We start from the raw sequence: 52,937 nt of genomic DNA, 5'->3' as shown, positions 1-52,937 counted from the left end.
CCGAGTTCTTCGACACCTACGTCAAACAGTTCACCGACCTGCCGTTCCTGGTGACGCTCAAGGACCGCGACGGCGCGTACGTCCCCGACCGCTTCGTGCGCGCCGCCGACCTCGCCGACCAGACCGAAGGCGCCGACTGGAAGACCGTCCTGCTCGACGCGGACGGCACGCCCACCGTCCCCAACGGCTCGCTCGGCTACCGCTGGACGGACTCGGGCGCGGGCAAGTGGAACCTGGACCTCGCCGGCGTCGACCCGCTGCTGTCGATAGCCGACCGGCCCGGTTCCGCAGGCGTCGAAGGCGTCGAAGGCGTCGAAGTCCTCCTGCCCCGCTTCGACACCGACGGCGGCGACCACGGCCAAGGCCGCGGCGACGTCCTGCGCCGCGGCGTCCCCGCCACCCGCCTCACTGAAGGCGGCCCGCTGGTCACGACCGTGTTCGACCTCATGCTCGCGCAGTACGGCGTCGGCCGTCCCGACCTGGCGCTGCCCGGCACCTGGCCCACCGGCTACGACGACGCCGCCCAGCCCGGCACCCCGGCCTGGCAGGAGGAGAACACCTCCGTCCCGGCGGCGCGCGCCGTGAAGATCGCCCGCGAGTTCGCCAGGACCGCCGAGAAGTCCCGCGGCCGCTGCATGATCCTGATGGGCGCCGGCACCAACCACTGGTTCCACTCCGAGACCATGTACCGCTCGTTTCTCGCTCTGCTGACGATGACCGGCTGCCAGGGCCGCAACGGCGGCGGCTGGGCCCACTACGTCGGGCAAGAGAAGTGCCGCCCCTCGACCGGCTGGGCGATGCTCGCCTCCGCCAACGACTGGTCGCGTCCCCCGCGCCAGATGATCGGCACGGCGTACTGGTACCTCCACACCGACCAGTGGCGCTACGACGGGTTCGCCGCCGACGTGCTCGCTTCCCCGCTCGGCGAGGGCCGCTTCACCGGGATGACCGGTGCGGACTGTCTGGCGGCCTCGGCGCGCCTGGGCTGGATGCCGTCCTACCCCACCTTCGACCGCAACCCGCTGGAGCTGGCCGACGAGGCCGAGGCCGCGGACAAGGACGTCGCGACCCACGTCGTCGACGAGCTCAAGGCCGGCCGGCTCGGATTCGCCTGCGAGGACCCCGACGCCCCCGAGAACTGGCCCCGGGTCCTGACCGTCTGGCGCTCCAACCTCCTCGGCTCCTCGGCCAAGGGCGCCGAGTACTTCGCCCGCCACCTGCTCGGCACCGACTCCTCGCTGCGCGCCTCCGAAGCCCCGGAGGGAAGCCGCCCCCGCGACGTCGCCTGGCACGAGCAAGCCCCCGAGGGGAAGCTCGACCTGCTCCTGTCGCTCGACTTCCGCATGACGTCCACCACCCTCATGTCGGACGTCGTCCTCCCGGCCGCGACCTGGTACGAGAAGCACGACCTCTCGACCACCGACATGCACCCCTACGTCCACGCCTTCACCGCCGCCGTCGACCCGCCGTGGCAGGCCCGCACCGACTTCCAGGCCTTCCACGCCATCGCCCAGCGCCTCTCGGAGCTCGCCGCCGGGCACCTGGACGTCCGCCGCGACGTCGTGGCCACGGCCCTGCAGCACGACACCCCCGGCGAGATCGCGCAGCCCGGCGGCGTGGTCCTGGACTGGCGGCGCGGCGAGTGCGAACCCGTTCCCGGACGCACGCTGCCGAACCTGACCGTCGTCGAACGCGACTACACCGCGATCGGCGCCAAGATGGCCGCGTTGGGCCCGCTGGCCGACCGGCTGGGCCTGCCGGTGAAGGGCATCACCTTCCAGGTCGCGCCCGAGGTCGCCCAGCTCGGCGCGCTCAACGGCACGGTGGCCGGCGGCCCCGCCGCCGGGCGGCCGTCGCTGGAGACCGACATCAAGGCGGCCGAGGCGATCCTGCTGTTCTCCGGGACCACCAACGGCCGCCTGGCCACCGCCGGGTTCCACACCCTGGAACAGCGCACCGGCCAGGAGATGGCCCACTTGGCGGCCGAACACGAGGGCAAGCAGATCCGGTTCGCCGACACCCAGGCGGCGCCGGTCCCGGTCATCACCTCCCCGGAGTGGTCCGGCAGCGAGGCCGGAGGGCGCCGTTACACCGCCTTCACCCTCAACACCGAACACCTCAAGCCCTGGCACACCCTCACCGGCCGCCAGCACTTCTTCCTCGACCACGACTGGATGCACGAGACCGGCGAAGCGCTGCCGGTGTACAAACCGCCGCTGGACATGAACCGCCTGTTCGGCGAGCCCCGCATCGGGCCCGACGGCCACCGCGAGGTGACCGTCAGATACCTGACACCGCACAACAAGTGGTCCATCCACTCCGAGTACCAGGACAACCTGTTCATGCTCTCGCTGTCCCGAGGCGGCCAGCTGATCTGGATCAGCCCGGCCGACGCGGCCGCGATCGGCGTCGCCGACAACGACTGGATCGAGGCGGTCAACCGCAACGGTGTGGTCGCGGCGCGCGCCGTGGTCTCGCACCGCATGCCGACCGGCACCGTCTATATGCACCACGCCCAGGACCGCACCGTGGGCGTACCCAAGACGCAGACCACGAAGAAGCGCGGCGGCATCCACAACTCCCTGACCCGGGTGATCCTCAAGCCCTCGCACCTGATCGGCGGCTACGCGCAGCTGACGTGGGCGTTCAACTACCTCGGCCCGACGGGCAACCAGCGCGACGAGGTGACCGTGATCCGCAAGCGGACCGAGGAGGTGACCTACTGATGCGGGTCATGGCGCAGATCGCGATGGTGATGAACCTCGACAAGTGCATCGGCTGCCACACCTGCTCGGTGACATGCAAGCAGGCGTGGACCAACCGCGGCGGCGTGGAGTACGCCTGGTTCAACAACGTGGAGACCCGTCCCGGCCAGGGTTACCCGCGGCGGTATGAGGACCAGGAGCGGTGGGCCGGCGGCTGGACGCTGAACCGGCGGGGCAAGCTGACCCTGCGCGCCGGCGGCCGGTGGCGGAAGCTGTCCCGGATCTTCTCCAACCCCCAGCTTCCGGGGATCGGTGACTACTACGAGCCCTGGACCTACGACTACCGCAACCTCACCGACGCCCCCCTCGGCGACGACATCCCGGTGGCGCGTCCGCGTTCGCTCATCTCCGGCAAGCCGATGGAGATCACCTGGTCGGCGAACTGGGACGACAACCTCGGCGGCATGCCGCAGCACGGCGACGACGACCCCATCGCGGCCAAACTCCGCGCCGAGATCGGGGACAAGGTCACGTACGAGTTCGAGCAGGCGTTCATGTTCTACCTGCCGCGGATCTGCGAGCACTGCCTCAACCCCGCGTGCGTCGCCTCCTGCCCGTCCGGTGCCATGTACAAGCGCGCCGAGGACGGCATCGTGCTGGTCGACCAGGACCAGTGCCGCGGCTGGCGCATGTGTGTGACCGGTTGTCCTTATAAGAAGGTCTACTTCAACCACAAGACCGGCAAGGCCGAGAAGTGCACCATGTGCTACCCGCGAGTGGAGGTCGGCCTGCCCACCGTGTGCTCGGAGACCTGCGTCGGGCGGCTGCGGTATCTCGGCGTGATGCTCTACGACGCGGACAAGGTCACCGAAGCTGCCTCCGTGCCGAACGACCGGGACCTGTACGCGGCCCAGATGGGCGTGTTCCTCGATCCGCATGATCCGGCGGTGGCCGCCGAGGCGGAGCGGGCCGGGATCCCCTTCGATTGGATCGAGGCGGCGAAGAAGTCGCCGGTCTACGACCTGATCGCCAAGTACCAGGTCGCCCTGCCGCTGCACCCGGAGTACCGGACCATGCCGATGGTCTGGTACATCCCGCCGCTGTCGCCGGTCGTCGACGCGCTGGCCGACACCGGCCACGACGGCGAGGACGCCGACAACCTGTTCGGGGCCATCGAGTCGCTCCGGATCCCCGTGGAGTACCTCGCGGAGCTGTTCACCGCGGGCGACACGGTCCCGGTCGACTCGGTGCTGCGCCGGCTGGCGGCGATGCGGTCCTACATGCGCCGGATCAACCTCGGCGAGGAGAAGGACGAGTCGATCGCCCGGACCGTCGGGCTGAGCGGCGCCGAGATGGAGGCCATGTACCGGTTGCTGGCGATCGCCAAGTATCAGGACCGGTACGTGATCCCGACCGCGGCCGTGGCCGACGCGCGACGACTGGAGGAGGCCGCCACCAGCGGCTGCTCGGTCGACTTCGACGAGATGCCCGGCGGGTCCGGGCCGTTCGGCGAGACCTCGGGCCGCAGCGTCCCGGTCGCCGTGGAGAACTTCCACGCCCTGCGCGAGCGCGGTGCGTCCGACGCACCGGCCGACACTTCGGGGCTGCGCGGCCGGGTCAACCTCCTCAACTGGGACGGCAACGGACGTCCCGACGGGCTGTTCCCCACACAGACGAAGGACGACGGACGATGAACGACCACATACGTGTCGTGCGCCAGGCTGCGTCCTGGTGCCTTCGCTATCCCGACGACAAAGTGCGGAGCGTCCTCCCGATCATCGCCGAGGCGCTGGCGGAGACGGGCGCCGCTCCGGGCGCCGAGCAGCTGCGGTCGTTCGTCGAGTACGCACGGACCACCCCCGAGCTGGAGCTGGCCGCGCACTACGTCACGGTGTTCGACCTGCGGAACCGCCGCAGCCTGAACCTGACCTGGTGGTCGGACGGGGACACCCGTCGGCGCGGTATGGCGCTGCTGGCGTTCAAGGACGCCTACCGGGCCGCCGGCTGGCGGTTCGACGGCGACGACCTGCCCGACCACCTTCCCGCCGTCCTGGAGTTCAGCGCCCTGGACGACGCCGCGGCCCGCGACGCGGGGGAGGAGTTGCTGGCCCGCCACCACGCCGGCGTCTGTGCCTTGCACGAGGCGCTGACCGCGGCCCGGACGCCCTACGCCCACGTCCTCGAAGCCGTTCGCACGACCCTGCCGCCGCCCCGGCCGGCCGAGTCCCGCGAACCGGAACGCCCGCTTCTGGAACTCGTCGGGCTCGACGCTTATCCCGCCCATCTCATGGAGGCCGGCCGATGAACACCTCGACCACCCGGATCCTGCTGTGGGGCGCGCTGCCCTACGCGGTGCTGGCCGTCGTGATCGTCGGCACGATCTGGCGCTACCGGTACGACAAATTCGGCTGGACCACGCGTTCCTCGCAGCTCTACGAGTCCCGCCTGCTGCGGATCGCCAGCCCGCTGTTCCACTTCGGGCTGCTGTTCGTCATCCTCGGGCACATCGGCGGACTGCTCATCCCGCAGTCCTGGACCGACGCCGCGGGCGTCAGCGACCACACCTATCACCTGGTCGCCCTGGTCACCGGCAGCGCGGCCGGCGCGGCGACCCTCGCCGGGATCGCCCTGCTCGTCTACCGGCGCCGCACCACCGGCCCGGTCTTCCTGGCCACCACGCGCAACGACAAGCTGATGTACGTCTTCCTCGGCGGCGCGATCGCCGCCGGGCTGATCGCGACGCTCACCAACGCCGCCTCGCTCGACCACAACTACCGGCAGACCGTCTCGCCCTGGCTGCGGAGCCTGTTCTACCTGCACCCGGACGTCGACCTGATGGAGAAGACGCCCGGCGTGTTCCAGGCGCACATCCTGATCGCCTTCGCGCTGTTCGCGCTGTTCCCGTTCTCCCGGCTCGTGCACGCGTTCAGCGCGCCGGTCGGCTACCTGTTCCGTCCTTACATCGTCTATCGCAGCCGTGACCCCAAGACCCTCGGTCCGCGGGCCCCGCGGCGCGGATGGGAGCGAGTCGGATGACCGCCACCGCCCAGAGACCGGCCGCGTCGGGCGCGGAACCGGCTTCCATACCGGCGGCCGCCTGGCGCAACCTGGCCATGGCCACCCTCGGGTTCACGATCAACTTCTGGGCCTGGAACCTCATCGGCCCGCTCGGTCCGACCTTCGGCAAGGACCTCCACCTGAGCTCGGCCGCCCAGTCGCTGCTGGTCGCGGTGCCGGTGCTGGTCGGCGCGCTCGGCCGCGTCCCGGTCGGCGCCCTCACCGACAAGCTCGGCGCCCGGACCATGTTCCCGCTGGTCAGCTTCCTGACGATCATCCCGGTGCTGCTGCTGATCCCGGCGAAGCACTCGCTGCCGGCGCTGCTGGCCGTGGGCTTTCTGCTGGGCCTGGGCGGCACCACCTTCGCCATCGGGGTGCCGCTGGTCAACTCCTGGTTCCCGGCGGCCAAGCGCGGCATGGCGATCGGCGTGTTCGGGATGGGGATGGGCGGCACCGCGCTGTCGGCGTACTCCACCCCGCGCTTGAGCAAGGCGCACGGGCTCGACTTCCCGTTCCTGCTCGTCGCCGGCCTGCTCGCCGCCTACGGCCTGCTGGCGCTGCTGCTGGTCGGCGACCGCCCCGGCCGGCCGGTCCCGGCCGAGCCGCTGGTCCGCCGGCTGCGCGCCGCCGGGCGACTGCGTGTGACCTGGGAACTCAGCGCCCTGTACGCGGTCGGCTTCGGCGGGATCGTCGCCTTCGGCGTCTACCTCCCGACCTATTTGAAGAACCTCTACCACCTCAGCCAGACCGACGCCGGCACCAAGGCGGCCGGCTTCGCGCTGCTGGCGGTGCTCTTCCGCCCGATCGGCGGCTGGCTGTCCGACCGCGTGGCCCCGGCACTGGTGGCCGCGGGAGGGTTCGCCCTCGTCGCGGTCCTCGCCGTCGTCCAGGCCTTCGACCCGGCGCTGAGTCCGGGGGCGACCGTCTCCCTGCTGGGGATCGCCGCGGCGCTGGGCACCACGGCCGGCGCGGTGTTCGCGCTGGTCGCCCAGGCCTCGCCGCAGGCCCAGGTGGGCAGCGTGACGGGCATCGTCGGGGCCGTCGGCGGCCTCGGCGGGTTCGTGCCGCCGCTGGTCATGGGCGCGGTCTACGGGGCCAAGCACAGCTACTCGATCGGCTTGATGCTGCTGGCGGACCTGGCCCTGGCCGCGATGGTCTACGGCGTGGCGCGCATGCGCGTGACACGGACCGCGGAAGGCTGAACGGCGTGTGCTTCTACTGCGGATGCCGTGAGATCCCGCTGATCGCCGACCTCATCGCCGAACACGAAGACGTCACCGATCTCGGCGCCGCCCTCACCGCCGCTCTCGGGGCGGGGGACCTGGACCGGGCCCGGCACCTGGTCCGGGAGGTCGCCGAGAAGCTGCGGAGTCACTGGCTCGGCGAGGAGACAGGGCTCTTCGACGTGATGCGCGCCGACGAGGGCTACCGCGAGTACATCGACGCCCTCGTGCGGGAACACCGGGAGCTCCGGGACCTGCTCGCCGGGGCGGACCTCGAACAGCCTGCTGATCGCGCCCGGGTCGTCGAAGCGATGGAGGAGTTGTACCACCACATCGCCAAAGAAGAGGACGGGCTGTTCCCCGCATCGCTGACCGCGTTGTCCGGTGAGCAGTGGGACCGGGCGATGCGGGCGTGGGCGGCGGCCCACCCCCGGGTGGGATAGCCGGGGGCCAGGACTTTCGGCCCTGCGCCCCCGGGCCGGGCGGCACTACGGCGGCCGACGGCTCCGTACGAGGCTGAAGATGGAGGAGTACCTCCGACCCGTTCGGCTACTCGGCTAGTGGAGGCAGAAATGAAGGCCCTCGTCTACGGCGGTCCCGGCAGCAAGGCCTGGACCGAGGCGGCCGACCCGACCGTCGCCGATCCGCGGGACGCGATCATCCGGGTCGACGCCGTCACGATCTGCGGGACCGACCTGCACATCCTCAAGGGCGACGTCCCCGAGGTCGCGCCCGGGACGATCCTGGGCCACGAAGCCGTCGGCACCGTCGTGGACGTCGGCTCCGGCGTCACCGCCCTCAGCCCCGGCGACCGGGTGCTGGCCTCCTGCATCTCGGCGTGCGGCACCTGCCGCTACTGCCGGACCGGGTCCTACGGCCAGTGCCTCGGCGGCGGAGGCTGGATCCTGGGGCACACCGTCAACGGCGTGCAGGCCGAGTACGCGCGGCTGCCGTTCGCCGACCTGTCCTGCCACCGCCTCCCGAACACCGTCAGCGACGAGGCCGCGGTGCTGCTGGCCGACATCCTGCCGACGTCCTACGAGGTCGGGGTGCTCAACGGACGGGTCCGGCCCGGCGACACGGTCGTCGTGGTCGGCGCCGGCCCGATCGGGCTGGCCGCGATCCTGACCGCGCGGCTGTACTCGCCCTCGCACGTCATCGCGGTGGACCCGGCGCAGGCCCGGCTGGAGGCGGCCAAGCGGTTCGGCGCCCACGCCGGGGTGACGCCGGACGGTGACCCGCTGGAGGTCGTACGGGCGCTGACCGGCGGCCTCGGGGCGGACGTGGTGATCGAGGCCGTCGGCACGCCCGCGGCGTTCGAGCTGTGCACGATGCTGGTGCGCCCCGGCGGGCACGTGGCCAACATCGGCGTGCACGGCAAGCCGGCCATCCTGCACCTGGAAGACCTGTGGATCAAGGACGTCACGATCACCACCGGCCTGGTCGACACCTCGTCCACGGCCACGCTGCTGCGGATGCTCGAAGCCGGGCAGCTCGACGTCTCGCAGATGGTCACACACCGCTTCCCGCTCAGCGCGTTCGAAGAGGCGTACCGCGTGTTCGGCGACGCGGCGGACACCGGGGCGCTCAAGGTGGTGCTGAGCCGGTGAACGCTCGCAGGGGAATCGGAGCCGGCGCGGGGTTCGCAGGACTCGCAGGACTCGCCGCGCTGGCGGCGGTCGCCGTCGCCTACCCGCTGGCCTGGCGGGAACGCTGCCTCACCTGGGGCGCCCGTCCCGAGGAGGCCGCGCTGGAGATGCCCGGCGACGACCTGCTGCCCGCGGCACCGGTCGTCTCGACCCGGGCGGTCGGCGTCGCCGCCCCGGCTTCGGCGATCTGGCCATGGCTCGTGCAGATGGGTCCCGGGCGCGCGGGCGCCTACACCTACGACTGGGTCGAGAACCTGTTCGGCCTGAACATGCACAGCGCCGACGAGATCCTCCCGGAGCTGCAGGACCTTGCCGTCGGCGACGTGATCGCGCTGGGCGACAAGCTGCGGATGCGGGTGGAGATCCTCGAGCCCGAACGGGCCATGGTGCTGTTCTCCGACGACGGCGCCTGGGTCTGGTCCTTCGGCCTGTATCCGGAGGGTCCGGCCATGACCCGGCTGGTCAGCCGCAACCGGATCCAGGACCCGAGGACCGGACTGGTGACCAGGGCTCTGTCGATGTATCTGATGGAGCCCGGGAGCCTGGTCATGGAGCGGAAGATGCTCCTGGGCGTCAAGGAGCGGGCCGAACGGCTGTACCGGCGCGACGAAGGCGCCGAGCACATTGCTCAGTCCGCTGCCGCCACCGCTCCCACCGCTCCCGCCGCCCGGTAGGGCCGGAAGAACTCGCGCAGCTCGGCGGCGTAGAGCTCGGGTTCCTCGAACGCTGCGAAATGCCCGCCGCGCGGCGGCTCGGTCACGCGCACCACGTTCGCGGTGCGCTCCAGCCACGCGCGCGGCGGGCGCAGCAGGTCCCTGGGGAACAGGGCGAAACCCGAGGGCACCTCTACCCGGCGGGCATGCTGGGCCAGAGGGATCAGGCTGTTGGCCCGGTACATGCGCATCGAGGAGCCGATGGTGCCGGTGAGCCAGTAGATCATGACGTTCGTCAGGATCTCGTCGTGGGTGAAGCGGCGCTCGACCTCGCCGTCGCAGTCGCTCCACGCGCGCAGCTTCTCGACGATCCACGCCGCGAGGCCGGCGGGGGAGTCGGTGAGCCCGAACGCCGCGGTCTGCGGCTTGCTGCGGTGCATCGCGGCGTACGCGCCCTCGGCCACGGCCCACGCGGCGCCGTCCGCCAGCCAGGCCCGCTCCTCCGGAGTCAGGTCGGCCGGGTCGCCGGTGTGGATCGGCACGCCCGCGTCGGTGCGGTGCACGGCCACCACCCGGTCCGGGTGGTCGAGTCCCAGGTAGCGGCTGACGTGGCTGCCGATGTCCCCGCCGGCGGCCCCGAACCGGTCGTAGCCGAGGACGCTCATCAGCTCGGCCCACAGCCCGGCGACCGCGATGGAGTCCAGCGGCGCGCCCCGGGGCCGGTCGGAGTATCCGTAGCCCGGCATGTCGGGCACGACCACGTCGAAGGCGTCGGCCGGGTCGGCGCCGTGCGCCCCGGGATCGGCCAGCAGCGGGATCACCTTCGTGTAGCGCCAGAACGAGTCCGGCCAGCCGTGCCCGAGGAGCAACGGCAGCACCGGCCCGGCCGGCGCGACCGCCCGGGCGTGGACGAAGTGGATTCCCAGACCCCTGAGCCCGACCCGGAACCGCGGAAGGCGCGCGAGCCTCGCCTCCTGCGCCGGCCAGTTGAAGCCGTCGGCCCAGTAGGCCACCAGCTCCCGCAGGAAGGACAGGTCGGTCCCCAGCGACCACCCGGCGTCCTCGGGGGCGTCCGGCCAGCGGGTCGCGTGCAGGCGGGTGCGCAGGTCGCTCAGCTCCGCGGAGGAGGCACGCGGAGCGAAGGGCTCAGGGCGGGACGGGGCGGCCGACATGGACGGCATTTTAGGACCAAAGACCCTGTTGCGCCGGTCGTGTCGGTCCTCATCGTGGAGGTATGACCACGGGCAGCACGACGCCGGACGAGCGCCGCGTCCGCGACGCGATGACCACGCCGGTGCTGGCCGTCGCCCCCGAGACCCCGGTCGAGGACGTCGCGCACGTGCTCACCGAGCACAAGGTCGGCGCCGTGCCGGTCGTGGACGCCGGACGCCACGTCGTCGGCGTCATCGCGGAGTCGGACGTGGTCCTGCGGGCCGCCACCGCGACCGCCGCCGCGCAGCTCATGACCGTCCCCCCGATCGTCGTCGAGGCCGACGCCCCGCTCCACAAGGCCCGGCGCGCCCTGGCCGCCCACGGCATCGGCCGGCTGCCCGTGGTCGACCGGCGGCGGCGCCTGATCGGCATCATCAGCCGCCGCGACCTGCTGGCCGCCCTGCTGCCCGCCGACACCGCGATCCGCCGCGAGGTGGTGGGCGCCGTGGCCGCCGCCGACGTGGAACTGGTCGCCCTGACGGTCTCGCATGGGAAGGTGTGGCTGTGCGGGCGGGTCAGCGATCTGGCCGCGACCCCGGCGCTGGAGGAGGCGCTGCGCCGGATCGCCGGAGTCACGCGGGTCGACCTGGAGATCACTCGCACCACCGAACACAAGGAGACGTGATGGAGCAGGCGAAGGCCTCGTTGACGGTGCCGTGGGACGACCGGCTGCTGGACTACGACTTCGGCCCCGGCCATCCGCTCGCTCCGGTGCGCGTCGACCTCGCCATGCGGCTGGCCCGGCACCTCGGTGTCTTCGACCACGACGACGTGGCGACGGTGCCGGTCCCCACCGCCGACGACGTGCTGCTGCGCCTCGTCCACCACGCCGCGTACGTCGACGTGGTCAGGGCCTCCGCGGAGACCGGCCACGCCGAGCGGGTCCGCTACGGGTTCGGGACCGAGGACAACCCGTACTTCGGCGGCATGTACGAGGCGGCGGCGCGGGTCGTCGGCGCGTCGGTCGAGGCCGCGCGGCGGGTCTGGACCGGAGCGTCGGCGCACGCCGTCAACCTCGCCGGCGGGCTGCACCACGCGATGCCGTCCCACGCCTCAGGGTTCTGCGTCTTCAACGACCCCGCGGTGGCCATCGCCTGGCTGCTCGCCGAGGGCGCGCGCCGGGTCGCGTACGTCGACGTCGACGTCCACCACGGCGACGGGGTCCAGGCCGCGTTCTGGGACGATCCCCGAGTCCTGACGATCAGCCTGCACGAAAGCCCCCGGACCTTGTTCCCCGGCACCGGCCTGCCGGAGGACGTCGGCGGCGGCGGCGCCGAGGGCTACGCGGTGAACGTGGCGCTGCCCGCCGGCACCGGCGACGAGGCGTGGCTGCGGGCCTTCGACGCGGTGGTGCCGCAACTGCTCGCCGCGTTCGCCCCCGAAGTGCTCGTCACCCAGCACGGCTGCGACACCCACGTGCTGGACCCGCTGGCGCACCTGCGGCTGACCGTCGACGGCCAGCGGAACGCGATCGAGCGCCTGCACCGCCTGGCCCACGAGCACGCGTCCGGCCGCTGGCTCGCCCTCGGCGGCGGAGGATACGAGCTCGTGGACGTCGTCCCGCGGACCTGGACCCATCTGCTGGCCGAAGCGTCCGAACGCCCCCTCGCGCCGGCCACGCCGGTCCCGGGGGAGTGGCTGGCCTACGCCCGCGCCCGCACCGGCCGGGACCCGATCGCGACCATGACCGACGGCCACGACCCGAAGCCCCGCTCATGGGACAGCGGCTACGACCCCGCCGACCCGGTGGACCGGGCGGTCATCGCGACGCGGCGCGCGGTGTTCCCCTGGCACGGGCTGGACCTGTCGGTCTACTGACACTCCCCGGACACGGAAGGCGGGCGTGGATCTCCCGATCCGCGCCCGCCCGCGAGAACCTTCCAGCCTCACGCGCCCCAACCGTAGGCGTCGTTGGTCTGGAGTTCGTGCCAGAACACGGGACTCGGCTGGCCCGTCGCGTTCGCGACTTCGAACATCGGGCGGAGCGTGGCCTCCTGCTCCTGGAAGAAGGCCTCGAAGTTCTGCCGCTCGGGCCACTCGTCGAGCACCAGGATGGCGGTGCCGTCCTCGGAGCCGTAGAAGCGGTGGGCGATCAGGCCGTGGCGCTTCGCCGCCTCGAGGATGTCGCGCATCTTCTCGGGGTAGTCCTGGGCGTACTTCCGCAGGCCCTGCGGGTCCCCGGCGAGCTGCATCGTCATGAACACGGACATGGCTTTTCCTCTCGCTGCGCGCCCCGGGGCGCGCCAGGGTAGTCGAGTCCTTCCAGTCGAAGGGGCGGGCGCCCCGCCCGCGCTGTTCGGGTGCGCCATCCGGACTACCGGTCGCCGGCCTCGACGAGGGTCCGGCCGCGTTCGCGGCGGAGTTCGTCGAGGTCGGCGTCGGGGAGCGTGAGCGCCCGGTCGAAGTCGGCCAGGGCCAGGGCCGGCCGGCCGGCGGCGCGGTGGGCGATGCCGCGGTTCAGCAGGACGTCCGGGTCCTCGCCGACGATGGCCAAGGTGGCGGTCAGATCGGCCACGGCGGCCTCGAAACGGTCCTGCTGGTAGGCCGCGACAGCGCGGTTGACCAGGGCGGCGGGGTACTTCGGGTCGGCCGCCAACGCCGCGTCCAGGGCCGCGACCGCCTCGTCGAGGAGCTCCCGCTGGAGCAGGATGGTGCCCCGCATGCACAGCAGGCGCGGGTCCCCCGGCCGCAGGGCGAGCCCGGCTTCCACGTCGGCCTCGGCCGCGTCCAGGTCACCCCGCCCGAGGCGGACGTCGGCCCTGGTCAGCCGGGTGTCGATGTCGTCCGGCTCCATCGCCAGCACGAAGTCGAAGTCGGCCAGCGCGCCGTCCAGGTCCCCGGCCTCCTGCCGGGCCGTCCCCCGGTTGTAGAACAGCTCCGGGTAGGGCGGCGCCAGCTCGACCGCGCGGTCGTAGTCGGCCAGCGCGGCCGCGAAGTCGCCGCGCATGCGGAAGATCCGTGCCCGCTCGGAAAGGTAGTCGGTGTAGTAGGGGTCGAGGCCGATCAGCGTGGTGTAGTCCTCGAACGCCTCGTCCGACCGCCCCATCGCCACCAGCAGCCGGGCCCGGTTGTACAGCAGCTGCGAGCGGTGCAGCACCCACTGGTCGGGGGCGAGGTGCGCGTCGAGGCGGGCGATCCCGCCCTCGACCAGCTCCAGCGCCCCGGCCAGGTTGCCGCGGTGCATCTGGATCAGGGCCATGCCGTTGGCCTGGAAGACGCTGAACGTCAACTCCTCGCCCGGATCGGGCAGCAGGCCGGCGATGGCGATGGCGGTGTTCTGCCAGCGCACCGCCGCCTCGTGGTCGCGCGGCTGGAAGAAGCGGGTGTAGAGCATCGCGATCGAGTAGTGGCAGGTCATGTGGACCTTGGGCGTGGAGTACCGGCGCAGCAGGTCCAGGTACAGCTCCAGCGACTCGTCCAGCAGGTTCAGCGGGACGCAGGCGGCCGCGGCCTGGTACGTGAACTCCCAGAAGTCGTGCTCGTCGCGCACCGGGTCGGTCACCGCCCGGCCGCGGTGCCCCAGGTCGACCACGAGGGCTGAGAATCCGGCGGCGACCCCGCAGCGCTGAGCGTCCAGGAGCGCCAGCCGCCCGGCGCCCGCCGGATCACTGCCGTGCTCGCGGTGGTAGGCGAGCGCGCCGATCCGCGTGCTCCAGGTCGCCTTCGACGCCAGTTCGTCGGCCCGGCGGTCGTGCAGCGCGGCGACGACACCGGGATCGGCCTGCTGATACGCCCGGATCTCCTCCGGATCCTCGCTGGTCCCGTCGCCGGCCACGAACGCCTCGACCAGTTCGGCCTCGGTGGCGTGCGCGGGAGACCCCGTCGCGGCGGCCGAGCGGGGCGGTCCGGCGGTGACGGTGACCGCGCGCGCATCGAGCATCGCCTCCAACTCCGCGGGCAACGGCCCGCCGGATCCGGAGGCGACCACGCGCAGCACGTCCGGATCGGCACGGCGGATCAGCAGCGCGACGAACTCCTGGGTGGTCGCCTCGGCCGCCTCGATCTCGTCGAAGACCAGAACCGGCATCGCCTTCCCCGCCGCGTGGAGCGCGGTCGCGTACTCGACGAGGAACGACACGACCCCCTGGCTCATGCAGCGGATCATCGAGGACCCGTAGAACCGGGTCCGCTCCATGAACGGCGCTTCCGAGGCGAGCGTCCGCGGAGCGGGACCGATCAGGTCCTCCAGCTCGGGCATGCCGTAGAGGAGCTCGACCCGGTGCTGTTCGACCAGGTCCGGCCACCGGTCCGCGGCGTCGGGCAGCACCGCCCGCAGCACCGTGTCGACCCCGGTGTAGGGACCGCGCCGATTCCGATGGCACAGGGCCACGACGGCGCCGGCCGGGCCGTCGTCCGCCGCGGCCACGGCCGCCCGCCTCCGGTCGGCCGGGACGGCTCCGATGACTCTGGTGTGGCTGGCCATCTCACTGCACTCCTTGCTCTTAGGTGAGGGTGCGCCGCTTGCTCCGCGAGAGCAGGACCAGGGCCATGATCTGCGTGACGTTGAACAGCAGGGACACCGCCCCGTCCCAGAAGTGGCCGTCGACGTGCCCGGAGGTGACGGCATGTCCGGCGATGTCGAAGTACTTCCAGCCGACGGGGACGCTCACCAGCGCGGTGAGCGCGATGAACGTACCGACGCCGAAGACGATGAAGGGCCCGTAGAACCGGCCGACGGCGCGGTCGCGGGCGGTCCACCGCTCCTCGTCGACGAGCCGCTCGCGGCGGCCGAGCGCGCGCCGGACGCGGTTCTTGAGCAGGGCCTTGGACGCGTCGTGCAGGTCGTGGCAGTTCAGCGCGGTCGCGAAGACGTAGTACAGGTCGGTGCGCAGGTACAGCTGGAACTGCCAGGCGAAGCGCACCGCGACGGTGAACGCCAGCGCCAGGCAGACGCGGCCGGTGAGCGGGAACGAACCGTCGGCGTGGCGGGTGGCCGCGGCGACCAGGCCCAGGCCCGAGAAGACGACGACGTCGCAGCCCATCCCGGCCAGGAACGGCAGGTAGCGCTTGCGGCGCGGCACGCTCAGCAGACCGTTGATCTGGGTCTCGGCGACGATGTAGGTCAGCCGGTTGCTCAGCCGCAGCCGGGTCGGCAGGCCGAGGCGGCGGCCGGCGAGGATGTGGAACTCCTCGTGGGCGAGGATGAGCGGCACCTGCGCCAGCGTGATCACCAGCTGGACCAGGATCAGCGAGCGGGTGAAGAAGATCTGGTGCGGCGCCGGGCGGAGCGCGGAGTGGCGCGCGGCGACGGCCAGCCACGCGGCGAAGACCGCGGCGTAACAGACCCAGGCGACGGGGGACAGCAGCACCCGGCCCAGGCGCTGGAAGCGGACCGGCGGCGCGGCGGCGGGCGTCCCGTCCGCGCCGTCCGCCTCGTCGCGGACGAACCCGAGCTCACGCAGGGTCTCCACGAAGTCGTCGACGTCGACCTGCTCGTGGAAGGTGTCCTCGTACCACTGGGCGGCCTCGTCGAGGGCCATCCCGGCGGCGATCCGCTTGAGCAGCTCGGCGCCGTCGGCGGGCAGTGCGGCGTAGGAGCCGGTGTCCACCCGGCCGACCACCACTTCGTCGCCGTCGGCGACGTAGCTCAGGGAGTGGATCAGGAGAACCGTACCGCTCAACGCCTCGTCTCCTTCGTCGGTGCGAGCAAGCGAGCTACGGCACCGGGGTGCGCCGGCCTCCCGGCGCACCCCGGTCACGCCGACCTACGCGTTGACGGTGTACGGGCAGGCGCAAGCGGCGGAGGTGAGGCGGATGTCTCCGGTCCGGCGCACCGTGATCTTCTTCATCTGGGCGGTGGACTTCATGGGACCTCCTGCTGTTGTGGCTGGGGACCGGCCGGGCGGCAGGCCAAGACACAACATGACGAGCGAATCAGAACCCGTCAATGGATTCCGTGGCAGCCGGATCACGCTGGGTGACGATCGGCGCGTCGGCCGGGGTGGTCTGGACCAAGGCGCTGACTTCGCCACTTGGCTCAAGGATCTGATCAAAGATTTGTCGCCACCGAGTCCTCGGCTTACCGCCATAAGGGCTCTGAGCCGGTCGCCCGGCCGGGGACCGGATTCGCCGGCGCCCGGCGCGCTCCAGCGTGCCGCGAGGCCCCCTCGAGCGGGCGCGGCCCGCCGATCGCGACGATCGACGGGCCGGGTGGCCGGATTCCGGCCGCAACTGGAGCTTTCCCCGACGTTCGGATCGGCGTCACCGTCACTGGAGGGCTTCAGTACCGCCTCAGACAGTTGCGCGCTGGATGACGATGTCGTCCAGCCGCGTGCGGGCGTAGACCTTGACCTGCTCGGCGAACTCCTCGGGGTTCTCCTGGGGCGGCAGGGTGCTGCGGACCGAGCCCTTGGTGCTCTTGGCGTCGACCCAGGCGGCGGTGCCCTCGGCGATGCCGATCTCGATGCCGTGGGAGGCGTTCATCAGCTCGGTCGTGCCGCGGGTGAGGCGGCCGATGCGGATCGGGCAGGCGGCGGCCTTGGCGGTGACGTCGGCGTCGGCGCGGTCGATGGTGAAGCTGCCGCTGGCGCCGCTGAGGGTGACGGAGGCGCGCGCGTGGCCGATCCAGACCTTGCCGTTGGCGCCCTCATAGGTGAGCGTGCCGTCGAGTTCGGCGAAGCGCAGGTCGGCGGTGGCGCCGTCGACGGTGGAGGGGCCGGCGACGTGGGCGACCTCGACGTCGCCGGAGGCGAGGCGGGCGCGCAGGGCGGCGACGCGATCGAGGCGGACCTGGCCGGAGGCCATCTGCAGGTCGCAGTCCCCGAACACGCCCTCGGCGCGCACGTCCGACTTGGCGATCTGGAACACGAGGTCGGAGCCCGTCGGCAGCTCGACGGTGATGGCGACGGAGCCGTCCCTGCCGCCGGCCTTCTTGGTCTCGACGGACAGTTCACCGGCGAAGAAGTCGACCTTGGTGTTCTCGACGACCTTCTGGTCCGTCTTGTTCGCGGCGTCGATCGGTTCGACCCGCACGACCGTGTCCGAGCGGTCGCTCGCGATGACCCGGACCCGGGCGCCGCCGACGGTCAGCTTGGCGGTGATCGGGGCGAGAGTGGGGAACGTGGGCATGGAGAATCTCCCTGTCTTGCGATGTGGCGGACGGGTGGCCGGTGACGGCGCCGGGGCGGCTGAATGCTCAGCCGACCCAGCCGGTGAAGTGCTCGCTTCTGCGTCCGGTCCGGGCCGCCGGGTCGCCGTCGAGGACGGCGGCGACCACGCGGACCAGCCAGGTGTTGGTCGACAACCCCTCCTGGCCGGCGGCCGCCTCGATGCGCTGTTTCAGCTGCTCCGGCGGCCGGAAGTTGATCCGCGACACCGGGCCGTCCTGGCCGGCGGACGCCGGGGCCGGCGGCGCGGGTTTCCGGTCGGAGACCGGCTGGCCGGCGCCGTCCTCGTCGCCCTCGGCGCGGATGACCACGAAGACCGGGTTCCGGCCGCTGAGCCGGACGTGGACCGACCCCGGGGCCAGCCCCGCGCTGACCTCGTCCATGGCCGCGGACAGCACGTCGAGCATGGTCAGCCGCGTGGCGGCCGCGACCGAGGCGGCCAGGCGCTCGGCCAGCGCCGTGGGCTCGCCCGGTTCGGCGGCGGCGAGGAGTTCTTCGCGGAGTCCGTCGACGTACGGCGTGAGGTCCATGTCTCCAGAATGACGCCATAGTGGCGCCAAGTCAATGTTGAATGGCGCCATTGTGGCGTTGCGTGATGGCGCCAAAGAGGCTGGTGCGGTCCTCCGGGGCCTGCCGCCGTGCTGTCCCCGGCCGAACGAGATGTGGACGTTCTTGCGGGCCATGACGTCGCGGGCCGCCTGCTGCTCCGGCGGGAGCCGGTCGGTCGTCATCAGCTCCACGGCGGCCTGCCGATCTCGGGCATCGGCGTCGGCAGGTTGGGGTGATGCCCTGCTCGAAGACCGCCGCCATGATCGGGGTGCCGGTCACGGTCATGTCCATGCCGAGGCCGTGGAGGTCAGCACGTCCCGCACGGTGATCGGCCGGCACGCCGGCACGGTGTCGTCCAGTACCGGCTCCGACGTCGAGGCCATCCGGAAGATCGTGTCCCGGCGCATCGGCGCGCCGCCTTCGCGGCGCGTCGTCCCCCATCTGACGGACAACTGCCGCGTATTCGCCCCGGGGCGGGACGGGACGTCGTCACCCGCGCGGTGCCTGCCAACGGGCTGAGACCGACCCGTGCTTGATCCGGCCCACCAGATGGATGGACAGGATCTGGGGTGTGTCGCCGCCGCCGTCCCGGGCGATGTCCACACCGGAGAACCGCGCGGACAGCCCATTTGCGTCCACCACCATGCCCGGCGCCAGAACCAGCTCCACCGACCCGCCGCGGACCTTCAGCTCGATGACCAGCTCCGGGCCGGTCCGCACGGTGTCGGTCAGGTCGAGGACCACTCCGGACCAGGCCGTGCGCACCACCAGCCGCTCCGGCAGCGTCCAGTGGCCGTCGCGCTGGACCGAGCTCCACTTCTCCTTGATGGTCAGCTTCTCCACAGGCGGCCCACCCCGCGGAACCACCAGCGCGGTCGCGCTGACGGCGGGTGCCGCCCCCAGATCCGCGGTGAGTTCGGCGAGCGCGCCATGGGTGCGGGCCGCCAGCGCCGCGTCCACCCGCTCGTCGAACTCGGCCGGGAGGAGCCGCCCGTCCGCGACCGCGGTCCGCAGCACGTCGATGGTGCGGTCGCGGTCCGCGTCGGACGCCCGCAACGCGGGGGAGTTCGGCGGGTTGTCCGGCATGCGGCCTCCTCGGTCGGGCGCGGTGGTGCCGTACCACCGACCCTCACGTTATATCGCAATTCGCGTCACCCGAGGATCTTGCCTGATCAGCTGCAGAACACTGCGTCGACGAGCTTGTGCATCTGTTGTCGGTAGACGCCCAGCGGCGCGTCGACGCCGTCGACGTAGTTCACCGCGGCTTCCATGGTCGTCTTGCCATCCGGCGTGCTGTACATCAGGGTCCCGGCCCCCTGGACGTCGCCGTCGTGGAACAGGACGGTGACACCGCAGGGCAGGCGCTGCATCTGCAACCCCAGGCCATAGGACATGGTCGGATCGATCGTGGCGTGCGGCTTCTGCATCTCGTGCAGCAGCGGAGCCGGAACCAGCTTCCCGCCGAGGAGCGCGGCGAAGAACGTGCGGAGGTCCGCGGTGGTCGAGATCATCTCGCCGGCGCTGGAGATCCAGGAGGGGTTCTGCCGGGTGACGTCGACTGTCCTCCACCGCCCGGCGTCCTGGTAACGGTAGTAGCTGTGGGCGTGCGGGCCGGGGACCTCGGGCGAGGTGCCGGGGACGACCGTGTGGCGCAGCTTGAGCGGCCGCAGGATGCGCTGCCGGATCTCATAAGCATACGAGTGACCGGTGACCTTCTCGATCAGCAGCCTGAGCACGACGTAGTTCGTGTTCGAATAGCTCCAGTCCGTCCCCGGCGCGAACTTCAGCGGCCTGGACGACGCGAAGTGCACCAGGTCGGCTGGCCGATATGTATGGAACCGGTTGTCGACCCACCTCTTGCCGGACCAGGGGATCCCGGACACTGTCACCCCGTCGGCATAGGCATCGCCGGTGAAGTTGACCAACCCGCTGGTGTGCTGGAGCAGCATTCGCACGGTGATCCGCCGGTCCAGCCCCAGTCGTGGCAGATACCCGGCTGCCGGGGCGTCCAGGGCGATCCGCCGGCTCGCCGCCAGTTGCAGCACCACGGTCGCGGTGAAGGTCTTGGTCGTGCTGCCGATCCGGAACCGTTCGTCGACCGCGGGCTTCGCGGAGCCGCCGAGCCGGCTCGCCCCGGCGCTGCCGGCCCAGTCGCCGTGCCGGTCGTGAACGCGCATCTGCACTCCGGTCAGCCCGGCATCGACCATCTGCTGCATCGCTGCCCGCAAGACGGGGCGATCGGGCTCCGCCGCCGGGGCGGGCGTGCTCGTCCCCGTCAGCAAGGCCGCCGCCACCGCCGTGACGGCCGCCCGCCGGAAGGGCCGTGTCTCCATTAATGAGCTGAACATGACCGCATGGTCTCCAACCCCGCTGACGCCGGGCTGTCACGACGCTGACACGGAAGGTGACGGCCGGTGGCCGCCGCGAACGGGCGGAATCCTCACGCGACGCAAACGCCTTGAGCTCGTTCTGCCCGGTCGTGTTCTGCGATCCCGGCTTTCGGGGCGAGATCGACAGCCGCGGTGCGGCGGGCGGTGGAGCGGTGACGCACATCTCGCAGGCAGGATGTTTGCATCGCCGAGGACCGCGTTTGCATCTCGCGAGCGACCCCGGTCGCAGCGTGTGACAGCGGTTTCACTGGAACGAAGCAAGCCCCCGGACGGAAGGCGACGGCGCCTGTGACGCACATTCTCGTCGTGGACGACGAGCCACAGATCCTGCGAGCCCTGCGCATCAACCTGAAGGCCCGCGCCTACGAGGTCGAGACGGCCGAACGGGGCGTCGACGCCCTCGCGGCCGCCGCCCGCCGGCAACCCGACCTCGTCCTCCTGGACCTGGGCCTCCCCGACATGGACGGCCTCGACGTCATCGTGGGCCTACGCGGCTGGACCGACCTACCGATCGTGGTCCTGTCCGGCCGCTCCGAACAGACCGAGAAGGTCCGAGTCCTGGACGCCGGAGCCGACGACTACATGACCAAGCCCTTCGCGATGGAGGAACTCCTGGCCCGTCTGCGGGCGGTCCTCCGGCGCCGCGAGTTCACGGCCGAGGCCGGAACACCGGCAAGCGCGCAGTTCGTCATCGGCCCGACCACGGTCGACCTGTCGCTGCGCACGGTGACGCGGGACGAGGGCAGCGTGCGACTGACGCGGACGGAGTGGGCGCTGCTGGAGTTGCTGCTGCGGCATCCGAACCAGTTGGTCACGACCAATCGACTGCTGACTGACGTGTGGGGCCAGAAGGGGTCGGCCGATACCGGTCATCTGCGCTTTCACATGGCTCGGTTGCGGCGCAAGCTGGAGGCGGACCCGCAGCATCCGGTGCATCTGATCACTGAGTACGGGACTGGCTATCGGTTTGTTCCGGGGGCGTCGGGCTAGGGGTGGTTGGTGGTTGGTGTGATCAGCGCCCTGACCCTGTCGGCATCAGGATGCCGAAGCGCCTTCAACAACCCCAACGCCGACCCCCACGCCCGCAACGCCTCATCCCGCCGCCCCGCCGCATCATGCGACTGGCCGAGCCGCACCAGCGACCCGGCCTCGTAGTACCGGTCGCCACTGGTCCGGAACAGATTGACGGCCCGCTGGAACGCCGCCACCGCCGCGTCATGGTCGGCCAGGCAGTGGTGGACGTAGCCGAGGCTGTCCCAGGTATCAGCCGCGCCCCACGTATCAGTGAGGTCGCTGTGCAGGTCCAGGGCCCTGAGACACGACTCCAGCGCTCCGGTGTGGTCGCCGGTCATGGCCTGGAACCAGCCCACGGTGCTCAGTCCGTTCGCGATGCCGGTCCCGGTGCCCGCCGACTCGAAGATCTCCAGTGCCCGCCTGGCCTCCGCCAGCGCCAGGGCGAAGTCGCCCTCCTGCTCGTGGACCACGCTCAGCTCGTGGCGGACGGCCGCTTCGGACATCCGGTCGTCGAGCTCGTGGGCCAGGTCCATGGCGCGGGCGAGGTGGGTGCGGCAGGCTTCGAAGCGGCGGGTGCGCAGGGCCGCGCGGGCCAGGCCACGGTGGGCTGAGGCCATGCCCGGGCCGTCGGCGGCCTCGGTGGCCGCGGTCAGTGCCACCCGCTGCACCTCGGCGAGGTCGTGCCAGCGGCTGGTGCGGTCCTGGAACGTCAGCAGCAGGCGGGCCAGCTGCCAGGCGTAGGGGGAGGATGGAACGTCGGCGGCGAGGGAGACCGCGGCGGTCAGGGTCGTGTACTCGGCCTCGAACCACGCTGACGCCTCGGCCTGGTCCGCGAAGCGTTCCGGCACCACCCCGTCGCGCGGTGACCTGGTCACGATGCTCGCGTTCTGCGGGCTCAGGCAGGCTGCGGCGTTCTGTGCGGAGAACAGATAGTGGTCCAGGGCCCGGGCCCGGGCGAGCCGTTTCTCCGCAGGGTTCTCCCGCGCCTGCTCCTGCGCGTAGACGCGCAGGAGGTCGTGGCACGTCCAGCGGTTCGGGCCGCACGGTGTCAGCAGGTGGGTGCGCACCAGCTCGTCGAGGTCCCGCCGAGCCTCCTGCGCCGTGGTCGCGGTGAGGCTCGCGGCCGCGGCCAGGGACACCTCGGGCCCCGGGTTCATCGCCTGCATCCGGAACAGCCGCGCGGTCGACCCGTCGAGCAGCCGGTACGACCACGAGAACGCGGTGCGCGCGTCGGCCGTCGCCTCGCCCAGGTCCAGTGCGTCCAGCCGGCGGCGCGCGCTGCGCATTCCGCGCACCTGCTCCACCAGCGTCATCGAGGGCTGCGCGACGGCGCGCGCCGCGGCGATGTTGACCGCCAGCGGTAACCCCGCGCACAGCTCGATGAGCTCCTCGGCGGTGTGCGGCTCGGCGTGGACGCACTTCGCCCCGAGGCGGCGGACCAGCAGTTCGTGCGCGTCGGTGTAGGAGAACAGGCCGAGTGACACCGGCCGGGCGCCGAGGCCGGTCACCAGGCCGTACAGCCGGTCCCGGCTGGTGACCAGGACCAGGCAGCCGGTGCCGGCCGGGACGAGGGGGCGGGCGTGCTCGGCGTTGCGCGCGTCGTCCAGGACCACCAGCACCCGCCGGTCGGCCAGGATGCTGCGATACAGGGCCTCGCGGGCGTCGCTGTCGGGGGGGATGTGTGAGTCCGGGACGCCGAGCGCGGCGAGGAAGCTGCGGATCGCGTCGGCGGGGGAGACCGCCGGGCCGGAGGGGTCGAGGCCGCGCAGGTTCATGTAGAGCTGGCCGTCCGGATACCGGGCCGCCTGGCTGTGGGCCCAGTGCAGGGCGAGGGCGGTCTTGCCGATGCCGGCCGTGCCCGTGATCGCGGCGAGGGGGACCGCACCGGAGGCCGTCGGGGCGGTGTCCGCGAGCTGGTTCAGCAGGGCCAGTTCGGCGCCCCGGCCGACGAACGTCCCGCCGGCCGGCGGCAGCTGGCGGGGCACGATGGGGGCGGCCGCGGTCCGGGTGCCGGGGGGCCGGGGGGGTGTGGTGCGCCGCACCCCCGCGACGGGCTCGGCCGTGCCCTTCCGGAACAGCTCCCCGTCGGCGTTGAGCACCTGTTCACATCGGAGGGCGAACTCTTGGGTCGGGGGTTTGACGCCGTTCTCGACCTTGGAGAGGTAGCCCTTGCTGTAGTGGAGCACGTCCGCGAGCTCGGACAACGACAGCCCTCTTGCGTTTCGCAGGGTACGAAGTCTATGGCCGAAGTCAGGCCTTGGTGACATGTGGGAGCCTCCACGGTGGCTGTCAATACAGAGACGGAGGCTAGTCGAAATCCACCTGCTTGGTGCAACTAAGGGGTTTCACGCCGTAAGCGGTGTGCTTAACAGGGAGAAGGCCGGATGCGACCGGACCATCGGGGTTTCCCGCGGTAAGAGTCAACGGGAAACGCCTACCCTCAGGCGTTATCAGGCTTCGATGATAACCCTTGTTCTCCCAAATCGTCCGCCGACGGCGGGTACCGTATATATCTTCATAGCCAAATATTCAGTGCAACTCGCCATGACCGGGGGGAAAATTATGGATCTGGAGCACTGTCGCCATGGGTAACCTTAACGATGTTAACGACAAAACGGTCGCGCCCAGGCGGTCGTCGCTCGACCGGCTGTCCCGGGGCGCCGCCGAGGCCGACACCGGCAACGGGGTGACGCTGACCGGGGTCAGCCTGCAGATCCCCAGGGAGCTGAGTTACGACGCGTGGGAGCGGGTGGGCAAACAGCTCAACGGGGTCATCGACTCGTCGGCCTGGTGGCTGGGGGACTGGCTGATCTTCGGCAAGGAGCGGTACGTCGACAGCTACCAGCAGGCGATCCGGGCGGCCGGGCTGAGCTACCAGACCCTGCGGAACTACGCCTGGGTCGCCCGCCGGTTCGCGCCCGCCGAACGCCGCGCCCAGCTGACCTTCCAGCACCACGCGGAGGTGGTGTCGCTGCCCAAGGAGGTGCGGGAGAAGCTGCTGGACCAGGCCGAGCAGCAGGACTGGACCACCAAGCAGCTGCGGGAGCGGGTGCGGGGCAAGGCCGCCCGGCCGCCCCGCCCGGCCGCCGCACGCGGGGCGGGGGCGGCCGGCGGGACCTTCCGGCTGCCGAAGATCGAAGTCGTCCACGACCAGCTCACGACCTGGCGCCGGGCCGCGGACGAGGCCGGCCACGACTTCGAGAGCTGGGTCGTGGCGGCGCTCGACCGGGCCGCCGCGGTCTTCCTCAACTGTTCCTCAAACGACGGCCCGCCCTCCGCTCACCGGGCGCAGGCGACGGAAGGTGGCTGACCGGGTGTCAGTTCACGCGATAGAGCGGGAAGTAGGACCCGATCGCGCCGCTCGCGTAGTCGTCGGCCAGCTCGGGGACGCGGTCGAAGTCGTAGACCACGTCTGAGCCCACGGGGGCGACCCAGCCCTCGGTCTCCATGAAGTCCAGGATCTGCGGGGAGTCCGGCAGCCTCCACACGTGCGTGTTCACGTGGAAGTGCCGTGCGATGGACTCCGCTCCCCGCAGATGCGCCAGGCGCATCCCGGCCTTCCAGCCGCACGTGGTGACGACGCCCTCGCGGGCCAGGGCGCCCAGGGTGACGTCGTACAAGGGCTCGCCGATGTTGTCGACGAACACGGCGACGCCGTAGCCGTCGCTGAGTTCCTTGACGACGTCCAGGAACCCGTTGACCGAGATCAGGCGCCGCTGGTGCCAGTCGGGGTCGGTCCGCCGGCGCCGTCCGGGCAGCGACAGGTCGGGGAAGCGGCGGCGGTCCACCGCGGTGATGCCGTGCTCCCGCAGGAAGGCCAGGCGCGCGTCGGAGCCCGCCGTCATCGCCACCCGGAACCCGGCCCGCTTGGCCAGCAGCAGTTCGGCGAAGGCCACGCCGCCGCCCCACCCGAAGACCAGGTGGTTCGCCGGATCGTCGTCGGGCACCTGCGTACGCCAGCACCCGTAGGCCTTGTGCCAGTTGTCCCAGGCGGTGAAGTAGCGGCCGTAGGCGGCCCACTGGTTCAGCGAGTGCGCCGTCCCCTCCGGGAGCGGCAGCAGCAGCCGGGCGCTCAGCTTCGTCTGTTTGGCCAGCAGTCCGATGGTGTGAGGGCAGTCGTAGGCGTAGGCGAGTTCGGCGTACTCGAAGCGGTCGAGCTTGCCGAAGGGCATCAGCAGGCACAGATCGCCTTCCCGGGCACGGACGTCCGGGCCCGGGGCGTTCACCGCGAGCACGCGGACCACGCCGAGGTTGCCCAGCACCACCGCGTCCTCGCCGCGGCTGCTGCACACGTCGATCGGCGACCGGGTCAGCGCGTGGTCCATGTTGGCCTCCCAGGAGCCGAGGACCGGTTCGACCAGGGCCTCGCCCTCGTCCAGGGGACCGAAGGCGAAGGTGCCGCGGAACAGGGCGCTCCCGGGGCCGCCGGCGGCCGGTCCGGCCAGTGCGCCGGAGTGCAGGATCCAGGCATCGGGGGAGTAGATGATGACCTCCTGTGGTCGCGTACGTCCCGCGTCGGGCGCGGGTCAGGGGGTGGCGACGGCCGGCAGCCGGTAGTCCACGGCGACGCCGCCCCAGGTCTCGCCGGCGCCGTAGGCCACGGCGCCGAGCCGCCCGGCGGCCGGGATCCCGCCGGCGTCCAGCTCCTCGGCGAACGCCAGCGGGATCGTCGCGGACGACGTGTTGCCGGAGTGTTCGATCCGGTTCACGAACGGCACGCCGAGATGGGCGTTGAAGCTGCGGATCTGCTCCAGGATCCGGCCGTTGGCCTGGTGGCCCACGACGACGGTCGGCGCCGGCCCGTGGTCGAACAGGTACTGCGCCGACTCCGACATCCGGCGGACGGCGCGGTCGTAGACCTGCATCCCGTCCAGCTGGATGCCGCCGGCCTCGGTCTCCCGCATGAGCGCCTCCTGCGATCCGTCGCAGCCGGCGGTGTGGCAGAACCCGGAGAACTCGGGGCGGTCGGCCAGCAGCACGGCGGCGGAGCCGTCGCCGAACAGGCAGGCCGTCTGCCGGTCGGTGCGGTCCACCATCCGCGACATGGCCTCGGTCGAGCACACCAGGACCGTCCGGGCCCGTCCGGCGTCGCACAGCGAGAGCCCGAGGACGAGCCCGTAGACGAAACCGCAGCAGGCCGCGTTCATGTCCAGGGCCAGCACCGAGGCGTCGAGCCCGGCCAGCAGCGCCACCCGCTGCGCGATGCCCGGGATGCGCTGCCGCTCCGAGGTGCTGACCACGATCAGCGCGTCGATCCCGGCGGCGGAGCCGGCCCGGGTCACGATCGGCGCGCAGGCCTGCGCGGCCACCTCGGACAGCGGCGTCTCCTCCGGCAGCCAGGAGCGCGAGGCGATGCCGCTGCGCCGCCGGATCCATTCGTCGGTCAGGCCGATCGCGGTGAAGTGCTCGTTGTCGACCCGGTCGCCGGGCTTGGCCGTTGCGAGGTCGACGATGCCCGCGCTCACCCCTGGCTCGCCAGCTTGCTGAAATAGGCGGTGTAGTCGCTCAGGTACGCGAAGCGCGCGGTGTCGTTCAGGTCGCCGCGGACCCGCAGCGCGCGTTCCAGGTGCTGGTGCAGCTCCACCAGGTCCAGCGAGTCCAGGTCGAGCTCGGCGACCGGCCGGTTCAGGTCGTCCGGGCCCAGCGACTCGTCCCGGTCCCGCAGGACCGCCACGATGAGGTCCGCGATCCTGCTCTCGATGCCGCTCTGGCTCATGCCGTGTCTCCGTTCGCTTCGGCCGCTTCGTTCGCCTCGTTCGCCTCGTTCGCCAGGCGGTACAGCGCCTCGCCGGTCTTGAGGATCGTGCCGACCGCCGCGAGGTGGGCGGTGACCCGGCCGCCGCGCTCGGCGACGATCTCGGTGCCGGCCTTGTCGGTCTCCACGACCGCGACGACGTCCCCGCGCTCGACGCGGTCGCCGACGCCGGCCACCCACTCGACCAGCAGGGCCTCGCCGAGGCCCTGGCCGAAGCCGGGGACGCGCATGTCCAGCCCGGACTCGCTCACTTCGTCATCTCCAGCATCCCGTCCTTGATGTCCTGCACACCGATCAGGTGGTCCTTCGCGAAGTCCGCCGGGGGGAAGCCGCGCCGGGCCGGGGCCAGCCGGCGGACCGGGCCGCGCAGCAGGTCGAAGCCCCGGTCGGCGATCGAGGCGGCGAGTTCGGCGCCGACGCCGTAGTCCTTCGTGCCCTCGTGCACGACCAGCAGCCGGCCGGTGCGGCCGACCGAGCGCAGGACCGTGTCCACGTCCAGCGGCGCCGCCCAGCGCAGGTCCACCACCTCGGCGTCGACGTCGGGGGCGAGGTCGTGCGCCGCCTCCAGCACCTCGTGGGTGATCGCGCCGTAGGTGGCGACCGTCAGGTCGCGGCCGCGCCGCAGGATCCGGGCCGAGGTCGGCGACGCGGCCGGCTCCGGGTCGCGGGGCGGCGACGTCCGCCGCCAGTACAGGCGGATCGGCTCGTAGACCACCACCGGCGCGCCCGCCGTCACCGCGTACCGCAGGATCTGGTCGGCGTCCTCGCCGGTGGAGGGGCACGCCACCGAGATCCCGGGGCATCCGGCGAACAGCGCCTCGCTCGCCTCGCTGTGGTGCTCCACGGTCCGGCCGCCGGCGCCGGTCGGGATCCGCACGACGATGCTGGGGCGGATCCGCCCACCCCACCGGTCGCCGATCCGCGCCGCCTGGGTCACCAGCTGGTTCGCGGCCGGGTACGTGAACCCGTCGAACTGGATCTCGCAGACCGGCACCAGCCCGCTCAGCGCCAGGCCGACCGCCTGGCCGACGATGGTGGACTCGGCCAGCAGGGCGTCGCGCACCCGGTCCGGGCCGAAGCGGTCGCGCAGCCCGCGGGTCACCCGGAACACGCCGCCGAGGCGGCCGATGTCCTCGCCGAGCAGCAGCACTCTCGGGTCCTGCTCCAGCAGGTCGGCGAGCGTGGTGTTGATCGACTCGGCCAGGCTGGCCGCCCGCGCGGCGCCCATCACGCGTACTCCTTCGCCAGCCGCTCGCACAGCTCCCGCACCTCGGCGTCGACCTCGTCGAACCAGGCGGCGTCCACCACGCCCCGCTCGCGCAGCCGCCCGGCGTAGCGGGCCACGGGGTCCGCGGCCCGGGCCGCGGCGATGTCCTCGGCGCTGCGGTAGACCTCCTGGGCGTCGGCCGTGGAGTGCCCGTGGATCCGGCCCACCTGGAGCTCGACCAGGTACGGCGCCCGCTCGCCGCGGATGTGGGCGGCGGCCCGGGAACACGCCGCGAAGACGATCTCAGGATCCTGACCCGGAACCGCGACGGCCTCGATCCCGAAGCCGCGGGCGCGCTCGGCCAGCGTGGTGCGCATCTGCTCGGCGGCCGGCTTGGAGATGGCCCAGCCGTTGTTCTGGCAGACGAACAGCACCGACGCCGCCTCCACGGCGGCCAGGTTCATCGCCTCGGCCATGTCGCCCTCGCTGGTGGCGCCGTCGCCGATGTAGACGACCACGAAGTCCTCCAGCCCCTGCAGCCGCCGCCCGATCGAGTAGCCGACGGCGTGCAGCGTCTGCGCGGCGAGGACCAGCGTGTAGGGGAAGAACCGGGCCCGGCGCGGGTCCCAGCCGCAGTAGGTGCGGCCGGCCCACTGGGCGAACAGCTCCTCCGGGGCGACGCCGCGCATCAGGGCGACGGCGTGCTCGCGGTAGCTGGGGAACACGGTCGGGTCCGGGCCGACGGCGAGCGCGGAGCCCACCTGCGCGGCCTCCTGACCCTGGCCGGAGGGCCACAGGTCGAGCGCGCCCTGCTTCTGCAGCTGGCACGCCTCCTCGTCGACGCCCCGGGCCACCAGCATGTGGCGCAGCAGCAGCCGTCGGGTCCGGTCGTCGGGACCGGCTTCGTGTTCGGATTCTGACTTCATGGCCATTCACCCGTCGTGTCGCGTGGGGGGCGTGCGCCGTCGGCCGCCTGAGCGGCGGAGAGCTGGGCCGGACCGGGGATCGGCGGGCCCGTCCGCGGGCCGCCGTTCGGCATGCTGGCACAGAATCCGGGCCGGACGACAGGGCGCACGCGTCGAATCAGTGTTCTGGTCGCGGTTCGCTTGTGGGCCGCTGGAGCCGCCCCTACGGTCCATGGCGTCGGGGTTGCGCGGCGCTCACGCCGGCCGGCGCCTGTCCTGTCGACAGGACGGACCGGTCGGCGCCATCGGTGCGGACCCGGCGTTTCCCCACACCAGCAGGTCAGTCACCCGTGACGCGAACAAGGACGGTGGCAGTGAGCACTAATCCCTTCGACGACGAGACCGGCCGCTTCCACGTCGTGGTCAACGACGAGGAGCAGCACTCCCTGTGGCCCGCGTTCGCCGAGGTGCCGGCCGGGTGGCGGGCGGTCTTCGGCGAGGCCTCCCGGGCCGAGTGCCTGGAGTACGTCGACCGGGCCTGGACCGACATGCGCCCGAAGAGCCTGCGGGACGCCATGGCGGCGGAGTGACCCCGCGCGGCGAGATGACATCACACGGCCCGCGCCAGAGCGCGGGGAGAACCACGCAACAACGCGGAACCATCTCGGGGAGGAGTCCAGTGAGGACCGCCAGCAGTCGCGGAACCGGCCCGGTGGCCATGGCCACCCGGGGGGAACCCGCGCAGCGCGACGTCGTCCTGTCGTTCGTCGGGGACCAGGCCACGGTCCAGAAGTCGGGGATGGTCTTCCCGCAGAACCTGTCGGAGCGGTCCTGGGAACGGATCGGCGCCAGCCTGCGGGAGCTCACCAACTCCTCGGCGTGGTGGCTCGCCGACTGGCTGATCTTCGGGGAGAGCACGTACGGCCAGCGCCGCTACCGCGAGGCGATCGAGCGGACCGGGCTCGACTACCAGACCCTGCGCAACTACGCGTGGGTGGCCCGGCGGTTCGAGCACCACCGCCGGTGGGACACCCTCAGCTTCGCGCACCACGCCGAGGTGGCGCCGCTGTCGCCGCCGGAGCAGGACTACTGGCTGCGCCACGCCGCCCAGCAGACCTGGTCGCGCAACGAGCTGCGCCGGGCCGTCCGCGCCAGCCTGGCCGAGCAGCGCGGCGAGAACGAGCTCACCGCGGGGGCCGAGGCCGCGCCGGCCGGGCCGTCGTCCGCCGCGGCCCGGCCGACCGCCGGACCCGGCGCCGCCGACCAGCGCCCGCGGAAGGTCGCCACGCTCACCATCGAACTGCCCGCGGTCCAGCTCGCCACGTACTCGAAGATCGCCGCCGCCGCGGGTCTGCCCGTCGACAAATGGGTGACCCAGGTGCTCGCCGCCGCGGACTGCCGCACTCCCTAGCGGCGCCGCCCCACGAGCCCCACCATCGGAGTCAGTTGATGATCCTTCACGGAAAACGGGTTCCGCTGCCCGCGGTGCCCGTCGTGCACCGGCGTGTCGAGGAGCATGCGCGGGTCACGCCCGAAGCCGTCGCAGTGGTCTGCGGCGACCGCCGGATGACCTACGCCGAACTCGACGCCCGCGCCAACCAGTTCGCGCACGCGCTCGCCGGGCGCCACGGCCTCGGCCGCGGCGCCAAGGTCGGTGTGTGCCTCGACTACTCGATCGATCTGGTCGTGGCCATCCTCGGCACCCTCAAGGCCGGGGCGGCCTACGTCCCGTTCGACCCGGCCTACCCGGCGGCGCGGCTCGAGCTGCTCCTGGGACAGACCCCTGACCTGGCTGTCATGGTGGCCTCCCCGGCGACGGCCGAGCTGGTCCGGTCCGCGACCGTGCCGGTCGTCGACGTGGAGCAGCTCTCCGAGCACCTCGACGGCCTCCCCACGACCGATCCCGGGGTTCAGGTCACCGGCGACGACCTGTGCTACGCGGTCTTCACCTCCGGTTCCACGGGTACGCCGAAACTGACCGGAGTGCGGCACGAGGGCTGGTTCAACCTGCTGAACTGGCTGCAGGTCGAGTACGGCCTGCACCGCGAGTCGCACAACCTGGTCGTCAGCGCGTTCGGGTTCGACCTGTCCCAGCGCAGCCTGCTGGCTCCGCTGTTCTGCGGTGCCACGCAGTACCTGATGGCCAGCCGCAACTTCGACGCCATGATGGCCTACCGTCTGCTGTCGCAGCACGACATCCGCGTGGTGCACTGCGCCTCCAGCACGCTGTACCTGCTGGTGGACTGGGAGACGGCCCGCGGCGGCCAGGCGCTCGCCGGTCTGGACTACGTGCTGTTCGGCGGCGAGCCGCTGCACGTCGAACGGCTCGCGGACTGGATGCGGCGGGACGGCGACACCTGCACCCTGCTGCACCAGTACGGCGTCGCGGAGTGCACCGACGTCGCGACCTCCTTCGACCTCGCCGGCCACCGGCCCGGCGAGCACGACATCCCCAGGGTCGGCAAGCCCGCCTACAACACCGAGATCCACATCGTCGACGAGCAGATGCGCGGTGTGGAACCCGGAGCGTACGGCGAGGTCTGCATCTCTGGGGCCGGTGTAGGCGTCGGCTATCTCAACGGCGGCGGCCCGGAGTCCGGGAAGTTCACGACCGTCGTGATCGAGGGCGAGACCCGCCGGCTGTACCGCACCGGCGACCGCGGCCGCGTGACCGAGACCGGCGACCTGGTCGTCGCCGGGCGGATGGACGCCCAGGTGAAGGTGCGCGGCATGCGCATCGACCCGGCCGACGTCGAGCGCGCGCTGGGCCGGCTGCCCGAGGTGCGGCAGGCGGCCGTGGCGGTCCGGTACACCGACTCCGGCGACGCGGAGCTGATCGCGTTCGTCGTCCCGGCCGGGGACGGCGTGACCGGGCTGGCCGCGCAGGACGTGCGCGCCGGGCTGCTGGCGACACTGCCGCGGAACATGGTCCCCTCCGAGTTCCACGCCGTCCCGGCGATCCCGCTGAGCCCGCACGGGAAAGTGGACCGCGCGGCGCTCCTGGACGAACTCCGAACGAAAGGACGCCGATGACGGTCGAGGCGGTGCGCGCCATCTGGTGCCGGGAGCTCCAGCGTGACGACATAGCGGTCGACGACGACTTCTTCGCCCTGGGCGGACAGTCGGTGATCATGGCCCGGATCCAGGGGGCGTTCCTGGAGGAACTCGGCGTCGAGGTACCGGCCGACCAGATGTTTCTCAACCCCACCGTGGCGTCGATCTCCGCTTACATCGCGTCCCTGGGCCCGGCCACCTCGTGACTGTCAGTGTGATGTCCCGCTGGCGGGACGCGGAAAGTGAGGCGCCATGTACGACGTCATAGTCATCGGTGCCCGGTGTGCGGGATCGCCGGCGGCCATGCTGTTCGCCCGGCGGGGATACCGGGTCCTGCTCCTGGAGAAGGTGCGTTTCCCGCAGGACACGTTGTCCTCGCACTACATCCACCAGCCCGGTGTGGCGCTGCTCGGCCGCTGGGGGCTGCTCGACGCGCTCCGCGAGGCCGGCTGCCCGCCGATCGACCGCGAGAGCTACACCGGGCCCGGGGTCCGGCTGGACGGCTTCTCCCTGCCGGTCGACGGCTACCGGACTACCTACGCGCCGCGCCGGTTCGTGCTCGACCCGATCCTGGCCGCCGGCGCCGTGGCCGCCGGCGTGGACTTCCAGGAGTCCTGCGCGGTCACCGACCTGCTGGTCGAGGACGGCCGGGTGGTCGGGGTGCGGTACACCACGCCCGGCGGCACCGAGACCTCCGAGCGCGCGCGGCTGGTCGTCGGCGCGGACGGCATGCGGTCGCTGGTGGCCCGCAAGGTCGGCGCCGAGAACGTGATCGAGCACCCGCGGGCGACCTGCGTCTACTACAGCTACTGGTCAGGGCTGCCCTCGGGGTTCGAACTCTACGAGCGGCCCGGCCGCTGGATCGCGGCCATCCCCACGAACAACGACTGCACGCTGGTCATGACCTACTTCCCGCAGAGCGAGTACGGCGAGGTCCGCCACGCGGTGGAAGCCTCTTATATGGAGGCCGTCCGCTCGACGACCCCCGGGCTGTACGAGCGCATGATGGCGGGCGAGCGCGTCGAGCAGATGTACGGCACCGGGCACCAGGAGAACTTCTTCCGCAAGGCCTACGGCCCCGGCTGGGTCCTGCTCGGCGACGCGGTGCACCACAAGGACTCCATCACGGCCCGCGGCATCACCGACGCCTTCATCCAGGCCCAGACGCTCACCGACCTCATCGGGACGCGGCTCGACGACGACGCCGCGGTGAAGACCGCGCTCCGGAAGTACGAGCAGCACCTCAGCGACGAGTTCCTCAACCTCTACCAGGGCGTGCTCAACGTGGCCGAGCTCAAGCCCGAGGGGCGGACCGAGATGCTGCGGCACCTGGTCGGCCACCAGGAGCTGACCGACCGGTACTTCTCCACGGTGTCCGGCGCGTGCTCCCTCGACGACTTCTACAACGCCGACCTGCTGGCCGTGCTCGACCAGAGCTGACGGCCGGCCCGCTCCCCGCTGTCCGCCTCGTTTGGAGACGCAATGATCCCGTTGTCGTTCGCGCAGCGCCGGCTGTGGTTCGTGGACCGGTTCGAAGGCCCGTCGCCGACCTACAACGGCGCCTTCGCGCTGCGGCTCACCGGCGACCTGGACGCCCCCGCGCTGGAGCGCGCGTTCCGCGACCTCGTCGACCGGCACGAGGTCCTGCGCACGGTGATCGTCGAGGACGCCGACGGCGTCCCGCACCAGCGGGTGCTGCCCACCGGATCGGAGCCGTTCCGGCTGCCGGTCGACGACGTCACGCCGCAGGAGTGCGCGGCGGCGGTCCAGGCGTCCGCCACCGCCTGCTTCGACCTGGCCGCCGACGTGCCGATCCGGGCCCGGTTGCTGCGCACCGCGCCGCGCGAGCACACCCTGGTCCTGGTCGTGCACCACATAGCCCTGGACGGGGAGTCCGTCGCCCTGCTGCTGCGCGATCTCACCGCGGCCTACGCGGCGCGCCGCCAGGACCGGGCCCCGGCGTGGGAGCCGTTGCCGGTGCAGTACGCCGACTACACCCTGTGGCAGCGGGACGTGCTCGGCGACGAGGCCGACCCGGAGAGCCTGGCGGCCGCGCAGCTGGCGTACTGGCGCCAGGCGCTCGCCGACCTGGCGCAGCCGCTGCCGCTGCCGGCGGACCGCCCGCGCCCGCGGGCGATCAGCCACCGCGGCGGCGTGGTGCGGTTCCGGATCGACCCGGAGCTGCTCACGGCCGTGGCGCGGCTGTCCGCGGCGCAGGACGTCACCGTGTCGATGACCATGCACTCGGCGCTGGCGGTGCTGCTCCAGCACCTCGGGTGCGGCGACGACGTGCCGATCGGCGCGCCGATCGCCGGGCGGACCGACGCCGAGCTGCGGGACCTCGTCGGGTTCTTCGTCAACACCTGGGTGCTGCGGGTCGACCTGTCCGGGAACCCGAGCTTCCGGACCCTGCTGCAGCGGGTGCGGGACCGGGCGCTGGCCGCCTACGACAACCAGGACATGCCTTTCGAGCGCCTGGTGGAGCTGCTGAACCCGGACCGCTCCACCGCCTACAGCCCGTTCTTCCAGGTGATGCTGGCCTGGCAGGAGCCGCTGGGGGAGCTGGTGTTCCCGGGGCTCGAGGTCGAGACCGAGACGCTCGACACCGGGACGACGAAGTTCGACCTCTTCTTCAACATGGTGCCGGACGCGACCGGCGGTGCCGGCGTCCGGCTGGAGTACTCGACCGATCTGTTCGACCACGCCACGGTCGAGGCCGTCGCGGAGCGGTTCGTCCGGGTCCTGAGCCGGCTGGTGGCCGCGCCGGAGCGGCGGATCGGCGGGATCGACGCTCTCGACGCCGCTGAGCGGGAGCGGCTGCTGGTCCAGTTCAACGACACATCGGCCGAGGAGTCCGAGCAGGTGATCCCGGAGCTGTTCGAAGCCCAGGCGGACCGGACGCCGGACGCGCCGGCGGTCGAGTGCGACGGCAGGACCCTGACCTATCGCGAGCTCGACGACCGCGCGAACGGCGTCGCGCGGGAGCTCCTCCGGCGCGGTGCCGGACCCGAGGACCTGGTGGTGCTGGCGCTGCCGCGCACCGAGGACCTGGTCGTCGGCCTGCTCGGGATCCTCAAGTCCGGTGCCGCGTACGTGCCGATGGACCCGCAGCACCTCAGCGCCCGGGCGGCGAGCGTGCTGACGGAGTCGGCCGCGCGGTTCGCCGTCACCGACACCGCCACCCGGGCCGAGCTGCCGCCGAACGACCTGTCGATCATCACCGTCGAGGACCTCGCCGGCGGTGATCGAGTCCGCCCGCCGCATCCGGACAACGCGGCCTACGTGATGTACACCTCCGGCTCCACCGGCAAGCCCAAGGGCGTGGCGATCACGCACCGCGGCGTCGTCAACGGTGTCCGGGAACTGATCAAGGTGCTCGACACGCCCCCGGGCTGGCGGATGCTGGCCGCCACCTCGGTCAACTTCGACGTCTCCGTCTTCGAGCTGCTGTCCACCCTGACCACCGGCGGCGTCGCCGAGGTGGTGCCGAACGCCCTGGTCCTCGGAGAACGGGACGGCTGGGACGGCGACATCGTCAGCGTGGTCCCCTCGGTGTTCGGCGAACTCCTCAGCCGCCTCGGCAAGACACCTCAAGTGCGCACCGTCGTGTTCGCCGGCGACGTGCTCCCGGCCGGGCTGGTGCGGCAGACGCGGGAGGCGCTGCCCGGCGTACGGATCGTCAACTCCTACGGGCAGACCGAGAGCTTCTACGCCACCACCTACTCCCTGGCCTCCGCTGAGGACTGGACGCAGACTGAGGTCGCCCCGATCGGCACCCCGCTCGGCGGCATGCGCGCCTACGTGCTCGGCCCCGGCCTCGCCCCGGTCCCGCAGGGCGCGGTCGGCGAGCTGTACGTCGCGGGGACCTGCCTGGCGCGCGGCTACCACGGCCGCCCCGGCCTGACCGCCGAGCGCTTCGTGCCCGACCCGTTCGGCGCGGCCGGCGAGCGGATGTACCGCACCGGCGACCTGGCCCGCTGGAACGCCGACGGCCGCCTGGAGTGCCTGGGCCGCAGCGACAACCAGGTGAAGGTCCGCGGCTTCCGCATCGAGACCGCCGAGGTCGAGGCGGCGCTCGCGCTGCACCCCGGCATCAGCCAGGCGGTGGTCGTCGCCCGCGAGGCGCCCTCCGGAGGCCGGCGGCTCGTCGCCTACGTGGTCCACATCGGCGAGGGAGCCGTCGGCGACGACGGCGCCGGCGGCATCGGCGACGTCGACGTGCAGGGCGGCGCCTCGGCCGCCGAGCTGCGCAAGTTCGTCGCGGACCGGCTGCCCGACTACATGGTGCCCTCCGCTTTCGTGGCGCTCGGCTGCCTGCCCTACGGGCCCACCGGCAAGCTGGACCGCGCGGCTCTGCCCGAACCGGAGTTCGCGGGCGAGGCGTACCGGGCACCGCGCACCGAGGCCGAGCGCGTCATCGCCGCGGCCTACGCCGACGTCCTCGGCGTGGAGCGCGTCGGCATCGACGACGACTTCTTCATGGTGGGCGGCGACAGCCTGCGCTCGATCCAGGTCGTCGCCCGAGCGCGCGCCCGCGGCCTGGAACTCACGACCCGCGAGATCTTCGAACACCGCACCGCGGCCCGCCTCGCCGAGGCCGCCGCCGCCCGCCGCGACCGGGCCCCGGCCCTCGCCGAACTCGCCGGCGGCGGTGTCGGCACCATGCCGCTGCCCCCGGTGGCCCGCCAGGTCTTCGCCTCCGGCAAGGGCGTCGACCGGTTCGCGATGGCACTGGTGCTGGAGCTGCCGCGGCACCTCGACCAGGACGGCCTGGCCGCGACCGTGGACGCGGTGCTCGACCGGCACGACCTGCTGCGGTCGCGGCTGGTGCCCGGCGACGAGCCCTGCTTGGACGCACGGCCCCGGGGCTCGGTGCGGGCCGCGGACCTGATCCGCCACGTTCCGTGCGACGGCGACTGGAACGATCCGGAGCTGCTCGCGCTGGCCGGGCAAGAGCTCGAAGGCGCGACCGGACGGCTCGATCCGGAAGCCGGAACCATGGCGGCCCTGGTCTGGTTCGCCACGGAGTCCGGCCCCGGGCGCCTCCTCATAGTCCTGCACCACCTCGTCGTGGACGGCGTCTCCTGGCGCATCCTGATGGCCGACCTCGCCGAGGCGTGGCAGCAGGTGCGTTCCGGCCGCACCCCCGAACTGCCTGCCGTCGGCACCTCCGCACGCCGCTGGCTGACCGCCCTCCAGGACGAGGCGCTCACCGAGCAGCGCGAGGCGGAACTCGACTACTGGCAGGACCTGCTCACCGCGCCGAACCCGCCGATCGGCGCGCGGGCCTTCGACCCGGCGGTGGACCTGATGTCGACCGTCGAGAGCATGCGGGTGCGGGTCGCCGCCGACGTCACCGAGGCCGTGCTCACCGCTCTCCCGAACGCCTTCCACGGCACCGCGACCGACGTTCTCCTCGCCGCGCTCGCCCTCGCGGTCAACCGCTGGCGCGGCACAGACCAGACCACGCTCGTCCGGCTGGAGGGGCACGGCCGCGAAGAAGACGTCGCGCCGGGAGCCGACCTGTCCCGCACCATCGGCTGGTTCACCAGCATGTACCCGGCCCGGATCGACGTGCGGGGCGTGGACCCCTCAGACGTCGCCAAGGCCGTCAAGCTGGTCAAGGAGCAGCTCCGCGGCGTCCCCGGCAAGGGCGTCGGCTACGGACTCCTCCGCTACGCGAACCCGGAAACCGGCGCCCGGCTCGCCGCATATCCGGTCCCGCAGATCGGCTTCAACTACCTCGGCCGCATCTCCGACACCGACGTCCCCGAGCACCTGCGCGCCGAAGGCTGGGCGCCCGCGCCCTGGTCCGCCGAGCTGATCCCCACACCCGACCCGGACCTGCCGGCCCTGTCCGCACTGGAGGTCAACGCCGTCGCCACCGACAGCGGGCTGCAGGCGCTCCTCATGTTCCCCAGCGGCGTCCTGTCCCGCGACGAGGTCGCCGAACTCGCCGAGATCTGGATCGAGACGCTGACCGCCATGGCCGCCTACGCCGCGCGCCCCGACGCCGGCGGCCTGACGCCCTCCGACGCCCCGCTGGTTCCCGTGCGGCAACACGAGATCGAGGCCTGGGAGACCCGGTACGGCCGGCTGGCCGCGGTGTGGCCGATGCCCCCGTCCCAGTCCGGCATCCAGTTCCAGGCGGCGCTCGCCGACGGCTCCTTCGACGTCTACCACATGCAGTTCGTGCTGCACCTGTCCGGACCCGTGGACCCGGTACGCATGAAGGCGGCCGGGGAGGCGCTGCTCGATCGGCACCCGAACCTGCGCTCCGCGTTCCTGGCCACGGCCGCCGGCGATCCGGTGCAGATCGTGCCGGACCACGTCACGCTCCCGTGGCGGCACCTCGACCTGAGCGGGCGGAGCGAGGCCGACCAGGACGCGGCGCTCGACGCCATGCTCGCCGAGGACCGCGCCGACCGGCTCGACCCCCTGCGGCCGCCGCTGCTACGCCTCGGTCTGCTCACGTGCGGCCCTCAGCAGTCCAAGCTCCTCATCACCGCGCACCACACCCTCTTCGACGGCTGGTCCTCGCCCCTCGTCATCATGGACCTGATCCGCCTCTACTCCGCGGCCGCCGGGCTCCCGCCGGTCCGCAGCTACGGCGACTACCTCGCCTGGCTGTCCACCCGCGACCGGGCGGACTCGGCCGCCCGCTGGTCCGCCGAACTCGCCGGCTTCGACCAGCCGACCCTGGTCGCCCCGAACGCCCCGGCCCAGGAGGCGGCCGCCGCCCTCGGCCGCGTCGAGGTCCCGTTCACGATCGACGAGGGGCGCGGCCTGGCCCGCCGCGCCGCCGAACTCGGCGTCACGCTCAACACGCTCCTGCAGGGCGCGTGGGCGATCCTGCTGGCGAAGCTGACCGGGCAGCAGGACGTGGTGTTCGGCGCCGCGGTCAACGGCCGCCCGCCGGAGCTGCCGGGCTCGGACGAGATGGTCGGCCTGTTCATCAACACCCTGCCGATCCGGGTGGGCTGCGGCCCGGACCGCCGCGTGGCCGACATCGTCACCGAGCTCCAGGACCGCCAGACCGCGCTGCTCGACCACCACTACTACGGGCTCGCCGACATCCAGCGCGGCGTCGGGCTGCCCGCGCTGTTCGACACGATCGTCGTCTTCGAGTCCTTCCCGATCGACCGGGAAGGCATCCTCGACGCGAACACCGAGGCCGGCTTCACCATCGACCGGATCCGGCCGATCGCCGGCTCGCACTACCCGCTGACCCTCAACGCCTCCGACCCCTATCTCCGGCTGTCGCTGGACTACCGGAACAGCCTCTACGACCGTGCCGCCGCCCAGGCGATCGCCGACCGGCTGGTCAGGGTCCTGCACCAGGTGCTCGCCGATCCGGCGATCCCGGTCGGCGCCGTCGACGTGCTGACTCCCGCGGAGTTCGCGTGGTCGGTGCAGGAGGCCAACGACACCGCGCACCCGGTCCCCGCGGAGACCCTGCCCGGCGCGTTCGAGGCGCAGGTGGACCGCGACCCCGATCGCGTGGCCCTGATCGGGGAGCAGGGGACGCTGAGCTACGGCGAGTTCAACCGGCGCGCGAACCGGCTGGCGCACTGGCTGCGTGAGCAGGGAGCCGGCCCGGAGCAGCTGGTCGCGGTGCGCATACCCCGCTCGGTGGAGCTGCTGGTGGCGCTGTACGCGGTCGTGAAGGCCGGCGCGGCCTACCTCCCCGTGGACCCCGACCTGCCCGAGGACCGGGCGCGGCAGGTCCTGGGCAGTGCGAGGCCGCTGCTGGTGCTCGACGAGGAACTCCCGGACGTGTCCGGGTACCCCGCGACGAACCCCGAACGCTCGCTGTCTCCGGACAACGCCGCCTACGTCATCTTCACGTCCGGCTCCACCGGCGGCCCCAAGGGCGTGCTGGTGTCGCACCGCTCGATCATGAACCGACTGAAGTGGGGCCTGTCGCACTTCGGCGTCGGCGCCGAGGACAGAGTGCTGCTGAGCACCTCGACGAGCTTCGACGTGTCGGTGCCCGAGCTGTTCGCCCCGCTGCAGGTCGGCGCGGCGGTGGTCATCGCCCGCCCGGACGGCCGCCGCGACCCGTCCTACCTGGCCGAGCTGATCCGGCGGGAGAAGGTGACCGGCGCGGACTTCGTGCCGTCGCTGCTCGAGGCCTTCGTCTCCGAGCCCGCGGCGAAGCAGTGCGCCGGCCTGCGCTGGGTCGAGGTGGCCGGGGAGGCGTTCCCGGCGGCGCTCGCCAACCGGTTCGCCGAGCTGCTGCCGGACTGCGCCGTGCACAACGTCTACGGCCCGACCGAGGCGGCGGTGGAGGTCACGGCCTGGCAGCACGTCCCGGGCCGGGACACCGTGCCGATCGGCCGCCCGATCTGGAACACTCAGGTCTACGTGCTCGACGCCGCGCTGCGACCGGTCCCGCCGGGGGTGTCCGGGGAGCTGTACCTGGCCGGCGCCGGACTGGCCCGCGGGTACCTCGGTCGCAGCGGCCTGACCGCGCACCGCTTCGTCGCGTGCCCCTACGGCGCGCCGGGCGCGCGGATGTACCGCACCGGTGATGTCGTGCGGTGGACCGAGGACGGCCAGCTCGAGTACCTCGGCCGCGCCGACTTCCAGGTCAAGATCCGCGGGTTCCGCGTGGAGCTCGGCGAGGTGGAGGCGGCGCTGACCGCGCACCCGGACGTCGCCGGCGCGGTGGCCGTGGTGCGGGAGGATCGGGAGGGCGACCAGCGGCTGGTCGCCTACGTGGTGCCCGCGAGCCCGGCGGAGCCGGCCGGGTTGGACGCCGAGGGGCTGACAGAGTTGGTCCGCGGGCGGCTGCCGGAGTACATGGTCCCCTCGGCGGTGGTGCCGTTGCCCGCGTTCCCGACGACGCCGAGCGGCAAGCTCGACCGCGCAGCGCTCCCCGCCCCCGACCACGCCGAGGCGGTGTCCGGGCGCGGGCCACGCAACCCCAAGGAGGCGGCCCTGTGCCGGCTCTTCGCCGAGCTGCTCGGGGTGGACGAGGTCGGCATCGACGTGGACTTCTTCGCGCACGGCGGGCACTCCCTGCTGGCCACCCGGTTGATCGGCCGCATCCGCGCCGAGCTGGGCGTCGAGGTGAAGGTCACGACGGTGTTCCGGAACCCCACCGTGGAGCGGCTCGCGGCCGAGATCGAGGACGAAGCGAAGTCGAGCCGTCCGCAGCTGCGCAAGATGACGGCCAGGTAGGAGCCACCCGATGATCCCCTTGTCCTTCGCCCAGCGGCGGCTGTGGTTCCTGCACCGCCTCGAAGGCCGGTCCGCCACCTACAACATCCCGTTCGTGATGCGCCTGGACGGGCCGCTGGACACCAAGGCCCTGGCCGCGGCGGTGGCGGACGTCGTCGAGCGGCACGAGACCCTGCGCACCCTGATCGTCGAGAACGCGGACGGCACGCCCGAGCAGCGGATCCTGACGTCCCAGGAGGCTGATCCCGCGATCCGGATCGTCGAGGTGGCGCCGGAGGCGGTCGACGCCGCGGTCCACGAGATCGCGTGCGAAGGCTTCGACCTGGACACCGCGCTGCCCTGGCGCGCCGTGGTCCTGCGCGTCGCGCCGCGGGACCACGTGCTGGTGTTCGTGTTCCACCACATCGCCTCCGACGGCGCGTCGATGGCGCCGTTCCTGAACGACCTGGTGGCGGCGTACTCGGCGCGCCATAGCGGCACCGCGCCGGACTGGAAGCCGCTGCCGGTGCAGTACCAGGACTACACGCTGTGGCAGCGTGAGGTCCTCGGCGACGAAGCGGACCCGGACAGCGTCGCGGCGGCGCAGCTGGCGCACTGGCGCGCGGAGCTGGACGGCGTGCCGCAGCCGGTGCAGCTGCCGCTGGACCGGCCGCGCCCGACGGTGGCCGGGCACCACGGCGGCCACGTCTCCTTCGAGCTGGAGCCCGACCTGCTCGCCGGCCTCGGCGAACTGGCCGCGCGGCACGGCGCGACGCCGCCGATGGCGGCCCAGGCCGCGCTCGCGGTGCTCCTGCACCACCTCGGAGGCGGGGACGACCTGACCGTCGGCAGTCCCATCGAGGGCCGCGCCGACGAGCAGCTCAGCGAGCTCATCGGCTTCTTCGCCAACACCTACGTCCTGCGCGTCCGCCTGGCTGGGAACCCGGCCTTCGCCGACCTGCTGGACCAGGTGCGGGACAAGGCGCTGGCCGCGTACGACAACCAGGACATCCCGTTCGAGCGGCTGGTGGAGCTGCTGAACCCGGACCGCTCCACCGCCTACTCGCCGCTGTTCCAGGTGATGCTGGCCTGGCAGTTCGTGTGGCCGGGGATCGAGATGCCGGACCTGCGGGTCACACCCGTTCCCGCGGGGACGGAGACGGCGAAGTTCGACCTCTTCTTCAACATCATCCCGGACGGGTCCGGCCGCGCGTACGGGCGGCTGGAGTACGCCACCGAACTCTTCGACGCCCCCACGGCGCAGAGCATCGTCGACCGCTACGTGCGGGTGCTGCGTCAGGTGGTCGCCGATCCCGCGATGCGCATCGGCCGGGTCGACGTGCTCTCCGACGCCGAACGGGACCGCCTGGCGGAAGCGAGCCAGACCTCGACGACGCTGCCCGACGCGACGGTGCCGGAGATCGTCGCCGAGCAGGCGAGGCGGACTCCGGACGCGATCGCCGTCGTGGCGGGGCCGGTCCGACTGACATATCGGGAGTTGGACGCGCGCGCCGGCCGGGTGGCAGCGGCGTTGCGCGCACGCGGGGTCGGGCCGGACGTGCTGGTGGCCGTGGCGGTGCCGCGGTCGGCGGACCTGATGGTCGCGTTGCTCGGCGTGCTCAAAGCCGGCGGGGCTTTCCTGCCGATCGACCCGACGCACCCGGCCGCGCGGCTGGAGCTGCTGCTGACCACCGCTGCCCCGGCGCTGGTCCTGACCGCCCTCGACGAGCTCGACCTCGGTCACCGTCTCGAAGACTCTGACGCCTCTGACGCTGCTTCGTGGGACGACGGCCTGCGGCCGGACCACCTGGCCTACGTGATGTTCACGTCGGGGTCCACCGGAACCCCCAAGGGCGTGGCCATCACGCACCGTGCCGTCGTCAACGGAGTGCGGGATCTGCGAAACGTCGCACAGGTCGGTACGGGCTCCCGCGTGCTCGCCGCGACCTCCGTGAACTTCGACGTCTCCGTGTTCGAGATCTTCACCGCGCTGTCCACCGGGGCCGTCGTCGAGGTGGTCCGCGACGTGCTCGAACTCGCCGAGCGCGACGGCTGGTCCGGCACCACGGTCAGCGCCGTGCCGACGGTGTTCTCCGCACTGCTCGACGGCGGCACCGCCCTCGACGTCCAGACCGTGATCTTCGCCGGGGAGGCGCTGTCGGCGGACCTGGTGGACAAGACGCGGGCCGCGCTGCCCGGCGTCCGGGTCGTCAACGCCTACGGCCAGACCGAGAGCTTCTACGCGACGACCTTCGCCCTTCCGCCGCAGTGGTCTGACACGGGGGCGATACCCATCGGGCGGCCGCTGGCCAATATGCGGGTCCACGTCCTCGGCCCGGAGCTGGCCCCGGTGCCGCCGGGCGTCGTCGGCGAGCTCTACGTCACCGGCCTGCTGGCCCGCGGCTACCTGAACAGCCCCGCGACGACCGCCGAACGCTTCGTGGCCTGCCCCTTCGGCCCGCCCGGCGCCCGCATGTACCGCACGGGCGACCTGGCCCAGTGGGGGCGCGACGGTCAGCTCCGCTACGCCGGGCGCGCCGACACCCAGACCAAGATCAACGGTATCCGCGTCGACCCCACCGAGATCGAAGCCGCGATCACCCGCCACCCGGCGGTCGGCCAGGCCGCGGTCACCGTGCGGACCGACCAGGCCGGAAACCGGCGACTGGTCTGTTACACGGCGCCGACGGGCCCTGGCGCGTCTCCGGCCGAGCTGCGGCGGTTCCTGGCCGGGCAGCTGCCGGACTACATGGTGCCCGCGCTGTTCGTGACGCTGGACGGCCTGCCGCTCACCGCGACCGGGAAGCTGGACCGGGCCGCACTGCCCGAGCCCGAGTTCCCCGGTTCCGCGTTCCGGGCGCCGCGCAGCGCCGCCGAGCAGGTCCTGGCCGAGGTCTACGCGGACGTCCTCGACCACCACCCGATCGGCGTCGACGACGACTTCTTCGTCAGCGGCGGCGACAGCATCCGCTCCATCCAGGTCGTGGCGCGGGCCAAGGCACGCGGCGTCGTGGTCAGCGCCCGGGAGATCTTCGAACACCGCACCGTCGCCCGGCTCGCGGAACTGGTCGAGGGCCGGGGCGAGGCGGACCTCCCGGTCCTGGCCGAGCTTCCGGGCGGCGGCCGGGGCTGGAGCCCGCTGCCGCCGACCGCCGCGCACGTCCTCGCCCTCGGCGGCGGCCTCGGCCGCTTCTGCATGTCCGCGATGCTGACGCTGCCCGCCGAGGTGGACCGCAGCAGCCTGATCGCGACACTCCAGAAGGTCCTGGACCGTCACGACGTGCTGCGCTCCCGGCTCGATCGGAAACGGCCGGGCCTGTGGATCGGGCCGCCCGGCACCGTCGACGCCGGTCCGCTCCTCCGGGAAGTCACCGGCGACGGCGAGGCGGCCGCCGAACTCGACGCCGCCGCCGGACGTCTGGACCCCGACGCGGGTGTCATGGCGCAGTTCGTGTGGTTCACCGGCGAGCCGGATGAGCCGGACCGGCTGCTGATCGTGCTGCACCACCTGGTCGTCGACGGCGTGTCGTGGCGGATCCTGGTGCCGGACCTGGTCGCGGCCTGGCAGGAGGTCCGGGGCGGCGAGCCGGCGCGCGCCGTACCGGGCACCTCGTGGCGACGGTGGGCCCACGCCCTGGTCGAGGCGGCCCCGGACCGCGCCGCGGAACTGCCGCTGTGGCAGCGGATCCTCGAACCCGAAGACCCGCCGCTGGGGGCGCGGGCGCTGGATCCGGCGCGCGATGTCGCCGCCACCGTGGAGACGGTGCGCGTCACCGTGCCGCCGGAGGTGACGCGTGCCGCGTTGGACGTCGTGCCCGCGCTCTTCCGCGGCGGCGCCGACGACGTGCTGCTCGCCGCACTGGCTCTGGCGGTGGCCCGTTGGCGGGGGCGGCCTGAGGCCTCGACCTTGATCCGCCTGGAAGGACACGGCCGTCAGGAGCAGGCGGTGCCCGGTGCCGACCTGTCCGGCACGCTCGGCTGGTTCACCGCCATGTACCCGGTGCGCCTGGACCTCGGCGACGTCGACCTCGCGGACGCCTTCGCCGGTGGCCCGAGTGCCGGGCGCGCGGTCAAGGCCGTCAAGGAGCAGCTGCGCGCCGTGCCCGACAACGGCATCGGCTACGGGCTGCTCCGGTATCTCAACCCTGAGACCGCCTCCGCGCTGGCCGGCCGTCCGGAACCGCAGATCGGATTCAACTACCTCGGCCGCGCTTCGGCCGCGGACGTTCCGCCCGGTCTGGGCTGGGCTCCGGACACCAGGCACCAGGACCTGCTCGCCGCACCCGACGCCGACATGCCCGTGCTCTCCGCATTGGAGATCAACGCGGTGGCCGTCGGCGAGGAGCTGACCGCCTACTTCGGCTTCCCCACCGGTGTCCTGGGCCGCGACGAGGTCACGGAGCTGGCAGAGCTCTGGGTCCAGGCGCTCACCGGCCTGGTCCGCCACGCCGGGACCGGGGACGCCGGCGGTCTGACTCCGTCGGACGCGCCGCTGGTCGGCGTCGGCCAGACGGAGATCGACGCCTGGGAGGCCCGGTTCGGCCGGCTGGCCGGGATCTGGCCGGTGACCCCGGCCCAGAACGGGATGCTGTTCCACACCGCGCTGGCCGGGGGCTCGTTCGACCCGTACCACGTCCAGCTGGTGTTCCACCTGTCCGGCGAGGTCGATGCGGAACGCATGCGGCGCGCCGGGCAGGCTCTGCTCGACCGGCACCCGGGCCTGAGGGCGGCGTTCGTCGACCGCGCCGACGGCCAGCGCGTGCAGGTGATCCCGGAGACGGTGCCGCTGCCGTGGCGGCATCTCGACCTGAGGCGGGTCACCGAGGCGGAGCGGACCGAGACCCACGAGCGGTTCCTCGCCCAGGACCGCGCCGCCCACTTCGACGCCGGCACCGCGCCGCTGATCCGCCTGGCCCTGGCAGACCTCGAGCCCGGCCGCACCGACCTGGTGCTCACCACGCACCACGTGCTCTTCGACGGCTGGTCCACGCCGTTGCTGATCCAGGACCTGCTGCTGCTCTACGCCGCCGACGGCGGCCCGGCCGGCCTGCCCGGGGTCCGCGACTTCGGCGAGTTCCTGTCCTGGCGCGCCCGGCAGGACCATGACGAGTCCGCCCGCGTCTGGGCGTCAGAGCTCGAAGGGCTCCAGGAGCCGACCCTTCTCGCCGTCGGCGGTGACGACCGGGGCCGAGGCGAGGTCATCGTCGCACTGGACCCCGCCTTGGCCCAGGAGCTCAGCCGCAGCGCCACCGAGTCCGGCCTCACCGTCAACACCCTGGTCCAAGGCGCCTGGGCGCTGCTGCTCGGCCAGCTCACCGGACGCCAGGACGTCGTGTTCGGGGCCACGGTCTCCGGGCGGCCGCCCGCGGTGCCGGACGTCGAGTCCATCGTCGGCATGTTCATCAACACCGTTCCGGTGCGCGTCGCCCACAAGCCCGGCGACACTCTCGCCGAAGTCCTCACCGGTCTCCAGAGCCGGCAGGCCGCCCTCCTGGACCACCACTACTACGGCCTCACCGAGATCCAGCAGGCCGTCGGCCTCCAGTCCCTGTTCGACACGATCGTCGTCTTCGAGTCCTACCCGGTGGACCAGCAGGGCCTGGCCTCCGCCGCCGACGCCGCGGGCGGCATCGCCCTGACCGGCCTGCGTCCCTCGACGGGCACGAACTACCCCCTGGTCCTGATGGCGGCTGCGGACCCGCATCTCCAGCTCACCCTTCAGTACGCCGAAGGCGTCTTCGACCGTGAAGCCGTCGAGCGGCACGCGGCCCGCCTCGTCAGGATCCTGCGCCGGCTCGCCGACGACCCGGGGCTGACGACCGCCCGGCTCGACGTCCTCGAGCCGGCCGAACGCGACCGGCTGCTGGTCCAGGCCGTCGGTACCGCGGCCGTCGCGCTTCCCGACCCCACCGTTCCGGGACTCGTCGAGGCGCAGGCCGCGCTCACGCCGGACGCCCTCGCCGTCGTCGACGACGCCACCTCGCTCACCTACCGCGAGCTGAACCGCCGGGCCGACCGCCTGGCGCGCGAGCTGGCCTTGCGCGGCGTGGCCCCGGAGTCGCTGGTCGCGCTGTCCCTGCCGCGGTCGGCGGACCTGGTGGTCGGCCTGCTCGCGATCCTGAAGGCCGGAGGCGCCTATCTGCCGGTCGACCCCAAGTACCCCGGCCACCGGCTCCGGGCCATCCTTGAACAGGCCCGGCCGTGGTTGGTCCTGACGGACTCGGCGACCGTCGAGGCGCTGCCCCCGCACGATGTCCCGGACGTCTTCCTCGACAAGCTCGACCTGTCCGGAGACGATCCCGGTCCCGACGTGCGGTGCCACGCCCATCAGCTCGCTTATGTCATGTACACGTCCGGCTCGACCGGCACGCCGAAGGGCGTCGCCATCACCCACGCCACCGTGGTCAACGGCGTCGTCCACCTCGCCGCCCGCATGGGCTTCGCACCGGGCGGACGGACTCTGGCCGGCACCTCGGTCAACTTCGACGTCTCGGCGTTCGAGATCTTCACCACCCTGGCCACCGGCGGTGTCGTGGAAGTGGTCCGCGACGTCCTGGTCCTGGGCGAGCGGGACAGCTGGAGCGGCAGCGTCGTCTCCACCGTTCCGTCGGCCTTCGCCGAGATCCTCGACCGGATCTCCGGCCGCACGAGTGTGCGGACGGTCGTCTTCGCCGGCGAGGCGCTGCCCGCCTCGCTCGCCGCGAAGACGCGGGAGGCGTTCCCCGACGTCCAGATCGTCAACGCCTACGGGCAGAGCGAGTCGTTCTACGCCACGACGTTCACCGCCTCCCGCGCCCTTCCCGGCGGCGCGGGCAGCGTGCCCGTCGGCACTCCGCTGGGCGACATGCGGACCTACATCCTCGGCCCCGGCCTGGACCTGGTCCCCCCGGGTGCGACCGGCGAGCTCTACGTCGGCGGCCGGATCGGTCGCGGCTACCACGGACGCCCCGCCCTGACCGCCGACCGCTTCGTCGCCGACCCCTTCGGCCCGCCCGGCTCCCGCATGTACCGCACCGGGGACCTGGCCCGCTGGAGCAGCGAAGGCGAGCTCGAATATCTGGGCCGGGTGGACACCCAGGTCAAGGTCCGCGGCTTCCGCGTCGAGCCCGGCGAGGTCGAGGCGGCGCTCGCCGCGCATCCCGCGGTCGCCCAGGCGGTCGTCGTCGCCTGGGAGTCCGCGACCGGGAAACAGCTCGCCGCCTATGTCGTGACCGCGGACCGGACCGGTCCCGAGGATCTCCGCCGGTTCGTCGGCGAGAGGCTGCCCGAGTACATGGTCCCGGCCGCCGTCATGCTGCTGGACCGGCTCCCGCTGACGCCGAACGGCAAGCTCGACCGGGCCGCGCTGCCCGAGCCCGAATACCGCGGTGCCGCCTACCGCGCCCCGAGCACCCCCCGCGAGCACGTCCTCGCGCAGCTGTTCTCCGAGATCCTCGGCGTGGACCGGGTCGGTGTCGACGACAGCTTCTTCGCCCTCGGCGGGCACTCGCTGACAGCCACCCGGCTGATCAGCCGCGCCCGTGCCGACCTGGGGATCGAGATCCCGATCCGCACGATCTTCGACCAGCCGACGGTGGCCGGGCTCGCCGCGTGGTCGCAGGAGGCGCCCGCCGCGGGCCGCCCCGCCCGCCCCAGCCTGCGCAAGTTGGCCGCAAAGGACTGAGAACCCATGATCCCGCTGTCATACGCACAACGCCGCACCTGGTTCCTGCACCAGCTGGAAGGCGGCTCGGAGACCTGGAACATGACCGCGGCGTTCCGGCTGACCGGGGCGCTGGACCGGGACGCGCTGACCGCCGCGCTCGGCGACGTCGTCGAGCGGCACGAGATCCTGCGCACCGTCTACGTGACCGACGACGACGGCGAGCCCGGGGCGCGGATCCTGCCGATGCCGGAGGCGGCCGGCCAGGTGCGGGTCCCCGTCGTCGAGGCGACTTCCGAGACGGCCTCCGCCGCCGTCGACGCGGCCGTCGCCCACGTCTTCGACCTGGCGGCCGACATCCCGGTGCGGACGACCCTGGTGCGCTGCTCGCCGACTGAGCACGTGCTGGTCGTGGTCATCCACCACATCGCCTCCGACGGCAGCTCCAGCGCCCCGCTGGTCCGCGACCTGGCCGCCGCCTACAGCGCCCGCCTCGAAGGCCGCGCGCCGGAGTGGGAGCCGCTTCCCGCGCAGTACGGGGACTACACGCTCTGGCAGCGCGAGGTGCTCGGCGACCTCGCCGACCCGGACAGCCTCGGCGCGACCCAGATCGAGTACTGGCGTGAGCAGCTGGCCGGCGTGCCGCAGCCGTTGGACCTGCCCCTGGACCGCCCGCGCCCGGCGGAGGTGAGTTCGGACGGCGACACGGTCGGCTTCGAGGCGGCGCCGGAAGTGGCGGCGGCGCTGCAGAAGCTCGCCGCCGAGCGCGGCACGACCCTGTCGATGGTGCTGCACGCCGCCCTGGCCGTCCTGCTGAGCCGGCTCGGCGCCGGGCAGGACGTGCCGATCGGCACCCCGATCGCCGGGCGGACCGACGAGGCGCTGGCCGACCTGATCGGGTGCTTCGTCAACAACCTGGTGCTGCGGGTCGACCTGTCCGGCGACCCGGCCTTCGGCGAGGTGCTGTCCCGGGTGCGCGACACCTCGCTGGCCGCCTACGAGCACCAGGACGTGCCCTTCGACCTGCTGGTCGAGCAGCTCAACCCGGACCGGTCCGCCGCGTACCGGCCGCTGTTCCAGGTGATGCTGGGCCTGCAGAACCACGACGGCCAGAGCCTGCGACTGGCCGGTCTCGACGTGGAGTTCCAGCAGGCCCTCACCTCGACCACCCAGGTCGACCTGTACTTCAGCATGGTGCTGGACGGCACGGGGACGCTGCGCGGCGACGTCCAATACGCGACCCGGCTGTTCGACCGGGACACGGTCGAGGCCATGGCCGCCCGGTTCCTGCGGGTCCTGGAGCAGGTCTGCGCCGATCCGGGCCTGTGCGTCGCCGATGTCGACGTGCTGGTCGCGGGGGAGCGGGAACGGCTGCTGGTCGAGGTGAACGACACCGCCGAGCCGTCCTTGGACGGGGGCTGGGTGGCGGCGGTCGGCCGCCGCGTGCGCGCGGCGCCCGACGCCGTGGCCGTCATCAGCGACGAGGAGACGCTGACCTATCAGGACCTGGACACCCGGTCGAACCGGCTGGCGCACTGGCTCGTCGATCGCGGAGTGCGGCCCGAGACCCTGGTGGCCGTGTGCCTGCCGCGGACCGCGGAGCTGGTGGTCACGCTCATCGCGGTGCTGAAGGCCGGCGGTGCCTACGTCCCCGTCGACCCGGACCATCCTCGGTCCCGGACCGACTACGTCCTCGACCACGCCAAGCCCGTGCTGGTGCTGGACGAGGACACGCTGGAAGGCGCGGACGTGTCGAAGTACCCGCAGACGGCGCCCGACGTGGTGGCCCGGCCCGAGAACACCCAGTACGTCATCTACACCTCGGGTTCCACGGGGACTCCGAAGGGCGTGAATGTGCCGCGTGGCGCGCTCGCGAACTTCATCGCCGGCGCCCAGCGCCGGCTCCCGCTGACGCCGGCGGACCGGATGCTGTTCAGCACCACGCCGTCGTTCGACATGGCCAACACCGAGTTGTTCCTGCCGTTCGTCGCCGGCGCGACGATGGTGATCGCGGACAAGGACACCGTCACCGACCCGTCGGCCGTGGCGGCACTGATCCGGCGCCACGGGGTCACCGTGGTCCAGGCTGTACCCGCGTTCTGGCAGATGCTGCTGACCCGCGAACCGAACGCCGCCCAGGGCCTGCGGATCATCACCGGCGCCGAGGCCGTGCCGGTGCGGCTGGCCGAGGCCCTGGCCGAACAGGCCGCCGAGGCGGGCAACTGGTACGGCCCGACCGAGACCACGACCTGGTCGACCATGGCGCCGATCAAGGTGGGCGCCGGCACGCCGCCGATCGGGACGCCGATCGGGAACACCCAGGTGTATGTGCTCGACGCACGCCTGCGCCCGGTGCCGCGCGGTGTCCAGGGCGAGGTGTACATCGCCGGAGACGGCGTGGCGCGCGGCTACCAGGGCCGGCCGGACCTGACCGCCGAGCGGTTCGTGGCCTGCCCGTTCGGGCCGGCCGGCGCGCGGATGTACCGCACCGGCGACATGGCGCGGTGGAACCGCGGCGGTCAGCTGGAGTATGTCGCGCGCACCGACCACCAGGTGAAGGTGCGGGGTTACCGGATCGAGCTGGGCGAAATCGAGAACGTGCTGGCCGGGCATCCGGCGGTGGCGCAGGCCGCGGTCATCGTGCGGGAGAACCAGGACGGCGACAAGCGCATCGTGGGCTACTACGTGCCCAAGGCCGGCGCCGCCGACTCCGCTGACTCCGCCGGCGTGGACGTGGAGGTGCTCATGCAGCACCTGCGCGGACGGCTCCCGGAATACATGGTGCCCGTCTCGCTGATCTCGCTCGCGCAGATCCCGCTGAACCCGAACGGGAAGGTCGACCGGCGCGCGCTGCCTTCCGAGGACGCCGACGCCGGGGTGCTCCGGGAGCCGCGCAACGCCCACGAAGAGAAGCTGTGCGTCCTGTTCGGCGAACTGCTCGGCCGCGAGCGGATCGGTATCGACGACAACTTCTTCGCCCTCGGCGGACACTCGCTGCTCGCCACCCGGCTCAGCGTCCGCATCCGCAAGCAGTTCGACGTCGACATCCCGCTGCGGACCATCATCAAGTACCCCACGGTGGCCGAGCTGGCGGCGCTGGTGCTCATCGGCGGCATCCCCGTGCAGGACGCCGACCCGTTCGCCGTGGTGCTGCCGCTGAACGCCGACCCCGGCAACGGCAATCCGCCGCTGTGGTTCTTCCACGGAGGCGGCGGGCTGGGCTGGGCCTACTTCGGCTTCGTGCCGCACGTGCCGGACTGGCCGGCCTACTCCCTGCAATCCCGGGGCTCCGACGGGGTCACCCCGCTCGCCGGCTCGGTGCAGGAGATGGTCGAGGACTACATCGCGGAGATGCAGAAGATCCAGCCGGAGGGTCCTTACCATCTCATCGGCTGGTCCTACGGCGGCACCCTCGTGCAGGCCGTCGCGGCCGAGCTCGACCGGCGGGGGCAGGGCGTCGCGCTCGCGGCCATCCTGGACTCGCATCCCGGCGGGCAGGGGTTCACCAAGACCCACGCCGAGAAGCAGCTCTCGGACTACCGCCAGGAGCTGGAGGAGTTCTTCGGCCAGTACATCGGCACGGACAACCAGGTGGACTTCCTGGACACCATGGCGAAGGTCCTGGCCAACAACATGCGCTGCATGATGACC

At 72.2% G+C, this 52,937-nt stretch carries 35 protein-coding genes and 1 pseudogene (1 of these 36 only partly in view); 20 read left to right on the top strand and 16 right to left on the bottom strand.

The window, feature by feature from the left end; all coding sequences use genetic code 11:
• From ABD466_RS27085 to ABD466_RS27050, 8 genes are all read left to right on the top strand, one after another.
• On the top strand, positions 1–2,726 hold a 2,726-nt coding region (locus tag ABD466_RS27085; protein WP_344660002.1), incomplete at its 5' end, for a molybdopterin-dependent oxidoreductase.
• Positions 2,726–4,399 carry a nitrate reductase subunit beta gene (gene narH, locus ABD466_RS27080; protein WP_344660001.1) on the top strand — a complete coding sequence of 558 codons (1,674 nt, stop codon included), beginning with the start codon at positions 2,726–2,728 and terminating at the stop codon, positions 4,397–4,399. The genes ABD466_RS27085 and narH, both read left to right, overlap by 1 nt.
• A complete protein-coding gene (gene narJ / locus ABD466_RS27075; RefSeq protein ID WP_344660000.1) occupies positions 4,396–5,010 on the top strand; it encodes a nitrate reductase molybdenum cofactor assembly chaperone in 615 nt (204 codons plus the stop codon). The genes narH and narJ overlap by 4 nt, the downstream gene beginning before the upstream one ends.
• Entirely contained in the window at positions 5,007–5,741 is a 735-nt protein-coding gene (gene narI / locus ABD466_RS27070) for a respiratory nitrate reductase subunit gamma (protein ID WP_344659999.1), read from the top strand. The genes narJ and narI overlap by 4 nt, the downstream gene beginning before the upstream one ends.
• Entirely contained in the window at positions 5,738–6,964 is a 1,227-nt protein-coding gene (locus ABD466_RS27065; protein ID WP_344659998.1) for an MFS transporter, read from the top strand. Before narI ends, ABD466_RS27065 begins: the two co-directional genes overlap by 4 nt.
• A gap of 5 nt (positions 6,965–6,969) precedes the next feature.
• Positions 6,970–7,428 (top strand): hemerythrin domain-containing protein, encoded by a 459-nt coding sequence (locus tag ABD466_RS27060; protein ID WP_344659997.1) that lies wholly within the window; start codon positions 6,970–6,972, stop codon positions 7,426–7,428.
• A 129-nt stretch (positions 7,429–7,557) separates the two neighbouring features.
• Positions 7,558–8,595, top strand: coding sequence for a zinc-dependent alcohol dehydrogenase family protein (locus ABD466_RS27055; protein ID WP_344659996.1), 1,038 nt, complete (start codon positions 7,558–7,560; stop codon positions 8,593–8,595).
• A complete protein-coding gene (locus ABD466_RS27050; protein WP_344659995.1) occupies positions 8,592–9,308 on the top strand; it encodes an SRPBCC family protein in 717 nt (238 codons plus the stop codon). The genes ABD466_RS27055 and ABD466_RS27050 overlap by 4 nt, the downstream gene beginning before the upstream one ends.
• Here ABD466_RS27050 and ABD466_RS27045 read toward each other — a convergent pair.
• Positions 9,263–10,459, bottom strand: coding sequence for an epoxide hydrolase family protein (locus tag ABD466_RS27045; protein WP_344659994.1), 1,197 nt, complete (start codon positions 10,457–10,459; stop codon positions 9,263–9,265). The two genes, ABD466_RS27050 and ABD466_RS27045, sit on opposite strands and share 46 nt — an antisense overlap.
• 62 nt (positions 10,460–10,521) lie before the next feature.
• Between ABD466_RS27045 and ABD466_RS27040 the strand changes: the two genes are divergently transcribed.
• Together ABD466_RS27040 and ABD466_RS27035 are read left to right on the top strand one after the other, a co-directional pair.
• Positions 10,522–11,124 (top strand): CBS domain-containing protein, encoded by a 603-nt coding sequence (locus ABD466_RS27040; protein ID WP_344659993.1) that lies wholly within the window; start codon positions 10,522–10,524, stop codon positions 11,122–11,124.
• On the top strand, positions 11,124–12,317 hold the full coding sequence (locus ABD466_RS27035) for an acetoin utilization protein AcuC (protein ID WP_344659992.1): 1,194 nt from the start codon (positions 11,124–11,126) through the stop codon (positions 12,315–12,317). Before ABD466_RS27040 ends, ABD466_RS27035 begins: the two co-directional genes overlap by 1 nt.
• A gap of 68 nt (positions 12,318–12,385) precedes the next feature.
• Here ABD466_RS27035 and ABD466_RS27030 read toward each other — a convergent pair whose 3' ends face one another.
• The 8 genes and pseudogenes from ABD466_RS27030 to ABD466_RS26995 form a co-directional block, all read right to left on the bottom strand.
• Entirely contained in the window at positions 12,386–12,709 is a 324-nt protein-coding gene (locus ABD466_RS27030) for a hypothetical protein (RefSeq protein WP_344659991.1), read from the bottom strand.
• A gap of 104 nt (positions 12,710–12,813) precedes the next feature.
• Positions 12,814–14,922: a tetratricopeptide repeat protein gene (locus tag ABD466_RS27025; RefSeq protein WP_344659990.1), complete on the bottom strand. Its 2,109-nt coding sequence runs from the start codon at positions 14,920–14,922 to the stop codon at positions 12,814–12,816.
• Positions 14,923–14,941: 19 nt separating this feature from the next.
• Positions 14,942–16,120, bottom strand: a complete 1,179-nt coding sequence (locus tag ABD466_RS27020) for a hypothetical protein (protein WP_344659989.1) — start codon at positions 16,118–16,120, stop codon at positions 14,942–14,944.
• 610 nt (positions 16,121–16,730) lie between these two features.
• Positions 16,731–17,567, bottom strand: a complete 837-nt coding sequence (locus tag ABD466_RS27015; RefSeq protein ID WP_344659988.1) for a DUF4097 family beta strand repeat-containing protein — start codon at positions 17,565–17,567, stop codon at positions 16,731–16,733.
• A gap of 67 nt (positions 17,568–17,634) precedes the next feature.
• Positions 17,635–18,135 carry a hypothetical protein gene (locus ABD466_RS27010; protein WP_344659987.1) on the bottom strand — a complete coding sequence of 167 codons (501 nt, stop codon included), beginning with the start codon at positions 18,133–18,135 and terminating at the stop codon, positions 17,635–17,637.
• Positions 18,136–18,359: 224 nt separating this feature from the next.
• Positions 18,360–18,591 (bottom strand): annotated as a pseudogene (locus ABD466_RS27005) (serine hydrolase); the annotation flags it as partial.
• A 52-nt stretch (positions 18,592–18,643) separates the two neighbouring features.
• Positions 18,644–19,240 carry a DUF1707 SHOCT-like domain-containing protein gene (locus ABD466_RS27000; RefSeq protein WP_344659986.1) on the bottom strand — a complete coding sequence of 199 codons (597 nt, stop codon included), beginning with the start codon at positions 19,238–19,240 and terminating at the stop codon, positions 18,644–18,646.
• Positions 19,241–19,326: 86 nt separating this feature from the next.
• Complete coding sequence (locus ABD466_RS26995; protein WP_344659985.1) at positions 19,327–20,502, bottom strand: serine hydrolase domain-containing protein; 1,176 nt, start codon at positions 20,500–20,502, stop codon at positions 19,327–19,329.
• A 330-nt stretch (positions 20,503–20,832) separates the two neighbouring features.
• Between ABD466_RS26995 and ABD466_RS26990 the strand changes: the two genes are divergently transcribed.
• Positions 20,833–21,534 (top strand): response regulator, encoded by a 702-nt coding sequence (locus ABD466_RS26990; protein WP_344659984.1) that lies wholly within the window; start codon positions 20,833–20,835, stop codon positions 21,532–21,534.
• Here the strand turns inward: ABD466_RS26990 and ABD466_RS26985 are convergent.
• Entirely contained in the window at positions 21,531–23,825 is a 2,295-nt protein-coding gene (locus ABD466_RS26985; RefSeq protein WP_344659983.1) for a tetratricopeptide repeat protein, read from the bottom strand. The two genes, ABD466_RS26990 and ABD466_RS26985, sit on opposite strands and share 4 nt — an antisense overlap.
• A 317-nt stretch (positions 23,826–24,142) precedes the next feature.
• Here ABD466_RS26985 and ABD466_RS26980 point away from each other — a divergent pair, with 317 nt between their 5' ends.
• A complete protein-coding gene (locus ABD466_RS26980; protein WP_344659982.1) occupies positions 24,143–24,868 on the top strand; it encodes an LmbU family transcriptional regulator in 726 nt (241 codons plus the stop codon).
• Between the two features lie 7 nt (positions 24,869–24,875).
• Here the strand turns inward: ABD466_RS26980 and ABD466_RS26975 are convergent, their stop codons facing one another.
• From ABD466_RS26975 to ABD466_RS26950, 6 genes are read right to left on the bottom strand one after another with little or no spacing between them, the layout of a single operon-like run.
• Entirely contained in the window at positions 24,876–26,042 is a 1,167-nt protein-coding gene (locus ABD466_RS26975; protein WP_425558750.1) for a zinc-binding alcohol dehydrogenase family protein, read from the bottom strand.
• 42 nt (positions 26,043–26,084) lie between these two features.
• Positions 26,085–27,023, bottom strand: coding sequence for a 3-oxoacyl-ACP synthase III family protein (locus ABD466_RS26970; protein WP_344659980.1), 939 nt, complete (start codon positions 27,021–27,023; stop codon positions 26,085–26,087).
• Complete coding sequence (locus tag ABD466_RS26965; RefSeq protein ID WP_344659979.1) at positions 27,020–27,274, bottom strand: acyl carrier protein; 255 nt, start codon at positions 27,272–27,274, stop codon at positions 27,020–27,022. The genes ABD466_RS26970 and ABD466_RS26965 overlap by 4 nt, the downstream gene beginning before the upstream one ends.
• Positions 27,271–27,564, bottom strand: coding sequence for a biotin/lipoyl-containing protein (locus ABD466_RS26960; RefSeq protein ID WP_344659978.1), 294 nt, complete (start codon positions 27,562–27,564; stop codon positions 27,271–27,273). Before ABD466_RS26960 ends, ABD466_RS26965 begins: the two co-directional genes overlap by 4 nt.
• Positions 27,561–28,541, bottom strand: coding sequence for an alpha-ketoacid dehydrogenase subunit beta (locus ABD466_RS26955; RefSeq protein ID WP_344659977.1), 981 nt, complete (start codon positions 28,539–28,541; stop codon positions 27,561–27,563). Before ABD466_RS26955 ends, ABD466_RS26960 begins: the two co-directional genes overlap by 4 nt.
• On the bottom strand, positions 28,541–29,446 hold the full coding sequence (locus ABD466_RS26950; RefSeq protein ID WP_344659976.1) for a thiamine pyrophosphate-dependent dehydrogenase E1 component subunit alpha: 906 nt from the start codon (positions 29,444–29,446) through the stop codon (positions 28,541–28,543). The genes ABD466_RS26955 and ABD466_RS26950 overlap by 1 nt, the downstream gene beginning before the upstream one ends.
• A gap of 353 nt (positions 29,447–29,799) precedes the next feature.
• Here ABD466_RS26950 and ABD466_RS26945 point away from each other — a divergent pair, with 353 nt between their 5' ends.
• From ABD466_RS26945 to ABD466_RS26910, 8 genes are all read left to right on the top strand, one after another.
• Entirely contained in the window at positions 29,800–30,015 is a 216-nt protein-coding gene (locus ABD466_RS26945) for an MbtH family protein (RefSeq protein ID WP_344659975.1), read from the top strand.
• A 128-nt stretch (positions 30,016–30,143) separates the two neighbouring features.
• Positions 30,144–30,836 carry an LmbU family transcriptional regulator gene (locus ABD466_RS26940; RefSeq protein WP_425558749.1) on the top strand — a complete coding sequence of 231 codons (693 nt, stop codon included), beginning with the start codon at positions 30,144–30,146 and terminating at the stop codon, positions 30,834–30,836.
• A gap of 38 nt (positions 30,837–30,874) precedes the next feature.
• A complete protein-coding gene (locus ABD466_RS26935) occupies positions 30,875–32,458 on the top strand; it encodes an amino acid adenylation domain-containing protein (protein WP_344659973.1) in 1,584 nt (527 codons plus the stop codon).
• Positions 32,455–32,685 (top strand): phosphopantetheine-binding protein, encoded by a 231-nt coding sequence (locus tag ABD466_RS26930; protein ID WP_344659972.1) that lies wholly within the window; start codon positions 32,455–32,457, stop codon positions 32,683–32,685. Before ABD466_RS26935 ends, ABD466_RS26930 begins: the two co-directional genes overlap by 4 nt.
• 46 nt (positions 32,686–32,731) lie before the next feature.
• Positions 32,732–33,919, top strand: coding sequence for an NAD(P)/FAD-dependent oxidoreductase (locus tag ABD466_RS26925; RefSeq protein ID WP_344659971.1), 1,188 nt, complete (start codon positions 32,732–32,734; stop codon positions 33,917–33,919).
• A gap of 42 nt (positions 33,920–33,961) precedes the next feature.
• Positions 33,962–41,665, top strand: coding sequence for an amino acid adenylation domain-containing protein (locus ABD466_RS26920; protein WP_344659970.1), 7,704 nt, complete (start codon positions 33,962–33,964; stop codon positions 41,663–41,665).
• A gap of 10 nt (positions 41,666–41,675) precedes the next feature.
• A complete protein-coding gene (locus tag ABD466_RS26915; protein ID WP_344659969.1) occupies positions 41,676–49,307 on the top strand; it encodes an amino acid adenylation domain-containing protein in 7,632 nt (2,543 codons plus the stop codon).
• Between the two features lie 6 nt (positions 49,308–49,313).
• On the top strand, positions 49,314–52,937 hold the 5' portion of the coding sequence (locus ABD466_RS26910) for an amino acid adenylation domain-containing protein (RefSeq protein WP_344659968.1). Its footprint extends 201 nt past the window's final position; 3,624 of the gene's 3,825 nt are visible here — the first part of the coding sequence; its start codon is at positions 49,314–49,316; its stop codon lies beyond the right edge, outside the window.

Source organism: Catenulispora subtropica, assembly GCF_039531675.1.
Taxonomy (GTDB): domain Bacteria; phylum Actinomycetota; class Actinomycetes; order Streptomycetales; family Catenulisporaceae; genus Catenulispora; species Catenulispora subtropica.
The sequence above is the reverse complement of the archived record's forward strand: the minus strand, read 5'-3'. Positions and strand labels throughout refer to the sequence as shown.

Coding starts and splice junctions, on each gene's coding strand:
- ABD466_RS27000 (WP_344659986.1), bottom strand. CDS start 19,240: ATGCCGGACAACCCGCCGAACTCCCCCGCGTTGCGGGCGTCCGACGCG.
- ABD466_RS27055 (WP_344659996.1), top strand. CDS start 7,558: ATGAAGGCCCTCGTCTACGGCGGTCCCGGCAGCAAGGCCTGGACCGAG.
- narH (WP_344660001.1), top strand. CDS start 2,726: ATGCGGGTCATGGCGCAGATCGCGATGGTGATGAACCTCGACAAGTGC.
- ABD466_RS26980 (WP_344659982.1), top strand. CDS start 24,143: ATGGGTAACCTTAACGATGTTAACGACAAAACGGTCGCGCCCAGGCGG.
- ABD466_RS26930 (WP_344659972.1), top strand. CDS start 32,455: ATGACGGTCGAGGCGGTGCGCGCCATCTGGTGCCGGGAGCTCCAGCGT.
- ABD466_RS27025 (WP_344659990.1), bottom strand. CDS start 14,922: ATGGCCAGCCACACCAGAGTCATCGGAGCCGTCCCGGCCGACCGGAGG.
- narI (WP_344659999.1), top strand. CDS start 5,007: ATGAACACCTCGACCACCCGGATCCTGCTGTGGGGCGCGCTGCCCTAC.
- ABD466_RS27015 (WP_344659988.1), bottom strand. CDS start 17,567: ATGCCCACGTTCCCCACTCTCGCCCCGATCACCGCCAAGCTGACCGTC.
- ABD466_RS26940 (WP_425558749.1), top strand. CDS start 30,144: ATGGCCACCCGGGGGGAACCCGCGCAGCGCGACGTCGTCCTGTCGTTC.
- ABD466_RS26985 (WP_344659983.1), bottom strand. CDS start 23,825: ATGTCACCAAGGCCTGACTTCGGCCATAGACTTCGTACCCTGCGAAAC.
- ABD466_RS26950 (WP_344659976.1), bottom strand. CDS start 29,446: ATGAAGTCAGAATCCGAACACGAAGCCGGTCCCGACGACCGGACCCGA.
- ABD466_RS26925 (WP_344659971.1), top strand. CDS start 32,732: ATGTACGACGTCATAGTCATCGGTGCCCGGTGTGCGGGATCGCCGGCG.
- narJ (WP_344660000.1), top strand. CDS start 4,396: ATGAACGACCACATACGTGTCGTGCGCCAGGCTGCGTCCTGGTGCCTT.
- ABD466_RS27065 (WP_344659998.1), top strand. CDS start 5,738: ATGACCGCCACCGCCCAGAGACCGGCCGCGTCGGGCGCGGAACCGGCT.
- ABD466_RS27045 (WP_344659994.1), bottom strand. CDS start 10,459: ATGTCGGCCGCCCCGTCCCGCCCTGAGCCCTTCGCTCCGCGTGCCTCC.
- ABD466_RS27035 (WP_344659992.1), top strand. CDS start 11,124: ATGGAGCAGGCGAAGGCCTCGTTGACGGTGCCGTGGGACGACCGGCTG.
- ABD466_RS26955 (WP_344659977.1), bottom strand. CDS start 28,541: ATGGGCGCCGCGCGGGCGGCCAGCCTGGCCGAGTCGATCAACACCACG.
- ABD466_RS26965 (WP_344659979.1), bottom strand. CDS start 27,274: ATGAGCCAGAGCGGCATCGAGAGCAGGATCGCGGACCTCATCGTGGCG.
- ABD466_RS26935 (WP_344659973.1), top strand. CDS start 30,875: ATGATCCTTCACGGAAAACGGGTTCCGCTGCCCGCGGTGCCCGTCGTG.
- ABD466_RS27010 (WP_344659987.1), bottom strand. CDS start 18,135: ATGGACCTCACGCCGTACGTCGACGGACTCCGCGAAGAACTCCTCGCC.
- ABD466_RS27040 (WP_344659993.1), top strand. CDS start 10,522: ATGACCACGGGCAGCACGACGCCGGACGAGCGCCGCGTCCGCGACGCG.
- ABD466_RS26915 (WP_344659969.1), top strand. CDS start 41,676: ATGATCCCCTTGTCCTTCGCCCAGCGGCGGCTGTGGTTCCTGCACCGC.
- ABD466_RS27030 (WP_344659991.1), bottom strand. CDS start 12,709: ATGTCCGTGTTCATGACGATGCAGCTCGCCGGGGACCCGCAGGGCCTG.
- ABD466_RS26995 (WP_344659985.1), bottom strand. CDS start 20,502: ATGTTCAGCTCATTAATGGAGACACGGCCCTTCCGGCGGGCGGCCGTC.
- ABD466_RS26920 (WP_344659970.1), top strand. CDS start 33,962: ATGATCCCGTTGTCGTTCGCGCAGCGCCGGCTGTGGTTCGTGGACCGG.